Annotated in this window: 38 protein-coding genes, 3 tRNA genes and 4 pseudogenes; 16 read left to right on the forward strand and 29 right to left on the reverse strand. The window is 57.9% G+C overall.

Translation table 11 applies throughout. From position 1 onward, the window contains the following. Nucleotides 1–111, forward strand: a pseudogene (locus QZ766_RS03250) (integrase); the annotation flags it as partial. 16 nt (nt 112–127) lie between these two features. Then, a pseudogene (locus QZ766_RS03255) lies at nt 128–345 on the forward strand (IS481 family transposase); the annotation flags it as partial. Between the two features lie 93 nt (nt 346–438). Here the strand turns inward: QZ766_RS03255 and QZ766_RS03260 are convergent. The 9 genes and pseudogenes from QZ766_RS03260 to gpt all read right to left on the reverse strand — a co-directional run bounded on the left by QZ766_RS03260 (nt 439) and on the right by gpt (nt 9,133). Further along, nucleotides 439–978 carry a chorismate mutase gene (locus QZ766_RS03260; RefSeq protein WP_297197201.1) on the reverse strand — a complete coding sequence of 180 codons (540 nt, stop codon included), beginning with the start codon at nt 976–978 and terminating at the stop codon, nt 439–441. A 614-nt stretch (nt 979–1,592) separates the two neighbouring features. Then, the gene (locus tag QZ766_RS03265; protein WP_297197203.1) at nt 1,593–2,444 is read right to left on the reverse strand and encodes a LysR family transcriptional regulator; all 852 of its coding nucleotides are present in this window, start codon (nt 2,442–2,444) and stop codon (nt 1,593–1,595) included. An 848-nt stretch (nt 2,445–3,292) separates the two neighbouring features. After that, nucleotides 3,293–3,579: pseudogene (locus QZ766_RS03270) on the reverse strand (IS3 family transposase); the annotation flags it as partial. A 581-nt stretch (nt 3,580–4,160) separates the two neighbouring features. Beyond that, a tRNA-Thr gene (locus QZ766_RS03275) sits at nt 4,161–4,236 on the reverse strand. 103 nt (nt 4,237–4,339) lie between these two features. Then, on the reverse strand, nt 4,340–5,593 hold the full coding sequence (gene proA / locus QZ766_RS03280; protein ID WP_297197206.1) for a glutamate-5-semialdehyde dehydrogenase: 1,254 nt from the start codon (nt 5,591–5,593) through the stop codon (nt 4,340–4,342). Nucleotides 5,594–5,604: 11 nt separating this feature from the next. Continuing rightward, complete coding sequence (gene proB / locus QZ766_RS03285) at nt 5,605–6,708, reverse strand: glutamate 5-kinase (RefSeq protein ID WP_297197209.1); 1,104 nt, start codon at nt 6,706–6,708, stop codon at nt 5,605–5,607. 163 nt (nt 6,709–6,871) lie between these two features. Further along, entirely contained in the window at nt 6,872–7,270 is a 399-nt protein-coding gene (gene crl / locus QZ766_RS03290; protein ID WP_297197212.1) for a sigma factor-binding protein Crl, read from the reverse strand. A 56-nt stretch (nt 7,271–7,326) separates the two neighbouring features. Then, a complete protein-coding gene (frsA, locus tag QZ766_RS03295; RefSeq protein WP_297197215.1) occupies nt 7,327–8,571 on the reverse strand; it encodes an esterase FrsA in 1,245 nt (414 codons plus the stop codon). Nucleotides 8,572–8,674: 103 nt separating this feature from the next. Further along, the gene (gene gpt / locus QZ766_RS03300; protein WP_297197218.1) at nt 8,675–9,133 is read right to left on the reverse strand and encodes a xanthine phosphoribosyltransferase; all 459 of its coding nucleotides are present in this window, start codon (nt 9,131–9,133) and stop codon (nt 8,675–8,677) included. A 259-nt stretch (nt 9,134–9,392) separates the two neighbouring features. Here gpt and pepD point away from each other — a divergent pair, with 259 nt between their 5' ends. Then, entirely contained in the window at nt 9,393–10,850 is a 1,458-nt protein-coding gene (pepD, locus tag QZ766_RS03305; RefSeq protein ID WP_297197220.1) for a beta-Ala-His dipeptidase, read from the forward strand. An 84-nt stretch (nt 10,851–10,934) separates the two neighbouring features. Here the strand turns inward: pepD and dinB are convergent, their stop codons facing one another. Then, complete coding sequence (gene dinB, locus QZ766_RS03310; protein WP_297197293.1) at nt 10,935–11,993, reverse strand: DNA polymerase IV; 1,059 nt, start codon at nt 11,991–11,993, stop codon at nt 10,935–10,937. Between the two features lie 269 nt (nt 11,994–12,262). Between dinB and dpaA the strand changes: the two genes are divergently transcribed. Next, complete coding sequence (dpaA, locus tag QZ766_RS03315; RefSeq protein ID WP_297197223.1) at nt 12,263–13,003, forward strand: peptidoglycan meso-diaminopimelic acid protein amidase; 741 nt, start codon at nt 12,263–12,265, stop codon at nt 13,001–13,003. On the opposite strand, the gene QZ766_RS03320 is transcribed toward dpaA, so the two are convergent. Beyond that, nucleotides 12,974–13,741: a class II glutamine amidotransferase gene (locus tag QZ766_RS03320; protein ID WP_297197225.1), complete on the reverse strand. Its 768-nt coding sequence runs from the start codon at nt 13,739–13,741 to the stop codon at nt 12,974–12,976. The genes dpaA and QZ766_RS03320 overlap by 30 nt on opposite strands. A 69-nt stretch (nt 13,742–13,810) precedes the next feature. After that, nucleotides 13,811–14,392: a D-sedoheptulose 7-phosphate isomerase gene (lpcA, locus tag QZ766_RS03325; RefSeq protein WP_297197228.1), complete on the reverse strand. Its 582-nt coding sequence runs from the start codon at nt 14,390–14,392 to the stop codon at nt 13,811–13,813. Between the two features lie 235 nt (nt 14,393–14,627). On the opposite strand from lpcA, the gene fadE reads away from it, so the two are divergent. Next, complete coding sequence (fadE, locus tag QZ766_RS03330) at nt 14,628–17,072, forward strand: acyl-CoA dehydrogenase FadE (RefSeq protein WP_297197231.1); 2,445 nt, start codon at nt 14,628–14,630, stop codon at nt 17,070–17,072. A gap of 93 nt (nt 17,073–17,165) precedes the next feature. Here the strand turns inward: fadE and ivy are convergent, their stop codons facing one another. After that, nucleotides 17,166–17,609 carry an Ivy family C-type lysozyme inhibitor gene (ivy, locus tag QZ766_RS03335; protein ID WP_297197234.1) on the reverse strand — a complete coding sequence of 148 codons (444 nt, stop codon included), beginning with the start codon at nt 17,607–17,609 and terminating at the stop codon, nt 17,166–17,168. A gap of 164 nt (nt 17,610–17,773) precedes the next feature. On the opposite strand from ivy, the gene QZ766_RS03340 reads away from it, so the two are divergent. Next, nucleotides 17,774–18,544, forward strand: a complete 771-nt coding sequence (locus QZ766_RS03340) for an amidohydrolase (RefSeq protein WP_297197237.1) — start codon at nt 17,774–17,776, stop codon at nt 18,542–18,544. 11 nt (nt 18,545–18,555) lie between these two features. Here the strand turns inward: QZ766_RS03340 and uraH are convergent, their stop codons facing one another. The 5 genes and pseudogenes from uraH to QZ766_RS03365 form a co-directional block, all read right to left on the reverse strand. Next, nucleotides 18,556–18,891, reverse strand: a complete 336-nt coding sequence (gene uraH, locus QZ766_RS03345; RefSeq protein WP_297197240.1) for a hydroxyisourate hydrolase — start codon at nt 18,889–18,891, stop codon at nt 18,556–18,558. Beyond that, the gene (gene uraD, locus QZ766_RS03350) at nt 18,888–19,406 is read right to left on the reverse strand and encodes a 2-oxo-4-hydroxy-4-carboxy-5-ureidoimidazoline decarboxylase (RefSeq protein ID WP_297197296.1); all 519 of its coding nucleotides are present in this window, start codon (nt 19,404–19,406) and stop codon (nt 18,888–18,890) included. Before uraD ends, uraH begins: the two co-directional genes overlap by 4 nt. Next, a pseudogene (hpxK, locus tag QZ766_RS03355) lies at nt 19,389–20,633 on the reverse strand (allantoate amidohydrolase); the annotation flags it as partial. The pseudogene hpxK and the gene uraD, both read right to left, overlap by 18 nt. A 6-nt stretch (nt 20,634–20,639) precedes the next feature. Then, a complete protein-coding gene (locus QZ766_RS03360) occupies nt 20,640–21,872 on the reverse strand; it encodes an alanine--glyoxylate aminotransferase family protein (RefSeq protein ID WP_297197243.1) in 1,233 nt (410 codons plus the stop codon). 183 nt (nt 21,873–22,055) lie between these two features. Then, on the reverse strand, nt 22,056–22,895 hold the full coding sequence (locus QZ766_RS03365; protein WP_297197245.1) for a MurR/RpiR family transcriptional regulator: 840 nt from the start codon (nt 22,893–22,895) through the stop codon (nt 22,056–22,058). Between the two features lie 123 nt (nt 22,896–23,018). On the opposite strand from QZ766_RS03365, the gene QZ766_RS03370 reads away from it, so the two are divergent. The 4 genes from QZ766_RS03370 to hpxZ are packed head-to-tail and all read left to right on the forward strand — an operon-like array spanning nt 23,019 to nt 26,556. Beyond that, nucleotides 23,019–24,605: a gamma-glutamyltransferase family protein gene (locus QZ766_RS03370; RefSeq protein ID WP_297197298.1), complete on the forward strand. Its 1,587-nt coding sequence runs from the start codon at nt 23,019–23,021 to the stop codon at nt 24,603–24,605. Nucleotides 24,606–24,614: 9 nt separating this feature from the next. Further along, nucleotides 24,615–24,803 carry an oxalurate catabolism protein HpxX gene (gene hpxX / locus QZ766_RS03375; RefSeq protein WP_297197247.1) on the forward strand — a complete coding sequence of 63 codons (189 nt, stop codon included), beginning with the start codon at nt 24,615–24,617 and terminating at the stop codon, nt 24,801–24,803. Then, complete coding sequence (locus QZ766_RS03380) at nt 24,800–26,176, forward strand: AtzE family amidohydrolase (RefSeq protein WP_297197248.1); 1,377 nt, start codon at nt 24,800–24,802, stop codon at nt 26,174–26,176. The genes hpxX and QZ766_RS03380 overlap by 4 nt, the downstream gene beginning before the upstream one ends. After that, complete coding sequence (gene hpxZ / locus QZ766_RS03385) at nt 26,173–26,556, forward strand: oxalurate catabolism protein HpxZ (protein ID WP_297197250.1); 384 nt, start codon at nt 26,173–26,175, stop codon at nt 26,554–26,556. The genes QZ766_RS03380 and hpxZ overlap by 4 nt, the downstream gene beginning before the upstream one ends. 74 nt (nt 26,557–26,630) lie before the next feature. Here the strand turns inward: hpxZ and puuE are convergent, their stop codons facing one another. Beyond that, nucleotides 26,631–27,560: an allantoinase PuuE gene (gene puuE, locus QZ766_RS03390; RefSeq protein WP_297197253.1), complete on the reverse strand. Its 930-nt coding sequence runs from the start codon at nt 27,558–27,560 to the stop codon at nt 26,631–26,633. 25 nt (nt 27,561–27,585) lie between these two features. Continuing rightward, nucleotides 27,586–28,329 (reverse strand): allantoin racemase, encoded by a 744-nt coding sequence (gene hpxA, locus QZ766_RS03395; protein ID WP_297197255.1) that lies wholly within the window; start codon nt 28,327–28,329, stop codon nt 27,586–27,588. A 239-nt stretch (nt 28,330–28,568) separates the two neighbouring features. On the opposite strand from hpxA, the gene QZ766_RS03400 reads away from it, so the two are divergent. Then, nucleotides 28,569–30,035: an NCS1 family nucleobase:cation symporter-1 gene (locus QZ766_RS03400; RefSeq protein ID WP_297197258.1), complete on the forward strand. Its 1,467-nt coding sequence runs from the start codon at nt 28,569–28,571 to the stop codon at nt 30,033–30,035. A gap of 79 nt (nt 30,036–30,114) precedes the next feature. Continuing rightward, on the forward strand, nt 30,115–30,666 hold the full coding sequence (locus QZ766_RS03405; protein WP_297197261.1) for an NADPH-dependent FMN reductase: 552 nt from the start codon (nt 30,115–30,117) through the stop codon (nt 30,664–30,666). A gap of 91 nt (nt 30,667–30,757) precedes the next feature. Here QZ766_RS03405 and QZ766_RS03410 read toward each other — a convergent pair whose 3' ends face one another. The 4 genes from QZ766_RS03410 to dnaQ form a co-directional block, all read right to left on the reverse strand. Continuing rightward, nucleotides 30,758–31,027 carry a DUF1471 domain-containing protein gene (locus tag QZ766_RS03410; RefSeq protein ID WP_297197263.1) on the reverse strand — a complete coding sequence of 90 codons (270 nt, stop codon included), beginning with the start codon at nt 31,025–31,027 and terminating at the stop codon, nt 30,758–30,760. Between the two features lie 199 nt (nt 31,028–31,226). Next, on the reverse strand, nt 31,227–32,651 hold the full coding sequence (locus QZ766_RS03415; protein WP_297197265.1) for an OprD family outer membrane porin: 1,425 nt from the start codon (nt 32,649–32,651) through the stop codon (nt 31,227–31,229). Nucleotides 32,652–32,967: 316 nt separating this feature from the next. Continuing rightward, nucleotides 32,968–33,044: transfer RNA gene (locus QZ766_RS03420), tRNA-Asp, on the reverse strand. Between the two features lie 104 nt (nt 33,045–33,148). Beyond that, nucleotides 33,149–33,907 (reverse strand): DNA polymerase III subunit epsilon, encoded by a 759-nt coding sequence (gene dnaQ / locus QZ766_RS03425; protein WP_297197301.1) that lies wholly within the window; start codon nt 33,905–33,907, stop codon nt 33,149–33,151. 63 nt (nt 33,908–33,970) lie between these two features. Here dnaQ and rnhA point away from each other — a divergent pair, with 63 nt between their 5' ends. Continuing rightward, entirely contained in the window at nt 33,971–34,438 is a 468-nt protein-coding gene (gene rnhA, locus QZ766_RS03430) for a ribonuclease HI (protein WP_297197268.1), read from the forward strand. On the opposite strand, the gene QZ766_RS03435 is transcribed toward rnhA, so the two are convergent. Continuing rightward, nucleotides 34,435–35,157, reverse strand: a complete 723-nt coding sequence (locus tag QZ766_RS03435) for a class I SAM-dependent methyltransferase (protein ID WP_297197271.1) — start codon at nt 35,155–35,157, stop codon at nt 34,435–34,437. The genes rnhA and QZ766_RS03435 overlap by 4 nt on opposite strands. A gap of 32 nt (nt 35,158–35,189) precedes the next feature. On the opposite strand from QZ766_RS03435, the gene gloB reads away from it, so the two are divergent. Both gloB and mltD read left to right on the forward strand, forming a co-directional pair. Continuing rightward, nucleotides 35,190–35,945 carry a hydroxyacylglutathione hydrolase gene (gene gloB / locus QZ766_RS03440; RefSeq protein WP_297197274.1) on the forward strand — a complete coding sequence of 252 codons (756 nt, stop codon included), beginning with the start codon at nt 35,190–35,192 and terminating at the stop codon, nt 35,943–35,945. Nucleotides 35,946–36,019: 74 nt separating this feature from the next. Continuing rightward, nucleotides 36,020–37,384: a murein transglycosylase D gene (gene mltD / locus QZ766_RS03445; RefSeq protein WP_297197277.1), complete on the forward strand. Its 1,365-nt coding sequence runs from the start codon at nt 36,020–36,022 to the stop codon at nt 37,382–37,384. Between the two features lie 66 nt (nt 37,385–37,450). Here the strand turns inward: mltD and QZ766_RS03450 are convergent, their stop codons facing one another. From QZ766_RS03450 to QZ766_RS03460, 3 genes are all read right to left on the reverse strand, one after another. Continuing rightward, complete coding sequence (locus tag QZ766_RS03450) at nt 37,451–38,221, reverse strand: class I SAM-dependent methyltransferase (protein WP_297197282.1); 771 nt, start codon at nt 38,219–38,221, stop codon at nt 37,451–37,453. 74 nt (nt 38,222–38,295) lie between these two features. Continuing rightward, on the reverse strand, nt 38,296–39,096 hold the full coding sequence (locus QZ766_RS03455; protein ID WP_297197285.1) for an endonuclease/exonuclease/phosphatase family protein: 801 nt from the start codon (nt 39,094–39,096) through the stop codon (nt 38,296–38,298). Nucleotides 39,097–39,228: 132 nt separating this feature from the next. Next, nucleotides 39,229–40,413, reverse strand: a complete 1,185-nt coding sequence (locus tag QZ766_RS03460) for an MFS transporter (protein ID WP_297197287.1) — start codon at nt 40,411–40,413, stop codon at nt 39,229–39,231. Between the two features lie 104 nt (nt 40,414–40,517). Between QZ766_RS03460 and yafC the strand changes: the two genes are divergently transcribed. Continuing rightward, the gene (yafC, locus tag QZ766_RS03465; RefSeq protein ID WP_297197290.1) at nt 40,518–41,414 is read left to right on the forward strand and encodes a DNA-binding transcriptional regulator YafC; all 897 of its coding nucleotides are present in this window, start codon (nt 40,518–40,520) and stop codon (nt 41,412–41,414) included. Between the two features lie 228 nt (nt 41,415–41,642). Here the strand turns inward: yafC and QZ766_RS03470 are convergent. After that, nucleotides 41,643–41,719: transfer RNA gene (locus tag QZ766_RS03470), tRNA-Asp, on the reverse strand. Nucleotides 41,720–41,768 lie beyond the last annotated feature (49 nt).

Below are 41,768 nucleotides of genomic sequence, written 5' to 3' on the forward strand. Positions count from 1 at the left end.
CTGACGGAATACAACAGCGAGCGGCCTCATGAATCCCTGAATAACCTGACACCGGAAGAATATCGGCTGATGGCTGAGAAACCGGAAATCTCAAAAAGTGTGTGGAACTAAAGCTGGGATACTTACAATGTCACCATAAACAAATGACATCTGCGAGTGGTTCCACAAGACGATTTTACAAGAGTTTGATTAAGTGGCGTTCCGTAAAAGGCCGTATGGTGAACTCGACATATTACAATCGGATTTTGATGAATGGCAGGCTCACTATAATAATTAGCCCCCCATCAGGAGAAGATATGCTGTGACAGGACGCTAATGGAAAGTGGAAAACGCATCTGGGTTTAGAATAGTTTAAATCAGATGTAATCTGACAGATACCTATATAAATAACCGGTAACTGTCAGATTAGGTTTGAGATAATAAATTATAGCTCTTATTCTATAAAAGTGTAATTTGTTTTAATGTATGCCACAAACGTTCTTTATCGCTATCTTCTAAGTGAGCCTGATCAAGCTTTTTGATAAAGTTGGTTTTGTCGATAAATAGCTCACCTTTTGATAATTTGCGACTAACCTCGGTAAGAATATCAGTATTTAAGACGCTAATATTCGATCTTGTCTGCTCCAGACTGGCTGGTTGCCAGCCCTTTTCTGGCACAGATAGCCAGTCAGCACGATATCGATACTGAATTGCCTTAGCAGCATCCATTTCAGCTTGTATAAAGGGCTTTACTGACTCTCCATCTAACCCCAATGTTTCTGCCTCTAGCACTGAATTAGATAACACTCTAGCTTCCTGAGGTAAATCTTCAATGGCAAGATGATTGTTCGCTTTATATCCTGCTACATCCTTCATGTAAGATAGACGCTTGTTGATCAATGAAGCCACTTCATCATTTTGTGTTGATGTAGCCATAATAGCCGTAGAAAAAAATAACCCAGCCAAAAGCAGAAATACTCTAGATACTTTTCTTTTCATTCAATGCTACCTCTTTTTCAACTAGTTAGTTTACATATGTAATCAAAAATTAATTTAATATCAATTTTTTCTCTACACTGAATTTATTGGGAAAACCTAACAATTTATTGTAGGTTAAATCGATACGGTGCAGCCACTTATTCATTCCTAGAACGCTAAAGAAAATGTTCCATGTCCTAACGACAAACTTGATAATATAATCGGCATAATGAAATAGATTAAAAGGCAACTTATTGATTAAAAGAAATTTCTGTTCCGCACTGTGTTTCCTGTAAGACCCCCTGTTCTCGAGCTTCAGCTTTCCTTTGTTCAGGAAATCGTTGATATGGTAGTCGACAGTAGGCTGATGCAGTCGTAAAGCCTGAGCGATCATGATGGCCAAGCCCCAGCCTTCGGAAGCCAGAAGCATACAATTATGCCCTCACGGGTTGCATCGTAAAGGAGCTCAAGTTTAGTTTCCTGTTGATCAGTGATAAATAAATTTATGTGTGCCATCATGCAGCTCTGCTCTAGGAAAATAAAATATTATCAATGCTCATATGTATATAAAGCTTAGTAAGGTATTCATTTCCTTTTTTAAGGATATACTTTATTTTTTAATATAGCTGAAATTTTTAATTATTAGCCTGAGCATTAATCAGAGCACTCACGACGGCTTTTATTCTTGGTACGTTACGCAAATCCTTATGATAACCAAGCCAGAGTTTCTGACTTGGAGGCGACATCCCTAAATCGATAACCTTAAGTTGAGATATTTTTTGCCCAACAGCAGTTGGTAATACTGCCAGTCCGAGGCCTGCAGCGCATAACTGAGCGTGAATCACACGATCATTACTGCGGTGCATTACGTTAGCTTCAGGAAGTATTTTCTGGATCCAAGCGACATCCTCAAAATGATTGAAATCTGTATTCATCAAAATTAAGTTAACATCTTTTCCTGTACTATTAGTAAAATTGTAGGTCTGTTTTGCATAGACGGCATATTCAACATCCATCAATTTACGTTGAACTATATCTGGTTTATTAAATTGGATATTTCTGATTGCAATATCAGCTTCGCGCCTTGATAAATCGAGCATACGAGCTGAAGTAAGCAATTCAACTCTAACATTAGAATACATATAAGAGAATTCCATCAGCACATTAGGAATTACATATCCTGCGAACCATTCAGAACAAGTAATTTTCAAGTCACCTTCAAGTTTTTCATCGTATATTGCCATTTTCCTATTTAATGCTAAAGCGGTTTCATCCATTTTTTCTGCAAATGCTAAAATAGATTCACCTTCGGCAGTGATTAACAATCCTTTTCCTGTTCTCTGAAACAGCTTTTGTCCTAATGCCTCTTCTAGCGCGTTAATACGTCGACCAACTGTTGGTCTGCTTATCCTTAACTGCTTTGCAGCATCAGCATAGTTTCCTGCACGAACAACTGCAAGAAAAATTCTAATATCACTCCACTCCATCAAACCACCCCATTTTTAATAAAAATAATATTTTCTATAACGTTATAGATTTATTTAATTTGTAGTTTTTAAAATATTTAAAGTCGATCGCCAGACATTTGTAAATTAAAAAATGCCATATTACAACATGAAGGTAATTTAAATAAAATTTTTTGATATATTTTTTTAATTATAATTATGAATTTAAAACCATATGGATAAACTAAATATATCTTTCTGAATTATATATTCATTGCAGCCTCTGACGATGCACCAAGATGATAGCCTGCTACAGCACCAATGGAACCACCAACGCCTCTAAATGACACTCCTAATGCACCAAATAAAGATGTAATTATAACGCTGCTTAGAGATCCAATACACGCTTCCCCCAAGTATACCACCATGACCGGCGGCAGCTAGAGCACTACCTACAGCTCCAGCAGCTGTTAAAGTATTAGCGAGAGCTCCTGAACCTGAAACGCAATATAGCTTATATAATTTAATTTCTTTCATTAGATAAGGTTTTTGTAGATAACTCATATCAAATATAGTTAATATTAATTTTTAATGCAATACATTAGTAATGTCAAATGGCACAAAAAGATCAAATTATGCAAATACATTTAAATATTATTTTACATTTAGCTATTTTAATCAAGGTATTGATTACTAGTTTCTCCTTCAAGAGATTATGGTTTATTCAAATACGCAGTATTAGTGTTGTTATTAATCATTAAGTGATCACTCTCCATGATTTTCAGAAAGTTAAATCAGAGTTTCGTCTCTGTTTGCAGGTTTAGGATAAATTTTGCCGGAGTCTAGTTATTTAGCGAGGAATGTGGACGGTACTGGTTATATTCATGTGTCTCCCGTATTCGCTGCGTGAGGGCCCGGTCATCACGGCAGCAGCAGTAGTTGTAGACCGTCCGGCTCTGCATCATAAGCCAGCATCCCCTGCGAACTCCGATGCGGTACGCCGCCAACAGGTATTCGACCGCCTCAGGTTTCTGCGGCGGCCTCAGAATTTTTTTCGGATGACGTCCTGCAGCATTTCCTTGTCCAGACTGAGATCGACGATCAGTCGTTTCAGGCCGGGATTTTCTTCCTCCAGCAGGCGCTGTTCTGCCACGTAGATGCCGCCAAACTTTTCTTCCAGTTAATGAGATGGACGACCTCCTCCCTTTGAGCTTAACTGAACAAAATACGTTCAGCAGGAGAGTTAACATAAATATCGTCTATCTGAGTATGAAGCTGTCTAAAATTTTTTTTCAACTCTATGGCTTAAACCTGGCTGCAAACCCCCTTTACACGAAACGCGTTGACCGAAAAATACTTCTTCAGACAGTAGCCAACTTATCGTCTCAATCGACTGATCTGGGTAACGGGCCACCAGCGCCTTGAAAAGATGCCGCACAGTCATAAATTCCGCGCTCGCTGAGGTAACCCGACTTTACTTTTCTCTTTCCTGCTTGATGACATCATTAAAATTCACACTGCTTACACTCATCAACCTATTGCGCAGGACATTCTGCCATACATTGCATTGTACCGGGTGACTGCAGGCAACCGACAAAAACGCAAAGGATTCAGCAACCGATCGCTTACCAAATGCTCACAATACTCACAATGCTCAGTCACCAGCCATACCTTGTTAAACAAGTACACCAGCAAGTACGCGAGAGAAAAATCAGGAACATTGAAGAAGAAGGGATTTACGTAAGTGTTTGATTTAACTGGTGCCGATAATAGGAGTCGAACCTACGACCTTCGCATTACGAATGCGCTGCTCTACCAACTGAGCTATATCGGCCCTGATGCGGGGGTGTACTTCGGGATAGAAGGTTAAAACTCTGCGGGTGATACGTCAATGCCTTTAAGATCAAACGGCTACTTTTGCATCACCCGCAGGTCAGCTACGCGCGGATCGTGTCCTTGCCAATGCCAATCCACTTGTAGGTGGTCAGCGCCTCAAGGCCCATAGGGCCGCGGGCGTGCAGCTTCTGGGTGCTGACCGCCACTTCGGCGCCGAGGCCGAACTGCGCGCCGTCGGTGAAGCGGGTGGAGGCATTCACGTATACCGCCGAGGAGTCCACTTCGTTGATAAAGCGGTCGGCGTTGCTCAGGGTACGGGTGAGGATAGCGTCCGAGTGCTGGGTGCCGTGCTCGCGGATGTGGGCAATAGCACCATCGAGGTCGTCCACCAGCTTGACGTTGAGATCCAGCGACAGGTACTCGTCGTCGTACTGCGCCGGGTTGATCTGTACCACCTGCGCCGGGCCTGCGGGCAGCAGCGCGATCGCGTTTTCATCGGCGTGCAGCGTCACGCCGGATTGCGCCATCCGCTCGCTGAGGGCGGGCAGGAAACTGTCGGCGATGTCGCGGTGCACCAGCAGCGTTTCCAGGGTGTTGCAGGTGCTCGGGCGCTGAGTTTTAGCGTTAGCGATGATCTCCAGCGCCGGAGCAAAGTCGGCGCTGGCGTCCACGAAGGTGTGGCACACGCCGATACCGCCGGTGATCACCGGGATCGTCGACTCTTCGCGGCACAGCTTGTGCAGCCCGGCGCCGCCCCGGGGGATCAGCATGTCGATATACTTGTCCATCTTCAGCATCTCGCTGACCAGCGCGCGATCCGGGCTTTCAATGGCCTGCACCGCGCCCGCGGGGAGGCCGCAGGCTTCCAGCGCCTGCTGGATAACGCCAACCGTGGCGGCGTTGGTGCGGTACGTCTCTTTGCCGCCGCGCAGGATGGCGGCGTTGCCGGTTTTCAGGCACAGGGACGCGACGTCAACGGTGACGTTGGGGCGCGCTTCGTAAATAACGCCGATCACGCCGAGGGGCACGCGGCGGCGCTCGATGCGCAGGCCGCTGTCCAGCAGCCCGCCGTCAATCACCTGCCCGACCGGATCCGCAAGCTTACAGACCTGGCGCACGTCGCTGGCGATGGCGCTCAGGCGCGCCGGGGTGAGGGTTAGCCTGTCGAGCAGCGCGTCGCTAAGGCCGTTGGCCCGCGCGTCGTCGAGATCCCGCGCGTTGGCGCTCAGAATGGCGTCCGCCTGCGCTTCCAGCGCGTCGGCAATGTGCTCCAGCACCCGGTTCTTTTCCCGGCTGGACAGCAGCGCCAGCTTGTACGAGGCCGCTTTGGCAGCGATGCCCATTTGTTCCAGCATGAGGAGGCTCCTTAACGGGTAATCATGTCGTCGCGATGCACGGCTACCGGGCCGTACTCGTAGCCGAGGATCGCGTCAATCTGCTGCGAGTGCTGCCCGGCGATGCGGCGCAGCGCGTCGCTGTTGTAGCGGGTCACGCCGTGGGCGATGTCGCGCCCGTCGAGGGTGCGAATGCGGATCACTTCACCACGAGAGAAGTTGCCTGTCACGCTTTTGATCCCTTTTGGCAGCAGCGAGCTGCCTTTTTCCAGCAGTGCGAGGGTTGCCCCTTCGTCAATGGTGATCTCGCCCGCGGGCGGTGCGCCGAAGATCCAGCGCTTGCGGGTCTCCAGCGGCGAGGTCTGGGCGTGGAAGCGGGTACCGACGGCAACGCCTTCCATAACGTCGCCAATCACGCCCGGGCGGCTGCCGGCGGCGATAATGGTGTCGATACCGGCCCGGCAGGCGACGTCGGCGGCCTGCAGCTTGGTGCCCATACCGCCGGTACCGAGGCCGGAGACGCTGTCCCCGGCGATGGCGCGCAGCGCGTCGTCGATGCCGTGAACGTCCTGAATCAGCTCCGCCTGCGGGTTATTGCGCGGATCGGCGGTGTACAGCCCCTGCTGATCGGTGAGCAGCAGCAGCTTGTCGGCACCGGCGAGGATCGCCGCCAGCGCCGAGAGGTTGTCGTTATCGCCCACTTTGATTTCGCTGGTGGCGACGGCGTCGTTTTCGTTGATCACCGGCACGATGTGGTTATCCAGCAGCGCGCGCAGCATGTCCCGGGCGTTGAGGAACCGCTCGCGGTCTTCCATGTCGGCGCGGGTCAGCAGCATCTGCCCTACGTGGATGCCGTAAATCGAGAACATCTGCTCCCAGAGCTGGATCAGGCGGCTCTGGCCGACGGCGGCGAGCAGCTGCTTGGAGGCGATAGTGGCTGGCAGCTCGGGATAGCCGAGGTGTTCACGCCCGGCGGCGATCGCCCCCGAGGTAACAATCACAATCCGGTGTCCGGCGGCGTGCAGCTGGGCGCACTGGCGGACCAGCTCAACGATATGGGCGCGGTTCAGGCGGCGCGAGCCCGCGGTTAATACACTGGTGCCGAGTTTAACGACCAGCGTCTGGCTATCACTCATGATTCTTTGCCATTTCAGAACGGGAAAAAGACGTTTTAGCAGGACTCAGCCCGCTTGCCAACAACCTCAGGGAAAGGAAGGCAATTTGGGGTTATAAAACGCACAGAGGGAAGTTAAAACGCCTCTTCGCACGAAGAGGCGGCAAAACGGCGGGCGCGGTCGATCAGGCGGTAAGCCGGACCGGCTGCTCAAAATCATCGGCGGGTTCGAGAGTCAGCTCGAAGGTTTTTAACACGTCCTGAGCGCGGGCGTGAAAGTCGCGCAGCGTCTGTTCGAGTTTGTCGCTGACTTCGGGGTCTTTAATCTCCACCGGCTTCCAGTCGCCCTCTTTATCAAACAGGCCAAACTGATAGCTGTAGGTAAAGCGCGTCTCTTCGGCTTCCATTTCCATCCACCAGCCCCAGAATTCGCGCTTTTCCGGCGCCGGCTTTACATTAACGCATACCGCCAGGCAATCGAAAAAAAAGCGATTTCCCTCGCACTGATTCTCGCGGATGTAGGGGCCAATCGCAGCGAGCTTCTTGATTAACTTACTCTTCGGGTGTCCACTTGGTAACGTCATTGCGATCTCCTTAGGTGATGCACTGTTTTACCAAATCAATACAAATTAGCAAACTATTAACCAAAGCGATGGTTGATCCACCCTGCAATTTCTCTTAATGCCTTGTCAAAGTTCCGATAAACCGGCTTAAACGGGATAGTCAGCTGCTTTCCATCAGCGGATGAAGAGGCGATCAGCTGCGATTCGCTTTCCGGGCTGAAGGGATCGTTTTTCCAGCAGCCGGAGAGCATCGGCGTCGGACAGCGGCGGCCCAGCAGGCCCTGAGTTTTCAGCGAGTAGCAGTTCAGCTCCATGCGCAGCGCGGCGTCGGAGACATCGCTCATCCCGAGTCGCGAAGCCAGCACGTCGAGGTACATCTCCGGCACGTTGCCCTGCCCCTGCGGGTTTACCAGCAGAGCGTGTACCATCGGCCCGAGGCAGGCCACCGCCCGCAGGCGCGGCGATTCGAGATAGGCCAGCCGCACCGCCACGTTAGCGCCAAAGCGAAAGCCGAAGGCCGCAACCCGGGTGTGATCGACCCACGGAATGTCCGGCAGCGCCTTCAGCGCCTGCTGGTGCAGCAGGCTGGAGTCCTGAGTGAGCTTCCATTTTGACGACATGCCGATGGAGGGCATATCCAGCGTCAGCATGGCGATACCGAGCGGGGCAAAGTAGGTTTCGTACAGGTTGTAATAGTCGCTCTGCAGCGAGTCCAGCCCGCCGCACATCAGCACCGTCGGGAACGGGCCATTGCCGGGGGGCGTGTGGAGGAATCCGGTTACCGGCGCGCCGCCGGGGATCGCGAACGTCAGCTGGCGCAGGCTGCCGGGCAGGCGCTTTGCGGCCTCTTCATAGGCGCGGTTGGCCAGCACCTGGGCCTGATCCGCCAGCTCGTCGCCCTTGAGGTGCGGATAGGCGGCGATGCTGAACAGGTTAGAGGCGTGCAGCCAGCGGCGGCCGCTGAGGGTGTCATCCTGCTCGTCGGCGGCCTTCTGCTGCCAGAGCGCCGCCTGCTTTGACCACTCGTAGATCCAGTTGCCGCTGCGGTAGCCGATGACCGTGTCAAACAGCGCGCTGTTGGTCCGCTCGGCGGTGCTCATGACAATCCGCGCCTGCACGTCGAGGATCTCCTGCGGCGTAACGCCCCGGCTGATCCACATCAGGCGGTTGAGCATCCGGTACCATGAGCTGTCAGTTTTACCGTCGAGGGCAGAATGAACGGGCTGCTGGACGCCGTGGCTCAGGCGCCTGACCAGCGTTGAAGTTTCCGGGTGTTTAAAGCGCGGCTTGAAGAGCTCTTCGCTGAGGTTAACTTCCGACATCGTCCGGACTCCATGAAGAAAACAGGGACTCTATTGTACCCTTCCGGGCGCTAAAAAAAACAACGCCCGGCAGTGCCGGGCGCTTGTTTTAACGCGGTGCGGATTAATGACCGCTCAGAGGCGGTACGAAGACCACGCCCATATCCCACGGCTGTTCAATCCAGGTATCCTGCGGGATGTCCACTTCGTAGTCGTCCACCAGCGGCTTGCCGGCCGGCTTGGCGAAGATGGTGATGAAGTGCGCTTTAGGGTACATTTCGCGGATAGCGACCGCGGTGCCGCCGGTATCAACCAGATCGTCAATGACGATAAAGCCTTCGCCGTCGCCTTCCGCACGCTTGAGCACTTTCAGTTCGCGCTGGTTGTCGTGGTCGTAGCTGGAGATGCAAACGGTATCAACGTGGCGAATACCCAGCTCACGCGCCAGCAGAGCCGCAGGAACCAGACCTCCGCGGCTGACGGCAATAATGCCTTTCCACTGTTCAGCCGGCAGCAGGCGCGCGGCCAGCTTGCGGGCGTGAATCTGCAACATGTCCCAGGTGACGACGTATTTTTCGCTCATGTGATAGTGTCCCAGCCTTATTAAAACGGCTTAAAAAATGTTCAGGGGTGATTCCAGGTTGCGCGAGATTATAGAGATTTGACGCACTAAAAACCAGTGTTTAACGGCTTTGCCGGCAGTTTTTGCTGCCCTCTGGCTACAACAAGGGGCAGAAAGTGGTATTCTCAAACCCATCGTGCAAAACGGGTTTCAGGCCCGTTTGTATCTGCTAACCCATTAGCTGCAAGCGCTTTTGCAGCAAGCCCGAAGGAGACTTACCGTGTCTGAACTGTCTCAGCTTTCCCCCCAGCCGCTGTGGGATATTTTTGCCAAAATCTGCTCCATTCCGCATCCTTCCCACCACGAACAGGCGCTTGCCGAACACATTATGGGCTGGGCGAAAGAGAAAGGGCTGCACGCCGAACGCGATAAGGTCGGCAACATTCTGATCCGCAAAGCGGCGACCGCAGGTTTTGAGAATCTCACCCCGGTAGCGCTGCAGGCGCACCTCGACATGGTTCCGCAGAAAAATAACGATACCGTTCACGACTTCACTAAAGACCCGATTCAGCCCTACATCGACGGCGAGTGGGTAAAAGCGCGCGGCACGACGCTGGGCGCCGATAACGGTATCGGGATGGCGTCCGCGCTGGCGGTGCTGGCAGACGACAACGTCGAGCACGGCCCGCTGGAAGTGCTGCTGACCATGACCGAAGAGACCGGCATGGACGGCGCGTTTGGCCTGCAGGCCAACTGGCTGCAGTCCGACATCCTGATCAACACCGACTCTGAAGAAGAAGGCGAGATCTACATGGGCTGCGCCGGCGGTATCGACTTTACCAGCACTCTGTCGCTCTCTCGCGAAGCGGTGCCGGCAGGCTTCGAAACCTTTACCCTGACGCTGAAAGGCCTGAAAGGCGGCCACTCCGGCGGCGACATCCATTTAGGGCTGGGCAATGCCAACAAGCTGCTGGTGCGCTTTCTGGCAACCCGCGACGCCGGGCTGGATCTGCGCCTGGTAGACTTTAACGGCGGTACCCTGCGTAACGCCATTCCGCGCGAAGCCTTCACCACCTTTGCCGTGCCTGCCGCCAAAGCCGCCGAGCTGAAAGCGCAGGTTGCCGACTACCTGGCGGTGCTGAAAAACGAGCTGGCCGAGAAAGAGAAAAACCTGAACCTGGTGCTGGAAGCAGCCGCAGCAAACCGCGGCGCGCTGACTGCCGCCTGCCGCGACGCGTTTGTCCGCCTGCTGAACGCCACGCCTAACGGCGTGATCCGCAACTCCGACGTGGCGAAAGGCGTGGTGGAAACCTCCCTGAACATCGGCGTGGTGACCATGCACGAGGATAAAGTAGAGATCAACTGCCTGATCCGCTCCCTGATCGACAGCGGTAAAGAGTACGTGGTGAGCATGCTGGAATCTCTCGGCAAGCTGGCCGGCGCGCAGACCACGCCGAAAGGCGGCTACCCGGGCTGGCAGCCGGATGCCCACTCACCGGTAATGCAGCTGGTGCGTGAAACCTACCAGCGCCTGTTCGACAAAACGCCGAACATTCAGGTGATCCACGCCGGTCTGGAATGCGGCCTGTTCAAAAAGCCGTACCCGAACATGGATATGGTCTCCATCGGGCCAACCATTACCGGCCCGCACTCTCCGGACGAGCAGGTTCACATCGCCAGCGTAGGCCAGTACTGGACGCTGCTGACTGAACTGCTGAAATCTATCCCGGCGAAATAATCCCGCCCTTCAGGCCGCGCAACGCGCGGCCTGCTTCTTTCATGCCCGCCATACTTTACGCTACCTGCAACACGGTGTTATCGCTTAAATCCCCAGCAGCAGCTGCCGCTCTATCTGCGGATCGAGCAGCGTCACGTGCAGCCCTACCAGGCGTACTCCGCGCCCTGCCCGCCGCTCCTCCCAGGTTTTGCGCGCCGTGGCGATCAGATCGTCCCGGTTGAGCTTCGGCCAGACGTGCTCCTGGGTGGTGAGCTGAAAATCGTTAAATTTGAGCTTCACGCCCTGGCGGGCGATCAGCAGATCCGGCTTAACCTGACCGAGCCGCCGCTCCAGCTCGGGATAAAGCTGCTCGATAATGATGGTTTCGCAGGCTTCCCAGTCGTGAATATCCTCCGCCAGCGTGCGCTCCACGCCGACAGATTTGCGCAGCCGCTCGCTGTTGATCTCCCGATCGTCAATGCCGTTGCTGCGCTCCCACAGCACGCGGCCAAATTTGCCAAAGCGGCGCAGCAGCATCGCCAGATCGCTGTTCTGCACGTCTTCGCAGGTGCGCAGGCCCATGCTTTCCAGCTTTGCCGCCGAGACTTTCCCCACGCCGGGAATTTTCGCCAGCGGCAGAGTTCGAATAAAGTCGGGCAGCGTTTCCGGGGTGATTACGTACTGGCCGTTGGGCTTGTTGAGATCGGAGGCAATTTTCGCGGCGAACTTGATTGGCGCGATACCGGCGGAGGCGGTCAGGTGCAGCTCGTCGCTGATGGTCTGGCGGATCTCCCGGGCAATCAGGGTGGCCGAGCCGTGGCAGTGTTCGCTGTCGGTGACATCAAGATAGGCTTCATCCAGGGAGAGCGGTTCGATGCGCGAGGTGTAACGGGAGAAGATTTCGCGGATGTGGCTGGAGGCCTCTTTATAAGCTTCAAAGCGCCCGGGAAGCAGCGTCAGGTGCGGGCAGAGCTTTAGGGCAGTGGCAGTGGGCATGGCGCTGCGCACGCCGAACTTGCGCGCCGGGTAGTTGGCGGTGCTGATGACGCCCCGCCGCTCGCGGCTGCCGCCAATGGCGAGCGGAATGTCGCGCAGGGCCGGATTATCCCGCATCTCAACCGCGGCAAAAAAGCAGTCCATATCGACATGGATAATTTTGCGCATCATACTCTCCCGGCAAATACCTGGTTAAGTATACAGTTACCCGGTTAATAATGAGAAGTGGGAAATTGATTCAATGCCCGGTACAGCCGCGCGAATAGCCCTCCGCAACAGAAAATGCGCTATTGAGCGCCGCAAATATGTAAACCCGTCGCTTGCCGCTTGCGAAAAACTTTGTTGGTGCTAATGTGAGCGCTCAAATCAGGATAACTCTGATTTAGAATGAATTCGCCGTCCCGGCCTCTATCCCGCTTTATCAAGGAACAAGCAGTATGCGCAAAATCGCATTTTTACTTGCGATGCTTCTGATCCCGTGCGTCTCCTTCGCCGGTTTGCTGAGCAGTAACCCCACCACCCCGACTGTCAGCAAAGAGTACAAGCAGAAACTGATGGGCTCCCCGGTCTATATTCAAATCTTCAAAGAAGAGCGCACGCTGGATCTGTACGTCAAGATGGGCGAAACCTACCGCCTGCTCGACAGCTACAAAATCTGCAACTATTCCGGCGGCCTGGGCCCGAAACAGCGCCAGGGCGATTTCAAATCACCGGAAGGGTTCTATAACGTTACCCGCAGCCAGCTCAAGCCCGACAGCCGCTTCTATAAAGCGATTAATATCGGCTTTCCCAACGCCTTCGATCAGGCGCACGGCTATCAGGGTAAATACCTGATGATTCACGGCGCCTGCGTCTCTATCGGCTGCTACGCGATGACCGACTCCGGCATTGACGAGATTTTCCAGTTCGTCACCGGCGCGCTGGTGTTCGGCCAGCCGAGCGTGCAGGTCAGCATCTACCCGTTCCGCATGACCGACGCCAACATGAAGCGCCACCAGTACTCGTACTACAAAGACTTCTGGGCGCAGCTCAAGCCGGGCTATGACTACTTCGAGCAAACTCACAAGCCGCCGATGGTCACGGTGCAGGACGGCCGCTACGTGGTCAGCAAACCGCTGAGCCACGAAGTTCACGGCTCGCTGCTGGTATCAAACTACGCGCTCCCCCAGGCAAAATAGCGCCCACTCGCCCGGCGCGATGCGCTGCCAGTTTTCGTTGCCGGTCAGCGGCTGGGTGGCAATAACCGAGACCACATCATTCGGTGTGGTCTCGCGCTGAAAGTCGATTTCCACGTCCTGATCCAACAGCTTCGCCACGCCAAACGGCGCCCGCCGGGTTATCCAGTACAGGTTGGTCGAGCAGAACGCCATCACATAGCGCCCGTCCGACAGCAGCATGTTAAACACTCCCTTCTCGCGCATCTCTACCGCCAGCGAGGCTATGTATTTAAACACCGCCAGCATATTGCCCGGCGTGCGCGGATAGCGGCTGGTGAGCTTGTACAGCAGCCAGCAGAACGCCTTTTCGCTGTCGGTCTCGCCTATCGGGCGAAACTGGCCGGTATCCAGCCCCTTGTAGCCTTTCAGCTGCCCGTTGTGGGCGTAGGTCCAGTTGCGGCCCCACAGCTCGCGGGTAAACGGATGGGTGTTTTCCAGCGCCACTTCGCCGCGGTTGGCCTGGCGGATGTGGGCCACCACCGAGTGGGATTTGATCGGATACTCCTGCACCAGCCGGGCAATCGGCGACTGAAAGCTGGGCTGCGGATCCTTAAATGTGCGACAGCCTTTGCCTTCGTAAAAGGTGATCCCCCAGCCGTCTTTATGCGGCCCGGTGCCGCCCCCGCGCTGTACCAGCCCGGAGAAACTAAAGCAGATATCGGTTGGCACATTGGCGCTCATCCCGAGCAGTTCGCACATACATCACCTCAGTCACGTTATCGTGCCGGAACTCGCCCGGCGTCAATCAACCACTCAGCGTTTCAACCACTAGCCCTTCGCCATCTCTTTTTCGATGAGCATGATCAGGATATGGATCACTTTAATATGGATCTCCTGGATGCGATCTGCATAGCCAAAATGCGGCACACGTATTTCAACATCCGCAGAACCGTCCATTTTGCCGCCGTCTTTCCCGGTCAGGGTGATGACTTTCATCCCCTGGGCGCGCGCGGCTTCAATGGCTTTGATCACGTTGCCGGAGTTGCCGGAGGTTGAGATACCGAGCAGCACATCCCCCGCGCGGCCTACGGACTCCACGTAGCGGGAAAAGACATATTCGTAGCCGAAATCGTTGCTGACGCAGGAGAGATGGCTGACGTCGGAAATGGCAATCGCCGGGTAGCCCGGACGATTCTCGCGATAGCGCCCGGTCAGCTCTTCCGCAAAGTGCATCGCGTCGCAGTGGGAGCCGCCGTTGCCGCAGGAGAGCACTTTTCCGCCCGCCTTAAAGCTGTCCGCCAGCAGCACCGCCGCACGCTGGATAGCGTGGATGTTGGCTTCATCCGCCAGAAATTGCGTCAGGGTTTCCGCGGCTTCATTCAGTTCACTACGAATAAGATCCTGGTACATGAGGACTGTCCTTCAGTATTGATTGTTAACCCCAGCAGTGTAACGGATAGCGCCAGCAGCGAGAAGCTGAACCCCGGCTTAACCCGCGCGCTTTTGCGTTTTCTGGCCCCGGCACGGAGCAACTCTGTGACCTGCGTTGTAATTATTTTGTAAACACATTGCTAAAGAAAATAACATCCACTACAACCATATCATCACAAGTGGTCAGACCTCCTACGAGACAGGGAGCTTTTTTATGATGATTTTAAGTATTGTTGCAACGGTCGTATTACTCGGTGCGCTGTTTTATCACCGGGTAAGCCTCCTGCTCGGTAGCGTTATTCTGCTGGTGTGGACGGCCGCCATGGCGGCCGCCGGCCTGTGGAATGCCTGGCTGCTGCTGCCGCTGGCGATTATCCTGCTGCCGTTTAATTTCACCCCGATGCGTAAATCGATGATTTCCGCGCCGATGTTCCGCACCTTCCGCAAAGTGATGCCGCCGATGTCGCGCACCGAAAAAGAGGCGATCGACGCGGGTACCACCTGGTGGGAAGGGGATCTGTTTCAGGGCAATCCGGACTGGAAAAAGCTGCACAGCTATCCCCAGCCGCGCCTGACCGCCGAAGAGCAGGCGTTTCTTGACGGCCCGGTGGAAGAAGCCTGCCGGATGGCGAACGATTTCCAGATTACCCACGAGCTGGCGGATCTGCCGCCGGAACTGTGGGCCTATCTGAAAGAGCACCGCTTCTTCGCGATGATCATTAAGAAAGAGTACGGCGGGCTGGAGTTTTCCGCCTACGCCCAGTCCCGGGTGCTGCAAAAGCTCTCCGGCGTCTCCGGGATTCTGGCGATCACCGTTGGCGTTCCGAACTCCCTCGGCCCGGGCGAGCTGCTGCAGCACTACGGCACCGACGAGCAGAAAAATCACTATCTGCCGCGCCTGGCGCGCGGGCAGGAGATCCCCTGCTTTGCCCTCACCAGCCCGGAAGCGGGTTCTGACGCCGGGGCTATTCCGGATACCGGCGTGGTGTGCATGGGGGAATGGGAAGGCGAGCAGGTCCTCGGCATGCGCCTGACCTGGAACAAGCGCTACATCACGCTGGCGCCTATCGCCACCGTGCTGGGGCTGGCGTTTAAGCTCTCCGACCCGGAAAAACTGCTGGGCGGCAGCGAAGAGCTGGGCATCACCTGCGCCCTGATCCCGACCGGCACGCCGGGCGTGGAAATCGGCCGCCGCCACTTCCCGCTCAACGTGCCGTTCCAGAACGGCCCGACCCGCGGCCAGGATATCTTTGTACCGATTGATTACATCATCGGCGGGCCGAAAATGGCCGGACAGGGCTGGCGCATGCTGGTGGAGTGCCTGTCGGTGGGCCGCGGGATCACCCTGCCCTCGAACGCCACTGGCGGTCTGAAATCCGTGGCGATGGCTACCGGCGCCTATGCGCACATCCGCCGCCAGTTCAAAATCTCTATCGGTAAAATGGAAGGGATTGAAGAGGCGCTGGCGCGCATTGCCGGCAACGCCTACGTAATGGACGCGGCAGCGTCACTTATCACCTACGGCATTATGCTCGGTGAAAAACCGGCGGTGCTCTCCGCCATTGTTAAGTACCACTGCACCCACCGCGGCCAGCGCGCCATTATCGACGCGATGGATATTACCGGCGGCAAAGGCATTATGCTCGGCGAAGGCAACTTCCTCGCCCGCGCCTATCAGGGCGCGCCTATCGCTATTACTGTGGAAGGCGCCAATATCCTGACCCGCAGCATGATGATCTTCGGCCAGGGCGCTATTCGCTGTCATCCGTACGTGCTGGAAGAGATGGCCGCCGCGCAGAATAACGATCTTAACGCCTTCGACAGCCTGCTGTTTAAGCACATCGGCCACGTCGGCAGCAACCTGATGCGCAGCGTCTGGCTCGGCCTGACCCGCGGTTTGACCAGCGCGTCGCCGACCGGCGATGCAACTAAACGCTACTATCAGCACCTGAACCGCCTCAGCGCCAACCTGGCCCTGCTGTCGGACGTGTCGATGGCGGTACTGGGCGGCAGCCTGAAGCGCCGGGAGCGCATCTCCGCGCGCCTCGGCGACGTGCTGAGCCAGCTGTATCTGGCCTCGGCGGTGCTGAAGCGCTATGACGACGAAGGGCGTAACGAAGCTGATTTATCGCTGGTGCACTGGGGCGTGCAGGATGCACTGAATCAAGCCGAACAGGCGATTGACGATCTGCTGCGCAACTTCCCCAACCGCGCCGTCGCCGGGCTGCTGAGCGCGGCTATCTTCCCGACCGGCCGCCACTACGCGGCGCCGTCCGACCGCCTGGATCACGCGGTAGCGAAGATCCTGCAAACCCCGGGCGCCACCCGCTCGCGCATCGGCCGCGGCCAGTACCTGACCGCCAGCGAGCACAACCCGGTAGGTCTGCTGGAAGAGGCGCTGGTTGACGTTATGGCTGCCGATCCTGTCCACCAGCGTATCTGTAAGGAGCTGGGCAAGAACCTGCCGTTCACCCGTCTGGACGAGCTGGCGCGCAACGCCCTGGCGAAAGGCCTGATTAACCAACAGGAAGCGGATGTGCTGATCAAAGCGGAAACCAGCCGCCTGCGCAGCATTAACGTGGATGATTTCGCGCCGGAGGCGCTGGCGACGCAGCCGATAAAGAAGCAGGAGCGCGTGCGGAAAATTGAGGCAGCGTAAATAACAATACGGCCGGGCAATGACCCGGCCGGCACAACATCACGCAGAATAAGAAACAGCGTAAAGCGGAGAGCGTATCTCCGCTTTTTTTATTCAGAAATTGAACGCGTCCGGGTGGTTTTCCAGGCTGCCGCTCAGCGCGGAATAAAGAACCGTTTTGCCGTCGATGGACAGCGCGTCGCCGACGTTGAGCCAGGTCAGCGTCTCTTTATCGCTCTTCTCATTCACCGCAGAAAAGAGGCCGCTCATGGTCTGGCTCTTCTCGGACCACAGCACCGCCACGCGCTCTGCGGAGCAGTTGTGCGGCTTGCAGGCGCTCAGCACCTGATATTCAGTATCGCCAATCTTAACGGTTTTTGCCGGGGTGCTGGTCCCGCCTTTGCTGACCCACGCCGGCAGCTTGTGGCCTTTTACCATTTTGCTGAACGCCGCTTTGGAGTCTTTATTGGTTGCCAGATCGCTGACGGTAAGGTTATCGGCAGCGAACGCGCCGGCGCTCATCAGCAGTGCGGCTGCGGCAATAATTGTTTTCTTCATTATTTCATTCTCCCTGGGGCAATCGCCCGTTCTCAAGTGTCGATTAAGGGTGGACCCGGAAGGGGTCAATTGCAAATCAGCAAGTTCCGGAAATGCTTTTTTCTGTCCATTTGCTAAGGTGTTACTGTTACCGACGTACCTCGTAGATTCAGGAGCCCGAAGCCGTGTCTGGTTTGAAAATCACCGTATTACAGCAGCCCCTGGCCTGGATGGACGGGCCGGCCAACCTTCGCCACTTTGAACGCCAGCTGGAAGATATCGCCGGGCGCGATGTTATCGTCCTGCCGGAAATGTTTACCACCGGCTTTGCCATGGAGGCCGCCGGGCAGTCGCTGCCGGAAGAGGAGGTGATTGCGTGGATGCGCGACAGGGCGCGCCAGACCGGCGCGCTGATTGCGGGTAGCGCGGCGCTGCAAAGCGAGCGCGGCCCGGTGAACCGCTTCCTGCTGGTTGAGCCGGAGGGCATCGTCCACCGCTACGATAAGCGCCACCTGTTTCGGATGGCCGATGAACACCAGCACTACCGGGCGGGCACCGAACGGGTGGTAATAACCTGGCGCGGTTGGCGCATCCTGCCGCTGGTGTGCTACGACCTGCGTTTCCCGGTGTGGTCCCGCAATCATAATGATTATGATCTGATCCTGTATGTCGCCAACTGGCCCGCGCCGCGTTCGCTGCACTGGCAGGCGCTGCTGCTGGCCCGCGCCATTGAAAACCAAGCCTGGGTCGTCGGCTGCAATCGCGTCGGCACCGACGGTAACGGCCACCACTACCGGGGCGACAGCCGGATCGTGAATCCGCAGGGCGACATTATTGCCGCCGCCGAAGCGCATAAGGCAACGCGCCTTGATGCCGAGCTGTCGCTGGCGGCGCTGCAAGAGTATCGCGAGAAGTTTCCGGCCTGGCAGGACGCGGATCCGTTTAGGCTGGGCTGAGCGTCGGCCGCTCACGATCCCCGATAGGTTGACCAGCCCCAGGGCGCTATCAAAAACGGCAGATGGTAGTGCTCCCCGCTGCGGGGCAGCGTAACGTCGATCTGCGCTACCGGATAAAGCGTCTCCCGCCCGCCGCGCGCAAACCACTCGCCAATCAATGCCGAAAGCCGGTAGCGCCCCGCCGGCAGCGGCGCGTCGTACAGGGACGGTACCCGGCCATCGGCGCTGGTGGCGTGCTCGCCGAGCAGCCGCCAGCCGTCGGCACTCTCCTGCTCCAGCCGGACGATAATTCCCGCGCCCGGCTTGCCGAGGGAGGTATCCAGAATATGGGTTGAAATATGGCTCATGAAGTAAACACTCCCTGCAAACGCAGCATCGTTATCTCCCGCAGCTGGCCGATGGCCTCCTGCACTTCCTGACGTTCGTCGTTTTCCAGCCGCCGGTGGAGCGTGGCCAGCATCTCCTCGCCGCTGCGCCCGCTGGCGCGGATCAGGAACACCCGGCCAAACCGGGCCTCGTACCGGGCGTTACCCTCGGCCAGCGCCCGGGCCAGCGCAGCATCGCCAGGGTTCACCGCCGACTGCTCCCGGCGCGACAGCGCCGATTCGACGCTATCCCCGCGAGCCTTATCACCAATACGCGGATGCGCCTGCAGGGCCTGGGCCAGCGCGTCTGCGTCCCATGCCTCGCTCAGCTCCCGCGCCTGCGCCAGTAGTTCCGCCTCGCTGGCGTAGGGCCGTCCGGCCACCAGCGCCTGCTGCCAGGCTACGATTGCCGCGCAGGGCGCAATCATCGCCTGCGCCTGCGCCGGGCTGGCGGTATTAAACTGCCGCAGCGCCGAGGCGCCCGCCAGCTGCTGCACCGACAGGGTATACGCCCGCAGGGCCTGCGCCACGTCCTCGACGGCGACGGACTCCGCCGGATGGTGGCTTATTCCCCCGGCGCAGCGCACGAACAGCATGCCCACCGGCCAGCGGGCGGCAATCGCCATGGCATCGTGCCCGGCACCGCTGGGCAGCAGCGGCGCGCCCCCCTGCACGGCGCGGCAGGCCCCGACAAGGGTCTGCTGAAGCTGCGGATCGCAGGGGGTGGCCGCCGAATCATAAAAGGCCGCGTGGCTAAAGCGCAGGCCGCGCCGGGCGGCAATCTCCTCGCCCGCGCGGAGCAGATCCGCCAGCAGCGCGTCCCGGGACGCGTCGGACGGGCTGCGAATATCCAGGGTCAGCGCGACCGCGCCGGGAATGACGTTGACCGCGCCGGGCTGGCAGGCGAGCGTACCAATGGTTGCCACCAGCGCCGGATCCCGCGCCCGGGTTGTCGCTTCAACCGCCATCATCCACTCTGCCGCCCCGGCCAGCGCGTCGCGCCTGAGGGTCATCGGCACCGTGCCGGCGTGGCCGGCCTCGCCATCAAACCGGCAATTAAGCCGCCGGGCGCCGTTAATGGCGGTCACGACGCCAAGCGCGGCGTCCTGCTCCTCCAGCACTGGCCCCTGCTCGATGTGCAGCTCCAGATAGCCGCAAAAATCTTCGGGCGGCCGGGCGGCGCTGGCGATGCGGGCCGGATCCAGCCCGGCGCTCACCATCGCCTGGGCGACGCTGATGCCGTCGGCATCGCGGGTTTCCAGCCAGCCCTCCGGCCAGCTGCCGGTGAGTCCGCGGCTGCCCAGCAGAGTAATGCCGAAACGGGTACCCTCTTCATCGCCGAAGCCGACAATTTCAATCGCCCGATCGCCGCGCAGGCCGCGCTGGCTGAGCCAGGCAACAACTTCAATGGCGGTGAGCACCCCGAGCATGCCGTCGTAGCGCCCGGCGTTGCGCACGGTATCGAGATGCGAACCCAGCAGCAGCGCGGGCTGGTCCGCCGTCGCGGCCTCGTAGCGGCCACAGATATTGCCAACCGCATCCTGCCAGGTCAGCATGCCCGCGGCCTCCATCCACTGCGCGACCTGCGCGTTGGCCTGCAGGTGTTGGGGCGAGAGATAGACGCGGGTCAGCGCATCCGGCGTTTCGCTGATCGCCGCCAGCGCGTCGCTGCGGGCCATCACCCGTTCGGCGGCGGCGCGGGCCTCTTCTGAGGTCATCTGCATCATGGTTTAGCCCTCGTAGGTGTCCCAGGCGGCCTGCATCGCGGCACCCTGCACGGTGGCAAAGCCCTGACGGTTGAGCACCGCTTCCAACGCGGTCAGGGTTTGCAGCACGCAGTCTTTACGGGCGTTGTAGCCCATGGTGCCGATGCGCCAGATTTTGCCCGCCAGCGGGCCAAACGAGGTACCAATTTCAATATGGAAGTCTTCCAGCAGGCGCCTGCGCACCTCTTCGCCGTGCACGCCCGCCGGTATCACTACCCCGAGAACGTTATTCATCTTGTGGTTCACGTCACCAAACACCTCAAGGCCCATACCGCGAATGCCGTTGAGCATCGCGCGCCCGTGCAGCGCGTGGCGGGCAATCAGCGCGTCCATGCCCTCTTCCACCATGATCCGCGCGCACTCCCGGGCGGCGAACAGCATGCTGGTGGCTTCGGTATGGTGATTCAGGCGTTCCGGCCCCCAGTAATCCATGATCATCCCGAGATCGAAATAATTCGATCCGATCATCTCCTCGTCGCCGTCCTGGTGGGCGTCGGTGCGGATCCCTTCTTCGACCCGGCGGCGGGCGCCGATGGCGGAAACCATCGCCTCGCTGAGGGTCACCGGCGAGCTGCCGGACGGGCCGCCGAGGCACTTTTGCAGCCCGGCGGAGACCGCGTCCAGCCCCCAGCGGTCGGTGTCGAGCACGTTGCCGCCCAGCGAGGCGGTGGCGTCGGTGTAAAACAGTACCCCGTGACGGCGGCAAATTTCGCCGAGGTGCTCAAGCGGCTGGAGCATGGTAGTAGAAGTGTCGCCCTGCACCGTCAGCAGCAGGCGCGGCTTGACCCGCCGGATGGCGTCTTCAATCTGGTCCGGGGTGAATACCTCACCCCAGGGGGCCTCAATGGTGTGTACCTCGGCGCGGCAGCGGCGGGCGATTTCGCACAGCAGGTGGCCAAAGCGGCCAAACACCGGCACCAGCACTTTGTCGCCGGGGCGAATAGCCGATACCAGTACCGCTTCGATCCCCGCCCGGGAGGTACCGTCCACCAGCAGCGTCCAGCGGTTGCGGGTGCGAAACACCTCCCGGTAGAGCGCCATCACTTCATTCATGTAGCCGGTCATCGCCGGATCGTACTGCCCCACCAGCTGGCTGGACATGGCGCGCAGCACGCGCGGATCGGCATTGATCGGCCCCGGCCCCATCAGCAGGCGGTGGGGCGGGTTAATCTGGGACAGCAGCGAAGTCTCTGGCATGGAACAATCCTTAATCGGCGTAGCGGATATGAAACTATTGATTCTTTAATATCTAATTTGCAACGATTGTGCCAGTCGCGATGTGTCTATTTTTGTGCCGCCGCAGGGTTTATCGCTCCTGAGAACGACCACCAGGTTCACGATAGCACCCCGCGGCGGTGCAAAAGCACCAATACAGTGCAGTTAAAGCTGCTCCAGCTCATCGAGAGTCTGATAGAGATCGGCAATCTGGTGGATGCGCTGCCGCCCGCTGCGCAGGGTATCGTGCAGCAGGGCGTTGGCCAGCAGGTTAACGATGCTCATGGCGCTGCTGTAGCTGTCAAATGCCGAGACGCTGTCCAGCGGCGCCGCCAGGTGCCAGCGGCTGAGCGCCCGCACGCCGGAAGCCTGGGGCTCGCTGAGGGTCAGCACCTGCACCTGCTGACGCTGCAGCGTCTCCAGCAGCGGGCGCAGAATGCGCGGCCGGCGGCGGAATGCCACCACCACCACCAGATCCTCAGGCCCCAGATCCACCAGCTCCTCGGCCAGCGTCTGCCCGGGCTGGGGCAGTAGCCAGACGTTCCCGCGGCTCTGCATCAGCTGCTGGCGCAGGTGCAGCGCCACCGGGGCGCTGTTGCGCAGGCCAATAATAAATACCCGCCTGGCGGCACCCAGCGCCGCCACCACGTCGGTGAACGCCTCGCTCTCCAGGGCATTCACCCACTGGGTCAGGTTCGCCATCTCCTGCTTATAGTGGCGGGCCAGCAGCGTGTTACCCTGCACCGCATCGCGATCGCCGGTGAGCGGCATTCCGCTCTGGCGCAGGGTGCGCAGCTCGTCGCGCATGTCCTGAAACCGCGCGTAGCCGAGATGGCGAAACAGGCGGCTCACGGTGGCTTTTGATACGCCGCTCAGGCGTGCCAGCTCGGCGCTGTTATAGCTCACCAGATCGTCAAAATGATCCATGATAAAAGCCGCAACCCGCTGTTCCTGCGGAGAAAGTTGGCCATAACACTCGCGTAAACGTTCATCCAGCTGCTGCATATCCTCTCCTGCAACTTTTGTTTCATATCAGAGTGCCCGCTCGCCGCCGGGCCGTCAATCTGGAACGGATCTTGCCTCAGTCTCATTACACCGCGGCAGCAGCCCCCTTTGTACGGAGCAAAAATCATGCACAGTAATATGGCCCCCGGGGCAATGGTCGTCAGCCCCCACCATCTCGCCAGCGAATCGGCGCTTTCGGTTCTGCGCCACGGCGGCGACGCCATTGAAGCGATGGTCGCCGCTGCGGCTACCATTGCCGTGGTCTACCCGCACATGAACGGCATCGGCGGAGACGGCTTCTGGCTTATCGTGCCGCCGCAGGGAGAGCCTGTCGCCATCGACGCCAGCGGCGCGGCGGGCGCGCTGGCAACCCTTGAGCACTATTCCGGGCACAAAGCCATTCCCCACCGCGGCGCCCGCGCGGCGCTGACCGTGCCCGGTACGGTCAGCGGCTGGGACGAGGCGCTGGCGCTTTCCGCCAGCCTCGGCAGCGGCCGAATGCCCGTTTCCCGGCTGCTGGCTGACGCCATCCGCTACGCGGCGGACGGTATTCCCGTCACCCCCTCGCAGGCCGCCGCTACCCGTCATAAATACCACGAGCTTTCCGCCGTGCCCGGTTTTGCCGGTACCTTTCTGAACCGGGGTGAAGCCCCCGCCGCCGGCAGCCGTTTCTGCCAGCCGCGCCTGGCGCGCACGCTGAGCAGGCTGGCCAGTGAAGGGCTGGACAGTTTCTACCGCGGCCCGCTGGCGGCGCTACTGGCGGAGGAGTTTCAGGCGACGGGCTGCCCGCTCACCGCCCGGGATCTGGCCGGTCACCGCGCGCGCCGCAGGACGCCGCTGAAGCTCAGCCACCGGCAGGGCGAGATCTTCAATATGACGCCGCCGACGCAGGGCCTGGTATCGCTGGCGATCCTCGGCATTACCGATCGGATGGAGATGGCCGACGCCGACGAGGCGCTGACGATCCACCGGATCGTGGAAGCCACCAAGCAGGCATTCTCCCTGCGGGATCGCTATATCACCGATCCGCGCCACGTCACGCTTCCCGTTCAGACGCTGCTGGAACACGCGCCCCTGCAGGCGATGGCCGATGCAATCAGCGACGATAACGCCGCCCGCTGGGGGCGCGGCAAAGGCCCGGGCGATACCGTGTGGATGGGGGTTATCGACGGCAGCGGGCTGGCGGTCTCATTTATCCAGAGTATCTATCACGAGTTCGGCAGCGGCGTGGTACTGCCGGAAAGCGGGATCCTGCTGCAAAACCGCGGCGCGGCGTTCAGCCTCGATCCCGATCACCTGCTGGCGCTGGCGCCGGGCAAGCAGCCGTTTCATACCCTGAATCCAGCCGCCGCGCGGCTGAAGGATGGCCGCACTATGGTGTACGGCAGCATGGGCGGCGACGGGCAGCCGCAGACTCAGGCGGCGATTTTCACCCGCCACATTATCCAGGGCATGCCGCTGCAGGCGGCGGTCAGCGCCCCGCGCTGGCTGCTAGGGCGTACCTGGGGCGAGTCCACGGACTCGCTGAAGCTGGAGGGCGGCTTTAGCGACGCCACCTTTAACGCCCTGCGCGAGAAGGGCCACGACGTGGAGTGGCTGCCGGGCATGAGCGAAGTGATGGGCCACGCGGGAGCGATCGTTCGCCACCCGAACGGCATGCTGGAAGGGGCTTTCGATCCGCGCAGCAACGGCAGCGCGGCGGGATTTTAAGGAGCAAACATGAGTGAATCACCGTTAGACTGGCCCGCCTACATCGGGCTGATGGCACAGCTGCTGGAGGTACCGCTGGACGCGCCGCGCCGGGAAGAACTGGCGCTGCAGCTGGCGCGGATCGCCGCCATTGCCGGACCGCTAATGGCGTTTGAGTTGCCAATGCGTCAGGAAGGCGCGGGAGTCTACCGCCTGTGACCCTGACCATACGAGATATTCAGCTGGGGCTGCGCAATAAGCAGTTCAGCGCCGCCGAGCTGGCGGAACAGACGCTGGTGCGGATCGCCCGGGATAATCCGCAGATCAACGCCTTTACCGGCGTCACCGCCGATCGCATGCGGGATGAAGCCGCCGCTATCGACGCGCGGGTGGCCCGGGGCGAGCGCCTGCCGCCTCTCGCCGGGGTGCCCTACGCGGTGAAAAACCTGTTTGACGTCAGCGGCGTCACGACCCTCGCCGGCGCAGCGCTGTTCAGCACGGCACCGCCCGCGCAGGCAGATGCGTTCGCCGTGCGCCAGCTGCATAGCGCGGGCGCGGCCCTTGCCGGAACGCTAAACATGGACGCCTACGCCTACGGTTTTACCACCGAGAACAGCCACTACGGCGCGACCCGCAACCCGCGGGATCTCAGCCGCATTGCCGGGGGATCTTCCGGCGGTTCGGCGGCTGCAGTAGCCGCCGGACTGGTGAATTTCGCCCTCGGCACCGACACCAACGGTTCGATCCGCGTGCCCTCGTCGCTGTGCGGCGTACTCGGCCTGAAACCCACCTTCGGCCGCCTCTCCCGCAGCGGCAGCCACCCGTTTGTCGCCAGCCTCGATCATATCGGGCCCCTGGCGCGCTCCGTGGACTGCCTGGCCCGGGCCTACGACGTGATGCAGGGCAGGGATCCCGCCGATCGCTGGCAGCAGCCGCGGGATCCCTGCCCGACGGCGGCCACGCTGGAGCGGGCTCCCGCGCCGCGCTGCGCAGTGCTGGGCGGCTGGTTTGAAACCTGGAGCGATGCCGAGGCCCGCGACGCGGTGCAGCGGGTGGCGCAGGCGCTGAATACCGATCGCCAGCTGGCGCTTCCCGACGCGGCCCTTGCCCGCTCCGCGGCCTTTTTGCTAACTGCCGCCGAGGGCGGGACCCACTACCTGCCGGCGCTGCGCGCCGAGCCGGAGCGCATGGAGCCCAACTCCCGCGAGCGGCTGCTGGCGGGCGCCATGACCCCCGCCGCCTGGTACAACCAGGCCCAGCGCTTTCGGGCCTGGTTCCGGGACAGCACGCTGCCGCTGTTTGAGCACGTCGATATCCTGATTGCCCCCGCCACCCCGTGCTGCGCGACGCGCATCGGCGAAGCAGAGATCCTGATTAACGGCGAGCGCCTGCCGACGAAAGCCAGCATGGGCATGCTGGCCCAGCCCATTTCGTTTCTCGGCCTGCCGGTGGTGACGGTGCCGCTAAAAAGCCGCGGCGGGCTGCCGATTGGCGTACAGCTTATTGGCGCGCCCTGGCAGGAAGCGCGCTGTTTACAGACCGCCTGGCAGCTTGAGCAGGCGGGCGTACTTTATCCGCAGGAAGGACTATGACCCACGACAATATTGATTCTCCGGCGCTCCTCGCCGAGGTCACCGCCGCTTTTTACCGCTACGAGCAGGCGCTGATAAGCAACGACGTTGCAGCGCTGGACGCGCTGTTCTGGGAGGACGACCGCACGGTGCGCTACGGCGCAACTGAAAATCTGTACGGGATTGAGGCGATCCGCGATTTTCGCCGCGGCCGCCCGTCGCAGGGACTGGATCGGCAGCTGTGCAACACCACCATCACCGTCTTTGGCGACAGTACGGCAGTCGCCAGCACCGAGTTCACCCGGGAGAACAGTTCCCGGGTGGGCAGGCAGATGCAGACGTGGGTGAAGTTTGCCGGCGGCTGGCGGATCGTGGCGGCGCACGTCAGCCTGATGGAGTGAGCCCGCGCGGCTTTCCCGCTGCGGGCAGAGGACGATCCGGCGTGCCTGGTTCTTGCCTTCCCGGCGAGGGCCAGTTACGCCGGTGAGTATGGGTGGTGCGTCAGCCAGTGATCCGCGATGTCCTGCCGGCGGCAGATCCAGACCCGATCGTGCTGCTGAACGTAGTCCAGGAAGCGCTGCAGGGCGCGGAAGCGGCCCGGCCGCCCCAGCAGGCGGCAGTGCATGCCGATCGACATCATTTTCGGCGCGGTATCGCCTTCGGCGTAAAGCACGTCAAAGCTGTCTTTCAGATAGGTATAAAACTGCTCGGCGGTGTTGAATCCCTGGGCGGTGGCAAAGCGCATGTCGTTGGCGTCCAGCGTGTAGGGCACGATCAGGTGCGGGTGCTGGTCAACCGTGGTCCAGAACGGCAGGTCGTCGCCGTAGTAGTCGCTGTCGTAGAGGAAATCCCCCTGCTCCACCACCAGCTTACGGGTATTAGGGCTGTCTCGCCCGGTGTACCAGCCCAGCGGCTTTTTGCCGAACAGCGCGGTAAGAACTTCCACGGCCTGCTGCATGTGCTGCCGCTCGGTCTGGATATCCAGATGCTGGTAGTGGATCCAGCGCCAGCCGTGGCTCACCACATCGTAATCCGCCGCTTTTATAGCCTCAACGATAGCCGGGTTGCGCGCCAGCGCCATCGCCACACCAAACACCGTCAGCGGAAGACCGCGGCGCTGAAATTCGTCGTGGATACGCCAGAACCCGGCCCGGGAGCCGTATTCGTAGAGAGAGTCCATCGACATGTGGCGATCGGGGTAGCTGGCCGCGCCGATGATATCCGACAGAAACTGTTCCGAGCCGGCGTCGCCGTGCAGGACGTGATTTTCGCCGCCCTCTTCAAAATTAAGAACGAACTGAACGGCAATTTTCGCCCCGCCCGGCCAGCGGGCGTGGGGCGGGCGACCGGCGTAGCCCGCCATCTCCCGGGGATAATTTTCGCTAAACTGCCAGACTGATTGCATGCTGTGGCCTCTTGTGAGTGGGTCGTCAGCCGCCAACCAGTGACGCAAAGCATCCGGTCAGCGGCTTTTGATTCGGGTACGCGAGGTCGCCGCGCTTGCTGGTACCAAGGCCGAGGGCCAGCAGGGATTCCACCATTTTGACGGCGGCGGTCACGCCGTCAATCACCGGAATACCCAGCTCGCAGGTCAGTTCGTGGGCCAGATTGGCCATGCCGCCGCAGCCGAGCACAATGGCGCCGCTGTTGTCTTCCCGCATGGCCTGAATGCAGCGCTCGCGTACCTTCTGCTGAGCAAGACCCGTGCCATCTTCCAGCGCCAGCACCGGCAGGTCGATGGCGTGCAGCGCGGCGCAGTGATGTTCGAAGCCGTACTGGCGCAGCAGGTGACGGGCGATAATCAGGGTGCGCGGCAGCGTAGTGACAATGGAAAAGCGCGTGGCCACCAGCGTCGCCATGTGCATTGCCGCCTCGGCAATGCCGACGGTGGGCCCGGCGGCCAGCTCCCGCGCCGCCAGCAGTCCCGGATCGCCAAAGCAGGCAATGACGTGTCCCTGCGCGCCCTGCGCCTTACCCAGACGTACCTGTTCCAGCACGCCGACGGCGGCAATCGCCTCGTCGAAGTGGCCCTCAATAGACTCGACGCCCTGAGTCGGACAGCTGGCGAGAATGGTGGTGCCCGGAGAGGCAACCGCCCGCGCCGCGCTGGCGATGGTTTCGGTCATGGCCGCGCTGGTATTGGGATTAATAACCTGTATACAAAATTCCTGCATCGGGTGGCTCCTGAAATTATGCTGCGGCGAACGCGCCGCGTTGGTGAAACTTTTGCTCCAACACTGAAACTAATGCACCACAGAAGAGCACGGATCCGCGCGCGGGTAAAGGGTGCTGCCTCTCCGGCAGTCCCGCAGCCCCCGCGCCGCGGCGGTTTGCGACCGCGGGCGAAAAGCTGGCCTGCTTCCTGCACTGCTGCATGGAGTGACACCGTTTCTGTTTAGAAGGAGCAGAATTCATGCCAGGCGATACAGCAAACAATTCCGGTTACAGCCCGCGGCTGACTAATGAGGATCTGGCCCCGACGCGGAACCAGACCTGGACGTGGTACAACATTTTTTCATTCTGGATGTCCGACGTGCACAGCATGGGCGGCTACGTGGTGGCGGCGAGCTTTTTTACCCTCGGGCTCGCCAGCTGGCAGGTGCTGCTGTGCCTGCTGGCGGGGATCTGTATCGTACAGATCTGCGCCAACCTGATCGCCAAACCCAGCCAGATGGCGGGCGTGCCTTACGCGGTGATCAGCCGCCAGGCGTTTGGCGTGTTCGGCGCCAATATTCCGGCGGTGATCCGTGGACTCATCGCTTTCGCCTGGTACGGTATCCAGACCTACCTCGCCTCCAACGCGCTGATGCTGGTGGGGCTGAAATTCTGGCCCTCCCTCGCCTCGCTGACCGTCGGGCACTTCCTCGGCCTCTCTTACCTGGGCTGGATCTGCTTCATGACAATGTGGGCGCTGCAGGCGATGGTGTTCTGGCACGGGATGAACGCCATTAAGCGCTTCATTGATGTGGCGGGGCCGGCGGTGTACGCGGTGATGATGGTGCTGGCGGGCTGGATCCTGTGGCAGACCGGCTTTGACGGTATTTCGTTTACGCTTGCCAGCAAATCCCTCAGCACCGGACAGCAGGCTTGGGAGATGCTGGTCGCCACCGCGCTGGTGGTTTCCTACTTCTCCGGGCCGCTGCTCAATTTTGGCGACTTCTCGCGCTACGGCAAAAATATGCAGGCTATCCGCCGGGGCAATCGCTGGGGGCTGCCGTTTAACTTTCTGCTGTTCTCGGTAGTAACGGTGATCATCGTTTCCGGCTCCCAGTCGCTTTTCGGCAAAATGATCGTCGATCCGATTGAGACCGTGAGCCAGGTGGGCAGCAGCGTGGCGATGGCTATTGGCTTGCTGACGATGATTACCGCCACCATCGGCATTAATATCGTGGCTAACTTCGTCTCGCCGGCGTTCGACTTTTCCAACTGCGCGCCGCAGAAAATCAGCTTCCGCACCGGCGGCATGATCGCCGCGGTGGGTTCGGTGCTGGTCACGCCGTGGAACCTGTTTCAGTCGCCGGAGCTGATTCACTACACGCTGGACGTGCTGGGTTCGTTTATCGGGCCGCTGTTCGGCATTCTGCTGGCGGACTTTTACCTGATTAAGGGCGGCAGCGTGGCGGTGGACGATCTGTTCAGCGTCTCGCCGCGCGGGCGCTACTGGTATAAAAATGGCTTTAATCCAAAAGCCATCGCGGCGCTGCTGCCCGCGACCGGTATTTGTCTGATTATCAGCTTTACCCCGGCGCTGCGCGACGTGGCTAACTTCAGCTGGTTTATCGGTGCCTTGCTGGGTGCGGGCGTGTACCGCTGGCTGGCGCGAAGCGAGCGTGCCGCGCGCGGCGTTAGGTTCACCGCGCCCGCGGCGATGGGGGAGTAATCCGCACCGAGCGTCAGGTTGAATCGGGCAGCGTTATCGCCTTTAATCGAGACTCCATTACGCGACTCAAGGATCTGGAATGACAAAGATAGTTGCCGTTTCCGGCAGCCTGCGGCAGGCCTCGCTGAATACGCGCCTGCTCCACGCCGCCGCCTCGCTGATGCCGGAAGGCGCCAGTATTGACGTCAGAACGCTGCACGGCATTCCTCTGTATAACGCCGACGAGGAGGCGCAGAACGGACTTCCTCAGGCCGTGACGGATCTTAAAGACGCGCTGGCCGGCGCCGACGCGATTCTGTTCGCCACGCCGGAATATAACAACGGCCTGCCAGGCGTGTTTAAAAACGGCGTCGACTGGCTGTCGCGCCCGGTGTCCGATATTCCGAAGGTGTTTGGCGGCAAGCGCATCGCGGTAGTGGGTGCCTCCCCCGGCGGATTCGGTACTATTCTGGCGCAGGATGCCTGGCTGTCGGTGCTGCGGATGCTGGGTACCGAACCGTGGTTTGGCGGCAGGCTTATTGTTTCCCACGCCAGCACGCTTTTTGACGAGCAGGGAAATCTGGTGGATGAGAAATTTATTGAACGCTACCGGGCCTTTCTAGCCGACTACGTCGCCTGGGTCCGCGCGTAGTCCTGCGAGACTGGTTGATTATTACTTTATGAATTTTGTTTGCAGGCTAATTAAATAAAACAGCGCTCCGGCGGAGCGCTGTTTTAAAACATCATTTATAAACTTTTGCGGTACCGACAAAACGACCAATCTCTTTACCCGATACCACCACGAAGTATTTGCCGCCCAGTTTATCAGCTTTCTTAGACAGCGCCTCTTCCAGACCGGAAGGGGATGTTGCCTCATTTTTTGACGTTACCGTACCAATAAGCTGGTAGTTTTTCTCTTTAGCGATCTGCGGCGTTATTTGCTCGGCGGCAAATGCGCTCAGCGAGATACCGGCTACGGCGAGTCCAATAGCAATCTGTTTTAATGCTTTCATCTCTAACTCCTTAACTTATTGTTTTGATTTACCCGAGGTAAGTGCGCAGAAGCGATTCTGCACGACTAACGCTAAAACGTATTTACTGACTATAAGCGGCTTTATTAAATAAATCGAATGCACTGGAGAAGATCGCTCCGGGCCGAATATTCATACGATTAATATCAATATCAGCATATTCAGCCCGGGAATTAGCAACTTAGAAAAGCGTAAACGGATAATCGACAATAATGCGATATTCATCGGCATCGGCATTCCCGCGGGTGTTACCCGGTGCGGTATAGCCTTTACCGGAACGGTGCATTGCCCAGCGCAGGGTTACGCTGGTGCCTTTTGCCTGGCCATCCGGCACTTCGTAGCGCAGGGAGATGTCGCGCTCCCAGTGGCGCGCGTGCTTGCCATCCGGATTATAGATGTAGCCGTAGCCTTTACTGTTGGGGTTAACCCGGGTCAGGTCGGCCTTGCCGCGGGTATAAGAGGTGCTCAGCTTAAAGTCTGGCGCATTGATAAAGGCCAGGCTGGTTTGATACTGCACCTTCCAGGACTGTTCGCCGGGGCCGTTAAAGTCGGCGTACTGCTGAGAGTTATTGAGATAAAGATAGGTGCCATCGTTTTGAATCACGTAGTCAAACGGCGTGTTGCCGTCGACTTTCTGAAAGCCCAGCGACAGGCTCTGCCCTTTGCCGGCCAGCGTCAGGCCGCTGGTGTAGGTCTGGTTATCGATGCGGCCAAGCTTGCTGCTGCCTTGGTCCCGCGTATCGTAAAAGTGCAGGTAAGGCGTGAGGGTAATGTCCTCGGCGACCGGGAACGGATAGCTGCCGGCAAGGTAATACTGGTTCCAGATATCGCGCAGATTGCCGGCGTAAGCGGTCACGGTCGCGCTCTTCGGAATGCTGTAGCTGCCGCCCACCCAGTTCATATGTGAGCTGTTGCGGTCGGCCATCACGCCGGCCTTGTTACGGCTGCCGTAGCTGGTTTTCAGATGGCTCTCGCCGCTCTGGTTACGCAGGCGCGTGGAGTCAACCCAGCCGGCATCCAGGGTCAAGTCATCGACGCTGTAATTTTTAATGGTCACCCCGCGATAGGTCTGGGGGAACATGCGGCTTACGCCGCTGGCGATAACCGGGTTTTCCAGCAGCTGATCGCCGGCCTGCACCAGGCTGTCAAAGCCGCGCATTTTTAGCGCACCGCCGATATTGGAGTAGCTGGATTCAGGTTTACCGGTAGAGTCCAGCGGCATTAATCCGGCACCGCCGTGCCCGCCGCCGCCGTCAAGTTTCAGAGCATAAAAGCTGTGGACGTCGAAACCAAAACCCACCGGCGTATCGGTATATCCGGAGCGAAAAGAGAGCCAGCCGCCCTGAACCCATTCGCGCTGATCGCGACCGTCAGGGGTATGGTGATTATTACGGTCGAAGAAAGAGTTTCGTAAAATCCCTTTCATCGTGGAGCCTTCAATAAAGCCGGGAGGAATACTGACTTCTGCTTTTTGCCGCGCGGTAATATTCGCGTCAAGATTATCCCTTTGCCCCAGTGAGTTATCTGCATGTGCCTGCTGTTCAGATAACATTAATCCAACGCCCAATATAGGGATCGTCAGAACGCGCAGTGAATTTCTTTTCATATGTCTTTACCTGTTGTGATGCCAGCACAATGCCTTCTCTCAGGCATTTTCCCTTTTTGATTAACGATGCAGAATGGCGCTGGCAATAACCTGACAAACAGAAAGGTATATAGCAATGCGCGGCAGACTTTTATTGATAATTACAAAGAATAGCGCAGGAGTATAGGTTGAAAAACAATTTCTGGAAATTAGCAGTTTAATTTATAAGAAATAAGCCAGAGATAATCGGCACACGGGACATTTTAGTAAACAACAGAAAGGCAGTGATGTTCAGAAAAAGAAAAGGGCCACGTTATAAATAACGTGGCCCTGAATGTGGCGGAACGGACGGGACTCGAACCCGCGACCCCCTGCGTGACAGGCAGGTATTCTAACCGACTGAACTACCGCTCCGCTGTGTTCCCTTGAGAACGAGGCGAATAGTACGGTTAAGGTGAATCTCCGTCAACGCTTTTTTCTTCAGTTTTGAACCGTTTGCTGCAAAAATCGCCCAACGGCTAGCTTTCGTGACTTTCCGCGGTATTTTCCACACGCCACAGGCAGCTTCCGCCCTTCTTTTGTACCAGATCGAGACGCGACTCGTGGGCCACCAGCTCTTCATCGCTGGCTAAAACTACCCGCAGCCTGCTGGCCGCCCGTACAATCCGCTGAATGGTTCCCTCACCCTGGGCCTGCTGGGACTCGCCTTCCATCGAAAAGCTTAATGAGGTTTGCCCGCCGGTCATCGTCAAATAGACATCGGCCAGTATCTGGGCATCGAGCAGCGCGCCGTGCAGTGTACGTTTGGTGTTGTCTATTTCATAGCGCGAGCAGAGTGCGTCGAGGCTGTTCCTTTTACCGGGGAACATCTTGCGCGCCATCGCCAGGCTGTCGGTGATTTTGCAGAAAGTTTCCGTTTTGCCAATCCCGCGGTTCAGCTTGCCGAACTCGTAATCCATAAAGCCGATATCAAACGACGCGTTGTGGATCACCAGCTCGGCGCCGCGGATGTAGTCCATAAATTCATCCGCCACATCGGCAAAGGTGGGCTTGTCCAGCAGGAACTCATCCGCAATGCCGTGAACCATAAAGGCTTCCGGATCCACAAGCCGATCCGGTTTGAGATAGACGTGAAAATTGTTGCCGGTGAGACGGCGGTTAATGACCTCTACGGCACCAATCTCAATGATCTTGTGCCCTTCATAGTGGGCGCCGATCTGGTTCATACCGGTGGTTTCGGTATCGAGAACGATCTGTCGGGTAATAGCAGTGTTAATCGCGGTCATTTATGTCAGACTTGTGGTTTGCGTGTCGATTTGATTACAGGAAGTCTACCAGAGATGCTTAAACAGGTAGAAATTTTCACCGATGGTTCGTGTCTAGGCAATCCGGGACCTGGCGGCTACGGTGCTATTTTACGCTATCGCGGCCATGAAAAAACCTTCAGCCAGGGCTATCGCCTGACCACCAATAACCGCATGGAGCTGATGGCGGCCATTGTCTCGCTGGAGGCGCTAAAAGAACAGTGCGAGATTGTGCTCAGCACAGACAGCCAGTATGTCCGCCAGGGGATCACCCAGTGGATCCACGGCTGGAAAAAACGCGGCTGGAAAACGGCAGACAAAAAGCCGGTGAAGAATGTTGACCTCTGGCAGCGTCTCGACGCGGCGCTGGGCCAGCACAAAATCCGCTGGGAGTGGGTTAAAGGCCACGCCGGCCATCCGGAAAACGAACGCTGCGACGAGCTGGCAAGAGCGGCGGCGATGGCCCCTTCCGGGGACGATGTCGGTTATAAGCCGGAAGGCTAATTACTTTTACGTTCGGCGCTGCGCGTTGCACCCACCGCCTGACGCATCCGGGTTTTGGCCTTTTTATGCCGCAGCGGATTGAGGGTTAACGGCACGGTGCGCTTGCGGGCAACGATGATTTGCAGGCAGCCCAGCGCCGGCAGGTGCGTGCTGAGCAGCGTACCACCCTGCCGGCTCCAGGGCAGCACCTGAAAGCGCCCGAGGTGCAATACTTCAAAATTCAGCAGCCCGAGCCAGTCGAGCTGGCGGCCGGCGCTGAACATTCTGCTATTGTAAGGGACGCGTTTGCGCACAAACGGGATCAGCTTGCGTATGCCCATCAGGCTCAGGGGATTAAATCCGGTGATGATAAGCCAGCCGTCATCAATCAGGACACGGTCTGCCTCGCGCAGCATCCGGTGCGGATCTTCACTCCAGGCAAGGGTGTGGGCCAGCAGGCAGGCGTCTACTGATTTCTCGGCAAACGGCAGATGCAGCGGATCCGCCCTGACCTGCATCGGTTCGCCATTCAGAGAAACGTTGACCTGGTGAGATATCGCGCAGGATTCGGTATTGATTTCTGCGCTCAGATTGCCAATCTTCAGAAGGTGAAAGCCGTAAAGCTTAGCCAGCCAGGGCCGGAGCTGCTCTTCCAGAGCCTCGCGGTAATATTCGCCCCGGGGCATTTCGCGCCAGTGGCCGGGCGCCGCCGCGACCTGCGTTATCCTTGCCGGTTTCATCACAACACACCCGCTTTATAATGAGGTAATCAATGAATCTTAACAGTATTTCTGCTTTTCAGGATAACTACATCTGGGTGCTGAGCGAAGACAGCGGCGACTGCCTGATTGTCGATCCCGGCGAGGCCGCGCCGGTGCTTGCTGCAATAGAAGAAAACCAGTGGCGGCCGCAGGCCATTCTTCTGACCCACCATCACCACGATCACGTGGGTGGAGTAAACGCGCTGGTGCAAAAGTTTCCAGACCTGGTGGTGTACGGCCCGGAAGAGACACGGGACAAAGGCGCCACGCACATCGTTAAAGACGGGGATAACATCACGTTGTCCGGATCCGAATTTTCTGTATTTTCGACGCCGGGACACACGCTGGGGCACATTTGTTACTTCAGCCAGCCTTACTTATTTTGCGGCGATACGCTGTTTTCCGGCGGCTGCGGGCGCCTGTTTGAAGGCACGCCATCTCAGATGTATCAATCCCTTGAGAAAATTCAGGCGCTGCCAGATGACACTATTGTGTGCGCGGCCCATGAATATACGTTAACAAATATGAAGTTTGCAGCCACACTTTTTCCCCATGATAGCGCTATTATGGATTATTACAGCGAAGTGAAGGAGTTACGTGCTAAAAATCAAATGACACTGCCCGTAATTCTGAAAAATGAACGTAAAATAAATGTATTCTTACGCACTAAAGATATTGATTTATTTAAAGAAATTAAAGAAGAAACAAATTTGCAACACCCTGAACAGCGTTTTGCATGGTTGAGGTCAAAGAAAGATACTTTCTGAACAAGCAAGGTTGCCTTTTGCCACTTTCGCCGTTATGATCGCTCGTCTTTTAAGCAACTACATTGACCATATACATGAAGGTAAGAGCGATACTACTCGCCTCTGTCCTGCTTGCGGGTTGCCAGGCCAATCACGGCGGCAATGTCCAGCAGCACGCACAGAGCCTTTCTGCAGCTAGTCAAGGGGAAGCAGGGAAGTTTGCAAGTCACGCGCGATGGATGGACGACGGAACATTTGATGCGCAGGATAAAGACTTGTGGAGCTTCATCGGCGGCGAGCTAAAGATGGGAATTCCGGAAAATACCCGGATTCGCGAACAGAAACAGAAGTATTTACGTAACAAGAGCTATCTCCACGATGTGACAGTACGGGCTGAGCCGTATATGTACTGGATAGCCGGGCAAGTTAAGAAACGCAACATGCCAATGGAGCTGGTACTACTACCCATAGTGGAGAGCGCTTTTGATCCGCATGCGACGTCTGGCGCCAATGCCGCAGGCATCTGGCAGATCATACCGAGCACCGGACGCAATTATGGTCTGAAACAGACCAGCAGCTATGATGCGCGTCGCGATATCGTTGCCAGCACAACGGCAGCGCTTAATATGATGCAGCGTCTGAACAAGATGTTTGACGGCGACTGGCTATTGACGGTGGCCGCCTATAATAGCGGCGAAGGCCGGGTGATGAAGGCGGTTAAGGCGAACAAAGCGCAGGGTAAACCTGCTGACTTCTGGTCCCTTTCTCTGCCGGCTGAAACTAAGATCTATGTTCCGAAGATGCTCGCGCTGAGCGACATCCTCAAAAACAGCAAGCGTTACGGCGTCCAGTTACCTAACGCCGATGAGAGCCGCGCCCTGGCGCGGGTTCGCCTGGATAATCCGGTCGAGCTATCTCAGGTTGCTGATATGGCAGGAATGTCGATCACCAAGCTTAAGGCATTCAATGCCGGCGTTAAGGGCTCAACCCTCGGCGCCAGCGGCCCAAGATACGTGATGGTGCCAAAAAAGCATGCCGATCGCCTTCGTGAGTCGCTGGCCTCTGGTGATATCGCGGCAGTACAGCCTACGCTGGTTGCGGATAATACGCCTCTGACCAGCCGCAGTTACCGCGTACGCTCCGGAGATACGCTTTCCGGCATCGCTTCCCGGCTTGGTGTGACCGCAAGCGATCTTAAGCAGTGGAACAATCTGCGCGGTGCAAACCTGAAGATTGGGCAGTCGCTTACGGTGGGTGCAGGCAGCAGCGCAGAACGTCTGGCGAAGAACAGCGACAGCATCACCTATCGCGTTCGTAAGGGAGATTCCCTCTCCAGCATTGCCAGAAGCCACGGCATCAACATCAAGGATTTAGTGCGCTGGAATGGCGACACTGACAACCTGAAGCCCGGCGATCGCATCACGCTGTACGTCAACAGCAGCGACAAGCCTGACGCTTGACGGTTCTCTTAATAAAATGAAAAGGCACCTTTCACGGTGCCTTTTCTCTTTTTGTCAGTCACAGAATTATGCCGGCTTGTGCGCCTCGGCCATAATGGTATCGGTGATAAACGACCCCTCTTCCTGCAGCTCAAAATAGTCTTTTACTTCCTGCGAGGCGCTGTCCTGATACAGGCGAATAGCGTCACACATGGCCTGCGGCGTACGCATTCGCGCTATCCACGACGAGAACTCCAGCGGCAGCCGGTCCGTGATGAGGCTGTCGCTCACCAGGCCCGCTTCGTTGATCATTGCCAGCCATTCGCCGCTTGAGTAATCGCGCACGTGAGAGGTATCCCGCAGCGCCTCAACGGTCTGCAGCCAGATGTCCCGCAGAGGATGACCCGGCGACATCACATCCATAACGATAAATATGCCGCCGGGCTTGAGCACGCGCCTGACTTCACGCAGCGCCTGGCCGACATCGTGCCAGTGGTGGGCAGAATAGCGGGTAATTACTACCTCAAATGACGCGTCGGCAAACGGCAGCACTTCGGCATAGCCCTGGCTGGTGCCGATGTTTTTCAGCCCGCGTTCTTTTGCCGCCTGCTCCACGACTGCCAGCATCCGGGCAGAAAGATCGTACGCCGTCACCTGCGCCACCTTCCCGGCGGCAACATAGCTGGCGTGGCCGCCTCCGCATCCTAAATCAAGAACGTGCGCGTCGGGAAATGCGCTCAGGCGCTCGCCGAGACGCTGTAAATCGCGCCCGGAAGCGTGCACTGCGCTGGTTAAATACGCGCCGGCCTGAGCGCCGAACTGTCTGTCAACATGGTGGTGGTGTGAGCTGTTTGTCATGTACTTTCCTTATTTTATTAAGAAGGCAGTACCTGGCAAATGCAGGGCTGCCTGGTGGCAGACCTGAGATGTCGTTAACGTTCAGGCTTGCCGGGACTGAATTCAACGAGTAGCGGATTGTGATCGGACGCGCGGGTTACCAGCACGGAAGCATCCTGTACGCCGAGACCGCGATAAAAAACAAAATCCAGCGGGCGGCCAAAGGCACGGCGGCGCTGATCGTCGCCGAAGCGGACTTCGCGCAGGGACATTTCGCGCGCAAAGCGGTAAAGGGCATTCATGCGCGGGCGGCTCCAGGTATTGAAATCACCGGCCATAATAACCGGCCCGCTGTGGTGGGCTATCTGATCGCCAATAGCCAGCAGCTGCTTGCTGTAGACATCAACCCCGAGGCTAAAGTTAACGGCGTGAATGTTAACCACCATCAGCAGCCGTGAGTCCGGCAGCGGATAGACGGTGACCAGCGCCGATTTTGCCAGCCGAAAAATGGGCTCGCGCTCGCGCAGCGGGCAGCAGTAAACGGGATGCGCCGACGCAAGCGTCATCACTCCTGAAGGATTTTGGGGCAGGACGAAGGCCGGTACCTGATCGGCCGCAAGATAGTTGGTGGTGGCAAACTTAACCAGCTCTGGGGTTGTCTGGGCTTCCTGGAGCAGGACAAGGTGAGCATCTTTGCCAAAGTTCTTCAAAACTGACTGCCATTCGGCGCGCTTTTGTTTGAAGATATTCCACACCAGTACGCGAATGTTTTCTTCACTGCTGAGCGGCGCTCCGGCGGGCAATGCAGCACCGATAGTCGAGAACGAACCGGGAGGCAGGATCCTCTCCGCGGGCTGTCCGGCAATATAGCGCATGGCGTAAGTATTTTTTCGCACTTTTGGCTTAAGACCTCAATAACAGAAGGACTACCCGCATCAGCGAATAGTCCTTCTGTTATAGGGATTTTTGTTTACACTTTCAACGCTATTTACCATAAAGATGCGGCTGCGCCGTTAGTGACCACCCACTTACGGCTGTGGGCATAGTGCCATTTTCGCGGACTTATCGAGGCGACCGCTCACCATCAGCAGCACAAGCGCCATCAGGACAATCACGGCGCCAATCCAGGGAGTCTGCGCCAGACCGTAGCGCTCAACGACCTGCCCGCCAATAATCGAGCCCAGCGCGATGCCGATATTAAACGCCGCAATATTCAGGCCCGACGCAACATCGACGGCGGAAGGTACGTACAGCTCTGCCTTTTGCACGACATAGACCTGCAGGCCGGGCACGTTGCCGAATGCGAAGATCCCCATCACCAGTACCGTGGCCAGCGCGGCATAGTGCATTGTGGATGTGAACTGAAAGACCATCAGCAAAGTCGCCAGGGCAGCGAAGATGAACGTCAGGGCCGGCACTGCGCCGTGCTTATCAGCCAGCCTGCCGCCCCACATATTTCCCACGGCGACAGAAATACCGTATCCCAGCAGGATCGCGCTAACGGCGCCTGGAGTAAAGCCGGCCAGCGTCTGCATCATCGGCGCAAGAAAGGTAAATGCGGTGAACACGCCGCCGTAGCCGAGCGCGGTAATCGCGTAGATCATCAGCAGTCGGGAGTTAGTAAGTACTCGCAGTTGTTCGCGCAGGCTCGACGCCGAACGCTGCGGAATATTGCCCGGGATGAGAATCTGGCTGCTGATAAAGGCAATCGCGCCCAGTAGCGATACAGCCATAAATGTTTCACGCCAGCCGAAGTGCTGGCCGATAAAGGTTCCCAACGGTACGCCGGTGACCAGCGCCACGGTTAAGCCGCCAAACATGATCGCAATAGCCGAGGCCGCTTTCTCTTTTGGCACCAGGCTGGTTGCAATCGTCGAACCGATAGAAAAAAAGACGCCGTGGGCCAGGCCCGTCAGCAGGCGAGCGGCAACCAGCGTGCCGTACCCCGGCGCCTGCCAGGCCAGCAGGTTACCAAGGGTAAACAGCGCCATGAGCGCCAGCAGCAGCTGTTTGCGCGGTATCCGTCCGGTCAAGGCAGTCAGCACCGGCGCGCCAACGGCAACGCCCAGCGCGTAAACAGAGACCAGCAGTCCAGCAGAAGGTAAAGAAACGGAAAGTTGTTCGGCTATTGTCGGAATCAATCCAACAATGACAAATTCAGTCGTGCCAATCGCAAAGGCTCCGATTGTCAGGGCAAGTAGCGCCAGCGGCATAATGTACTCCACATCATCAGTATTAAGATGACATGCAGTATGCCTGGATGGTTAAATAACAAAAAGATTCAAAGTCTCAATAAAATATTGCCTCAGGAGCACCAATGAGAGCCACATCAGAAGAGATTGCCATCTTTGTCGCCGTAGTTGAAAGCGGCAGCTTTAGCCGCGCGGCAGAACAGCTCGGTCAGGCAAACTCCGCCGTCAGCCGTGCGGTAAAAAAACTCGAATCTAAACTCGGGGTCAGCCTGCTAAACCGCACCACGCGGCAGCTCAATCTGACTGAAGAAGGAGAGCGCTATTTCCGCCGCATGCAGGGCGTGCTGCAGGAGATGGCGGCGGCCGAAAATGAGTTGATGGAGGCGCGCCACACGCCGAAGGGATTGCTCCGGATTGATGCTGCCACGCCGGTAGTGCTTCATTATCTGATGCCGCTGATCAAGCCTTTTCGCGAGCGCTATCCGGAGATTACGCTGTCGCTGGTATCGTCTGAAACCTTTATTAATCTGATCGATCGCAAAGTGGATATTGCCATTCGCGCGGGGACGCTGTCCGACTCCAGCCTGCGGGCAAAAACGCTGTTTATTAGCTTTAGGAAGGTGGTTGCATCGCCGGAGTATATCGCAAAATACGGGGAGCCAGAGACGGTGGAGGCCCTCGGCCAGCATCTCTGCCTCGGTTTTACCGAGCCCAGTTCGCTTAATAGCTGGCCACTTTCCTGCTGCGACGGTCAGCTGCACGAGATCGCTTGCGGGATATCTTCTAATAGCGGCGAAACCCTCAAGCAGCTTTGCATTAGCGGAAACGGTATTGCCTGCCTGTCTGATTATATGGTGGACGCTGAAATCGCTCGGGGAGAACTGGTGGAGCTGCTGGCAGATAAAAGGTTACCGGTAGAAATGCCCTTCAGCGCAGTTTATTACAGCGATCGGGCGGTAAGTACCCGCATCAGAGCCTTTATCGATTTTCTGGTGGAGTACGAGGCCCAGAAATGCCGTTAAGGTGAGCATGCTGAGTGACTGAAAGCCGGGATAATCTTCTTTTCTTTTGCATCACCCTTCTTTGAGATTGCTGTTTTCGCTTATTGCCTTCACAGCGGGCAGCAGCAATCACCATGTTGGATCTGGCTTAAGGGGATATGTCGTGCGGGCGTTCAAAAAGAAACGTGGCGGGTTATTGTTTTAGACAAAAGAAAAAGCCCTGAGCAGATGCTCAGGGCTCTTAATAAGTGGCGGAACGGACGGGACTCGAACCCGCGACCCCCTGCGTGACAGGCAGGTATTCTAACCGACTGAACTACCGCTCCACCGAATACTTCTGTAACCACCGGTTTAGTACCCCGGCTTACTGCTTAA

Origin of the sequence: uncultured Pluralibacter sp., assembly GCF_913775985.1 — a bacterium.
Classification (GTDB): domain Bacteria; phylum Pseudomonadota; class Gammaproteobacteria; order Enterobacterales; family Enterobacteriaceae; genus Pluralibacter.

Coding starts and splice junctions, on each gene's coding strand:
- crl (WP_297197212.1), bottom strand. CDS start 7,270: ATGACGTTACCAAGTGGACACCCGAAGAGTAAGTTAATCAAGAAGCTC.
- fadE (WP_297197231.1), top strand. CDS start 14,628: ATGATGATTTTAAGTATTGTTGCAACGGTCGTATTACTCGGTGCGCTG.
- QZ766_RS03415 (WP_297197265.1), bottom strand. CDS start 32,651: ATGAAAAGAAATTCACTGCGCGTTCTGACGATCCCTATATTGGGCGTT.
- ivy (WP_297197234.1), bottom strand. CDS start 17,609: ATGAAGAAAACAATTATTGCCGCAGCCGCACTGCTGATGAGCGCCGGC.
- QZ766_RS03265 (WP_297197203.1), bottom strand. CDS start 2,444: ATGGAGTGGAGTGATATTAGAATTTTTCTTGCAGTTGTTCGTGCAGGA.
- QZ766_RS03460 (WP_297197287.1), bottom strand. CDS start 40,413: ATGCCGCTGGCGCTACTTGCCCTGACAATCGGAGCCTTTGCGATTGGC.
- QZ766_RS03360 (WP_297197243.1), bottom strand. CDS start 21,872: ATGCCAGAGACTTCGCTGCTGTCCCAGATTAACCCGCCCCACCGCCTG.
- frsA (WP_297197215.1), bottom strand. CDS start 8,571: ATGTCGGAAGTTAACCTCAGCGAAGAGCTCTTCAAGCCGCGCTTTAAA.
- proB (WP_297197209.1), bottom strand. CDS start 6,708: ATGAGTGATAGCCAGACGCTGGTCGTTAAACTCGGCACCAGTGTATTA.
- puuE (WP_297197253.1), bottom strand. CDS start 27,560: ATGCAATCAGTCTGGCAGTTTAGCGAAAATTATCCCCGGGAGATGGCG.
- hpxA (WP_297197255.1), bottom strand. CDS start 28,329: ATGCAGGAATTTTGTATACAGGTTATTAATCCCAATACCAGCGCGGCC.
- QZ766_RS03405 (WP_297197261.1), top strand. CDS start 30,115: ATGACAAAGATAGTTGCCGTTTCCGGCAGCCTGCGGCAGGCCTCGCTG.
- QZ766_RS03410 (WP_297197263.1), bottom strand. CDS start 31,027: ATGAAAGCATTAAAACAGATTGCTATTGGACTCGCCGTAGCCGGTATC.
- dinB (WP_297197293.1), bottom strand. CDS start 11,993: ATGCGCAAAATTATCCATGTCGATATGGACTGCTTTTTTGCCGCGGTT.
- lpcA (WP_297197228.1), bottom strand. CDS start 14,392: ATGTACCAGGATCTTATTCGTAGTGAACTGAATGAAGCCGCGGAAACC.
- proA (WP_297197206.1), bottom strand. CDS start 5,593: ATGCTGGAACAAATGGGCATCGCTGCCAAAGCGGCCTCGTACAAGCTG.
- QZ766_RS03435 (WP_297197271.1), bottom strand. CDS start 35,157: ATGAAACCGGCAAGGATAACGCAGGTCGCGGCGGCGCCCGGCCACTGG.
- uraH (WP_297197240.1), bottom strand. CDS start 18,891: ATGAGCCATATTTCAACCCATATTCTGGATACCTCCCTCGGCAAGCCG.
- QZ766_RS03320 (WP_297197225.1), bottom strand. CDS start 13,741: ATGTGCGAACTGCTCGGGATGAGCGCCAATGTGCCAACCGATATCTGC.
- mltD (WP_297197277.1), top strand. CDS start 36,020: ATGAAGGTAAGAGCGATACTACTCGCCTCTGTCCTGCTTGCGGGTTGC.
- dpaA (WP_297197223.1), top strand. CDS start 12,263: ATGCGCAAAATCGCATTTTTACTTGCGATGCTTCTGATCCCGTGCGTC.
- QZ766_RS03400 (WP_297197258.1), top strand. CDS start 28,569: ATGCCAGGCGATACAGCAAACAATTCCGGTTACAGCCCGCGGCTGACT.
- QZ766_RS03450 (WP_297197282.1), bottom strand. CDS start 38,221: ATGACAAACAGCTCACACCACCACCATGTTGACAGACAGTTCGGCGCT.
- gloB (WP_297197274.1), top strand. CDS start 35,190: ATGAATCTTAACAGTATTTCTGCTTTTCAGGATAACTACATCTGGGTG.
- QZ766_RS03260 (WP_297197201.1), bottom strand. CDS start 978: ATGAAAAGAAAAGTATCTAGAGTATTTCTGCTTTTGGCTGGGTTATTT.
- hpxZ (WP_297197250.1), top strand. CDS start 26,173: ATGACCCACGACAATATTGATTCTCCGGCGCTCCTCGCCGAGGTCACC.
- rnhA (WP_297197268.1), top strand. CDS start 33,971: ATGCTTAAACAGGTAGAAATTTTCACCGATGGTTCGTGTCTAGGCAAT.
- hpxX (WP_297197247.1), top strand. CDS start 24,615: ATGAGTGAATCACCGTTAGACTGGCCCGCCTACATCGGGCTGATGGCA.
- gpt (WP_297197218.1), bottom strand. CDS start 9,133: ATGAGCGAAAAATACGTCGTCACCTGGGACATGTTGCAGATTCACGCC.
- yafC (WP_297197290.1), top strand. CDS start 40,518: ATGAGAGCCACATCAGAAGAGATTGCCATCTTTGTCGCCGTAGTTGAA.
- QZ766_RS03365 (WP_297197245.1), bottom strand. CDS start 22,895: ATGCAGCAGCTGGATGAACGTTTACGCGAGTGTTATGGCCAACTTTCT.